The sequence below is a fragment of the Cupriavidus basilensis OR16 genome (assembly GCF_000243095.1).
In the GTDB taxonomy this organism is placed as follows: Bacteria; Pseudomonadota; Gammaproteobacteria; order Burkholderiales; family Burkholderiaceae; genus Cupriavidus; species Cupriavidus basilensis_D.
Window position 1 is genome coordinate 1 of record NZ_AHJE01000066.1, and the last position, 56738, is coordinate 56738.

Here is a 56738-nt window from a genome sequence, read left to right on the forward strand (position 1 = left end):
TCCTTGAGACGGACGATGCGATAAGCATTGCGGCTGCCATCGTCAAGCCGGCGCGGCACGCGCGAACAGCGCAAGGCCACGGGTGCCGCCAGGCGCGCCTCGGGCCGCGCCAGCAGCAGGACCACGTCCGCGTCGGCATGCGAGCAGAACCATTTCTCGCCATACAGGCGCCACTGGCCACCCTCCTCCCGCGCTATGGTCTCGATCGCGCCGACGTCCGAGCCGCCGGCCTTCTCGGTCATGAACTGGGTGCCTTTCCAGAGCGAGCCCAGGTCGGGTGACAGCATCCTGGGCAACAGCTTTTGCTGCAAGGCCGGGCTGCCGAATTTGCGGATCAGGTGGATCGAAGTGTCGGTCACGCTGATCGGGCACATCTGGCCGAACTCGGATTGGACGAACAGGTACTGGAAGGCGTACTTGGCCGCCGGCGGCAGGGGCGCGTCGCACCCCAGCACGCCCGCGCGGTGGCCCATGGCGTGGAACTGGAAGTCGGCAAAGGCGATGTGCTCCATCTCCTGGTACGCCGGGTGGTACTCGATCCAGTCGTGGTCTTCGCCCCAGCGGGTGCGCGCGTGCAGCACGGGGGCGTATTTATCGGCAACCGCCGCCAGCGCGTTCAGGCGGCCGCCGGACAGCTGGCCCATGCGCTGGAAATGCGGCAGCAGGTGCTGGTGCGCCTGTGCGGGCAGATAGACCCCCAGCAGGTCCCGCAGACCCCGGTCGAGCGCGAAGAAATCCAGGCCGGCGCAATCCGGCGCAAGGTGGCGGGAGCTTGTCGCGGTGTCGCCGGGGCGTGGGCTGGCGAATTCGGCGTAGCTGGCTTGGAAGGACATGGGCGGGTTCCGGGAAAAAATGGGAAAGGACAGAGAGGGCGGGCGCTTCAGATCACGCCGGCCGCGCGCAGGCGCGCCAGTTCCTCGGGCGCCATGCCGAGGCTTTCACCCAGCACGGCATCGGTGTGCTCGCCCAGCACCGGCGGCCCGCGGTGGTGGGTGAGCGGCGTGGCGGAGAACCGCATCGGGCTGGCAATGGCGGGACAGGTGCCGCCTGAGGAAAGCGGCAGCTCGACCTGGATGCCACGGTGCCGGACCTGCGGATCGGCGAAAGCCTGGGCAAAATCATTGATCGGCCCGCACGGCACGCCCGCCGCTTCCAGCCGTGCGAGCCAGGCCTCGGTCGTGTCCGTGCGCATGATGTCCGCAAGCTGGGGCAGCAGTGCGTCACGATTGACCAACCGGCCGCTGACCTTGGCAAAGCGCGCATCGGCGGCCAGCTCCGGCCGGCCGATGGCCTTGCAGTAGGCGGCAAACTGGCCGTCGTTGCCCACCGCCACGATCAGCTTGCCGTCGAGGCTGGCAAAGACCTGGTAAGGCACGGCATTGGGATGCGCGTTGCCGTAGCGGCGCGGGACCTTGCCCGACGCCAGGTAGCCCACGGCCTGGTTACTACCGAGCGCGAGCGCGCAGTCGAGCAGCGCCATGTCGATGTGCTGGCCAAGGCCGCTGCGCTCGCGCCACGCCAGCGCGGCCGTGATCGCCAAGCTGGCGTACAGGCCGGTGGCCATGTCGGCCACCGCCACGCCGAATTTCTGCGGGCCGCCTCCCGCGCCTTCATTGAGGGGATCGTCCGGCGCGCCGGTCAGGCTCATCAGGCCGCTCATGCCCTGGAAGACAAAATCGTAGCCGGGGCGATGGCGATACGGGCCGGTCTGCCCATAGCCGGTGACCGAGCAATAGACCAGGCCGGGATTGGCCTCGCGCAGGTCCTCGTAGCCCAGCCCATAGCGCGCCAGCGTGCCGACCTTGTAGTTCTCCACCAGCACGTCGCAGGTGGCGGCCATGCGGCGGATGATCTCCTGGCCCTCGCCGCCGTTGAAATCGACGGTGATCGATTGCTTGCCCCGGTTGGTCGAGGCGTAGTAGGTAGAGTCGCGGCGCGCCTGCCCTGCCTCGTCCGGCATCCAGGGCGGTCCCCAGCCGCGGGTCTCATCGCCGGCGTCGGGCCGCTCGACCTTGATGACCTCCGCGCCCAGGTCGGCCAGGTTCTGCGTGCACCAGGGGCCGGCCAGCACACGGGTCAGGATGTCGATGCCGGCGCGCGCCTTCAGCATCTCGCCGGCGAGATGCGCCGTCGATCCGTTGCCGTAGGAGGCATAGCTCAGGCTGCCAGGCCTGGCGCGCGACAGTTGCACCAGCTCGTCCATGGTCTTGGCCGGCAAGGCGGGATTCACCACGATCACGCTCGGCGCGGTGGCAATCAGCGCTATCGGCGCGAAGCTCCTGGCCGGGTCATAGTGCAGCTTCGGGTAGAGCCAGGGATTGATAGTGAGCGTGGTGTTGGTAGCCGCCAGCAGCGTGTAGCCGTCCGCGCTGGCACCGGCCACCTGCTCCGCGCCGACGATGGTGGCCGCGCCGGGGCGATTCTCCACGACCACCGGCTGGCCGAGCCTCTCGCCAAGGCGCAGGCCGATCACGCGGGCCACCACGTCGGTCATGCCACCGGCCGCATAAGGCACCACGATGCGGATGGGCTGGCGCGGATACGCCTGCGCGGCGGCCATGGTTGGCGTTATCGCAGCCAGCAATGGGGGGGTCAGCAAAACGACAAGGGTCTTCAGCTTCACGGCAGTCTCCCTGGTTCTTTTTATTGCGTGCCGCAGGCCGCTCGGTGTGATCAGGCGGTCAAGGGTGGGTACGCAAGCACCATTCTCGAGGCCGTGAATTTTCTCGTCCAATATCGTTTTTTGCGCTATTTATATGCATATTGAATCAATCCCCCGAGCCCCCCATGGACCTTCGACAGTTGCGCTACTTCGTGGCAGTCGCCGAGGAATTGCATTTCGGCCGGGCGGCCGAGCGCCTTGCGATCACCCAGCCACCGCTGAGCTTCAACATCCGCCAGCTGGAAACCTCGCTTGGCTTCGAGCTGCTGCGCCGCAGCACGCGGGAGGTTGCGCTGACGCCGGCCGGGCGCGTGATGTACCAGGAGGCAGTGAAGATCCTCGCCTTGGCACGCGACGCGCAGGGCCTGGCCGGCCGCGCCGCCAAAGGGGAAACGGGCACGGTGCACGTCGGCTTCGTGGGGTCAGCCATGTTGACGAACCTGGCTGTGGCGATCCGCGCGTTCGCCCAGGAACGCCCCGGGGTGGAAGTCGTGGTGCATGAGCTGAACAGCTTCGAGCAGATCGATGCGCTGCAGCGCGGGCTGATCGATATCGGCCTCGCACATCCGCGCGTGCTCCCGGCCGGACTGGTATCCCACGTGCTGCATGCCGAGCGGTTTATCTGCGTGCTACCGGCCAGCCATGCGCTGGCGGCGCAAGCGGAAGTGGATCTAAGGCAGTTGCAGCAGGAGGCTTTTGTCCTGTTCCCGCGCCATTTCGCGCCGGAATACCACGACAAGATCGTTGCCCTGTGCATGGGCGCAGGCTTCACCCCTAGCATCCGGCACGAGGTGCGCCACATGCTCACGATCGCCACCCTGGTTTCGCAGAACTTCGGGGTTTCGCTGGTGCCGGCATCGGTGCAGCTGGTGCAGTTGCCCAACCTGGCCTGCCGCCCGCTGGCAAGGCCGGGCCGTGCCTCCGAGCTGCATGGGGTCTGGCGCGCGGACGAACTGGCGCCTGCGGTGCTGGCCCTGCTTGCCGCGCTGGAGGCAGGCGGCGATGGCGAGGTCCTGCCGTAGGCGCCCTTGCCAGGGGCGCCTTGCCAGGGGCGCCTTGATGCTTCCTACTGCGCCGGCTTGGTCAGGTGCCGGCCAAGGATGATCAGGTCGCGCTCGAGGCGCATGCGCGATGGCCTGTTGCAGCAGGTAGCGCCCCAGACCCTGCCCGCGGCGAGTGGCGTCGAGGTAGATCGAGACTTCGGCGGTGGCGCCGTAAGCCGGGCGTCCGTAGAAGTCGGAAAAACTGAGCCAGCCGGCCATCCGCCCTTCACCGTCCTCGGCCACCCACAGCGGACGCCGCTCCGGCTGATGGTCGTCGAACCAGGCCTGGCGCGACTCCACCGCCACGGGCTCGGTGTCCGCCGTGACCATGCGCGAAGCCACGGTGCTGTTGTAGATGGCAACGATGTTGGCCAGGTCGCGCTGCAGTGCGGGCCGGAGGGTAAAGGCGGAATCACTCATTTTTGAATTTCTTCTGGGACAGAAACGCGAAAGCCTTAAAAAAATAAGCCAGATCAATGACTTAAATCATAAATCGAAGGTAAATTATAACGTTTGGCTGGGCCGGCCGGACTCAATGGTCTTGCCCAGGATCTCTTCCACCGCGCGGCGCAGGTTGCGGCCGTTGTCATCATCCGGCAGGTGGATCCCGATGCCGGGCGTCTTGTTGGGCGTGCCAACCGGCGTGATCCATGCCACCTGGCCAGCAATCTGGTACTTCTGCGGCCGGTCCAGCAGCGACAGCACCAGGAAGACCTGCTCGCCCAGCCGAAACGGCCGGTTACTCGGGACGAAGATCCCGCCGCGATGCAGGAACGGCATATAGGCCGCATAGAGGCCGGCCTGGTCCTTGATCGACAACGAAAGCACGTTGGGCCGGGAAGCCGCGCCCGGGACCGTCGGTGCCCCGATACCGCCCGCTGCGGCCAAGCCTGCGGCGCCGGGAACGCTAGCGCCCCGTGCCCCTGTTACTTCTGTGTTCATGACTGACCCCTTGTTACTGACTGTTGGCCTTCAGGCCATATTGGATTTGTTCGACCTACTGAAACAACTGCCGGTACTCAAGAAACACGGACTCCATCACCAGGCGAGCCGCCAGCGGATGGTTCTCGCTGCGGCGGTGGCCCACCAGCCGTGCGGAGAACGCCTGCAAGCGATGCGCATCGGTGGCCTGCGCGCAACGCGCCAGGGCAGCCTGCTCGCGCGGGAAATAGCGCGGCCCAGGGGCGGTGGCCAACCGGGCCGACAACAGATCGTACGTCCAGCGCTGCAGGATGCCAAGCACCGACGGCACCGGCAGCTTCTGCACCTGCTCGGCCGCCGCCAGCGCATCGAAGCCCGCGCCGGCGCCTAGCTGGCTCACCAGCCAGCGCTGCATCGGCTGCTCCTCGGCTTCGGCGGCATGCAGCGCGGTCAGCGGCGAGCCGCCGGCCAGCGCCAGCTGCGCCTCGGCGTCTCCCACACCCTGGCTGCCCAGCCAGCCCATGGCCGCGTCGGCCGTAGGCCGTTGCACGGAAAACTGGCGGCAGCGCGACAAGATGGTGGGCAGCACGCGGTCCAGCCGATCGGTCACCAGCAGGAACACCGTGGACGGCGGCGGCTCCTCCAGCGTCTTGAGCAAGGCGTTGGCGCCTTCATGTTGCAAGGCATCGAGCGGATAAACCACCACCAGGCGCAAGCCAGCGCGGTGCGTGCCGATGCCGACCGTTTCAATCAGGGCCCGCACCTGCTCCATGCGGATGACCTTGCTACACGGCTGGCCGTCGGGGCGCGGTGTCTCGCAGAGCAGCCCCTGGGCGAAATGCAGCGCCAGGTCCCGCTTGCCGATGCCTTGCTGGCCGTGAATGAGCAAGGCATGCGGGAGCCGCTCGCGCAGCGCGTTCAGCCGTTGCCAGTCTTCTTTCTGCCAGGGATAAAGCATGCGAATCAGTCAGTTAGGGTTGGAGCTTGATGTGACTACGCAGATGGCGCGAGCGATAGGCGACGGCGGGTTCGGTTCGCCCCATCACTATCACGATCTACGAATAATGATGCCAATTCAAAGCGTTGCGAGGATTTTTTCAAGCTCTACCTGAATCTCGGGAATGCTCCGGGTAGCATCGATGACCCGGAAACGCTGCGCGGACTCCGCCGCGCGGCGCAGGTATTCCTGCCGCGTGCGCTCGAAGAAGGTGCGCGATTCGGCCTCGAACTTGTCCGGCTCACGGGCACCGGCCAGGCGCGCGCTGGCGGTTTCCAGCGGCACGTCGAACAGCAGCGTGAGATCGGGCTGCAGGCCATCCTGCACCCAGGCTTCCAGTACTTCGAGCCGCGCGCGCGGCAAGCCTCGCCCCCCCCCCTGGTAGGCAAAGGTGGCATCGGTGAAACGGTCGGAAACCACCCAGTCGCCGCGCGTCAGCGCGGGCTCGATGACTTCGGCAATATGCTCGCGGCGAGCGGCGAACATCAGCAAGGCCTCGGTTTCGAGATGCATCTTGCGGTGCAGCAACAACTGCCGCAGATCCTCGCCAAGCGGGGTGCCGCCGGGCTCGCGGGTGGTGACCACGGATGCGGTGCCTGCCAGGCGGGCGCGCAGGCGGTCCGCCACCCACTCCACGTGGGTGCTCTTGCCGGCACCGTCGATGCCTTCGAATGTGATGAATTTTCCGCGCATGGGGAGACTTATTTGCCGCGCTGGTATCTATCTACCGCGCGATTGTGTTCGGGAAGCGAGTTGGAGAAATGGCTGCTGCCGTCGCCGCGCGCCACGAAATACAGTGCGTCGGACGGGGCCGGCGCGGTGACGGCGGCCAGCGAGGCCAGCCCGGGCAATGCGATCGGGGTGGGCGGCAGGCCGTTGCGCGTGTACGTATTGTAAGGGGTGTCGGCCTGCAGGTCGCGCTTGCGGATATTGCCCTCGAACGCTTCGCCCATGCCATAGATCACCGTGGGATCGGTCTGCAGCATCATGCCCTTCTTGAGCCGGTTGACGAACACGGCCGCAATCAGCGGGCGCTCGCCCTGCTGGCCGGTTTCCTTCTCCACGATCGAGGCCATGATCAGTGCCTCATAGGGTGACTTGTACGGCAGGTCCGGGGCCCTGGCGTTCCAGGCGTCCGTCAGGCGCCGCTGCATGGCGCGATAAGCATGGCGATAGAGTTCAAGATCGCTGCTGCCGCGGGCAAACAGGTAGGTGTCGGGGAAGAACAGGCCCTCTGGCGCCGGCTCCGGCGCGCCAATCGCCTTCATCAGCTCCGCGTCCGACATGCCGCGGCTGTCATGCTTGAGTGCCGGATGCGTATCCACGGCGGCGCGCATCTTGCGGAATTCCCAGCCTTCGATGACGGTCAGCACGTAATGGTTGACCTCGCCTCGCGCGATCTTGCCGATCACCGACAGCGGCGTGGCGCTGCTGTCGAACTCGTAACCACCGGCCTTGAGGTCGGCGCTGTGGCCGGTAAGCCGCACCAGCAGCGCGAACAGGCGGGGGTCCATTTGCACGCCACCGCGCTGGATCTGGCGGCCGACGCTGGCCACGCTGGAGTTCGGCTTGATCACCACCTCGATCGGCGAGGCAGACAGCGAGAGCGGACGATTGGCCCACCAGGCGAAGGCACCGGCGGCGGCAATCGCAAAAATCACGGCGACCAGCACCAGCCGCAGGAAAAGACGTTTCATGTCAAAGAAAAAGTAGCGGCGCACGATGCGCCGCGGCAAAGCCGGGCTCACACAGTGTCGACCATGGGCATCCCGGCTGAAATGGCGACAGCCTCATATAATACCGGGAGCCTTGCACCTTTAGCCCTCCGTAGCTACTTGCACCTTCCATCCGGCGCCCCCTGTGCGCCTCTTGCCTGCGATACCTGTCATGAACGCCCCTGCCCCAGACCGTGCCACCCAGTTCGAAGCCGTGCGCCAAAGCGGAGTCGTCTGCCGACCCGCGCACCTGGGCCTGATCCGGGTTGCCGGCGAAGATGCCGGCAGCTTCCTCCATACCCAGCTGACCAATGCCGTGGACGACCTGGCCGCCGGCACCGCCCGCCTGGCCGGCTACTGCTCGCCCAAGGGCCGCCTGCTGGCCAGCTTCCTGATCTGGCGTGACGAGGAAGGCATCGTCCTCCAGCTCTCCGCCGACCTGCAGCCCGCCATCCAGAAGCGCTTGTCGATGTTCGTGCTGCGCGCCAAGGCCAAGCTGTCCGATCTCACGCCGGCCCGCGCCGTGCTGGGCGTGGCGGGCGCCAACGGCGCCGCCGCCCTGCTGGCGGCTGGCCTGCCCGCCCCGGCCGAGCCCTGGGCCAGCGCCGCGGCCGCCAGTGCCACCGTGATCCGGCTGCCCGACGGCGCCGGCCTTGCGCGCTGGCAGGTCGTGCTGCCGGCCGCGCAGGCCGACCAAGTCCAGGCGGCGCTGTCGGCGCAGCTGGTGCCGGTGGATGCCGTGGTGTGGGACTGGCTGGAAGTGCAGGCCGGCGTGCCGCGCATCGCCGTTGCCACGCAGGAGCAGTTCGTGCCCCAGATGATCAACCTGGAGCTGGTCGGCGGCGTGAGCTTTCGCAAGGGCTGCTATCCGGGCCAGGAAATCGTCGCGCGCAGCCAGTACCGCGGCACGCTCAAGCGCCGCATGTGGCTGATCCACGGCGAAGGCGAAGTGCCCGCCGCGGCCTCCGAGATCTTCCGCCCCGAGGATCCTGGGCAGCCCTGCGGCATGGTGGTCAATGCCGCCGCCGCGCCACAAGGCGGCTGGGACGGCCTGGCCGAACTGAAGATCGATGCGGCGGGTGGCGCGCTGTACCTGGGCAGTGCCACCGGCAGCCCTGTGCGCGTGGGCGAACTGCCCTATGCGGTCCCCTTCGGCGACGCCGCCTGAACCCCTGGAAAACGCCATGAGCGACCACCTTTACGTCTATTTCCGGGTGCCGGAAGCCCGCGCCGACGAGGCCATTGCGCACTGGCACCGCTGGATGGAGACCGTTGCCGAGGCGAGCGGAATTGGTGGTACGCTCTTACGCAGGCCCGAGGCGCGCGACGGCATGCAGACCTGGATGGAAGCCTACGCCGATGTGCCGCCAGCCTTCGCCCAGCTGCTCGATGGGCTGTGGCGGCAGAGCGGCCTGCAGCCATGGATCAGCGGCGAGCGGCAGGTGGAGCGTTTCGTCGATATTGACCAGCTCTGATCGTGGCCGTGGCATGGCCCCGCCGCAGTGGCCCGCCAACGATGACATCGCGGCCGATGCAATGAACGTGGCAACCGCAGTGAATGCAGCAAAGGAAGCGCTATGTGCCTGATTCTGGTGGCCTGGCAATCGCACCCGGACTATGCCCTGGTGGTGGCCGGCAACCGCGACGAGTTCTACGCCCGCCCGGCGGCGCCCGTGCACTGGTGGGAAGACGCCCCCCAGGTGCTGGCTGGCCGCGACCTGGCGGAAGTGATCGGCGAGCCTGGCACCTGGATGGGCCTGGCCGGCGACGGCCGCTTTGCTGCCCTGACCAACTACCGCGCGCCTTCCGAGAAGCGCACCGATGCCCGCTCGCGCGGCGAGCTGGTGGCCGGGTTCCTGCGTGGCGACAGCGATCCGCAATCCTATCTGTCCGGGCTGGTGCCCCGCACCGGCGCCTACAACGGCTTTAACTTGCTGGCGTGCGACCTGCGCGAGCTCTGGTGGTACAGCAACCGCGGCACATCGCCCTACCCGCAGCGTCTCAAGCCTGGCATCTACGGGCTGTCCAACGCCTTGCTGGACACGCCGTGGCCCAAGGTGCGCAGCCGCGTCGGCGCGCTCGCCGAGACCCTCGCCGCCGACACCGGCCTGCCCGGCGCCAGCGTCGAGCCCTATCTCGACCTGTTGGCCAACGACCGCCAGGCACTGGACGCTGAGCTTCCGCGCACCGGCGTGACCCCGGAGTGGGAAAAGCTGCTGTCCTCCGCCTTCATCCGCTCGCCAAGCTATGGCACTCGCGCCATGGCTATGGCACTCGCGCCAGCACCGTGCTGCGCGTGCGCCACGACGGCCGCTTCGAGCTCAGCGAGCGCAGCTTCGACGCCACCGGCCGCACCGGCGAGGTGTCCTACCGCGGCCACCTGCGCGTTGCCCGCGACGCCGGCTCGGTGCAAGCGCCGCGCTAAGGCCAGCTGGCTCAGTACTGCCGGGCCACCAGTCCCGCCGGGCGCAATGCCACGTTCAGCGCCCGGATGGCGGCGGGGTCATTGCGCACGGCCAGCAGCCACGCATCCTCGAAATGCCCGATCTCCAGCAACTGCACGCCATGCGGCGCCAGTTCGCGATTGACGTGTGCCAGGTAGAGCGCGGCCGGCTCCATATCGAAATCGTTGTCGTCGCCGCCTAGGGGAATGCCGTCCTCGTCGTAGAGATCGTCGACATCGATAGCCAAGACACCGGCCGCGCGCAGCGTCCCGAGCCGCGCCACGGCTTGCACGCCCAGCGTGCTGAAATCCCGCCAGTCCACCTTCACCAGGCAGTGCTCCGCCAGCCAGGGATGCAGCCACGCCGACAGCAGGTCTTCGCCGGCGGGCGGCTCGCCAGACGGTGCGCGGGCAAGGTCCAGGGCGGGCGTGGCATCGGCCAGGGCCTGGAGCAGGCGGGAACGGATTTCAGACATAGACAAGATCAACGCGAAAGCGACGGCAAAAACAAAGATCGCGATGGTACAGCGTAGACGGCCGGCTGCAAGCCCCGCGTGCTATCGCACCAGTCAGGCAACTGCCGCCAGCCTGGCCGGCAGCGCGGTCCGGACCGCCTCGCTCACGATGCTTGCCAGGCGGGCGGCGGGCGCCTCCAGCTCGGCATCCTTGCGGTAAAGCGCCAGTGCCAGCGAGGGCAGTTCCGGCAGCCCGGCCTCGCCCGGCTCCCAAGCCCTGACCGATGGCGGCAAGCCCATGTCCGTGCGGATGGTCAGCCCCAGCCCGGCTGCCGCCCCGGCCCACAAACCGCCCAGGCTCGCGCTGCTGAAGGCCACGCGCCAGGCAATGCCGGCACGGTCCAGCGCGGCTGTGCCGGCCGAGCGGAAACGGCACGGCGGCTCGAACGCCACCAGCGGCAGCGGGCCGCTGCCTTGCCACGGCACGCGCGTGGCGGCGGGGCCGATCCAGCGCATCGGCAACATGGCTACCTGCTCCATGTGCGGCATCCGCACGCCGTCGTCCCAGGCCAGCGCCAGGTCCAGCCGGCCAGCGGCCACGCTGTCCAGCAACTCGACATTGCGCGCCACGCGGGCCTCGATCTTGACCTTGGGATGCGCGCGGGCGAACCGGCCCAGCACCTCGGGCAGCAGCACCTCGCCGAAGTCCTGCTGCAGGCCGAACCGCACCCACCCTTCCAGCGCGACGCCGTGCACGGCGGCGGCAGCCTCGTCGTTGAGTTCCAGCAGCCTGCGCGCATAGGCCAGCATGGTCTCGCCGGCCTCGGTCAGCGCCAGGCCCCGCCCGGCCTTGCGAAAGATTGCCGTGCCTGCCTGCTCTTCCAGTTTCTTGAGTTGCGCACTGACCGCCGAGGTCGAGCGGCCGAGCCGGTCGGCGGCTCGCGCATAGCTGCCAAGCTCCATGCCCGCCACGAAGCTGCGCAGCACATCCAGGTCGAAGTTCAGCAATGCCATCGCAAACAATCCTGTTATTTGGAATGTTGAGTCAATAATTATCTGATATTCAGGACTATTCTGGGGCGGCAGAATCGGAGCGTCAAGGCCACAAGTGCCACTTTCCGAAGGATGACCCCGTGTCCCGCACTCCCTCCCTGCTTCCGTTCGCCGCTGCGCCAGGCCATGCCGGCGCGGCCCCTGTCCCATGCCACGGCCCACGCCACGGCCCGGGCCATCGCTGGAAAGTGCTGGCCATCGGCGTTGGCATGATGGGGCTCGGCATTGCGCTGAGCGAAGTGCCATGGGGCCTGCTGACCGATCGCTGGGGCGACCGCCGCGTGCTGCTGACCGGCTTGCTGGCCACTGCGCTGTGGCTCGTGCTGATGGCGGCGTTCGTGGCGCCGCGGCCGGGCCATGTCCCCGGCAACGCCGCGCTGGCGCTGGGCTTGCTGGCGTTGGGCCTGCAGGGCGGCAGCGTCAACGGCTCCAGCGGGCGCGCCGTGATGGCGTGGTTCCGCGAAGGCGAACGCGGGCTCGCCATGAGCATCCGCCAGACCGCGGTGCCCGCCGGCGGCGGCATCGGCGCGCTAACCTTGCCGATGCTGGCGCAGGCCTTTGGCTTTGCCGCGGTCTATGGCGTGCTGGCCGCGCTCTGCGGCGTCACCGTTGTCTTCGCCTGGCGCTGGATGCATGAGCCGCCGGCCGACCCTGCGCGCGCCGTGGCGCCGGCAAGCGGCCCGGCCGGCAAGGCAGGGCCCGGACCGCTGGGGAACCTGCAAGTCTGGCGGCTGGTGAGCGGCATGGGCCTGATGTGCGTGCCGCAAGTGGCCGTACTGACCTTCGCCACCATCTTCCTGCACGATTTCAGCCGGATCGGCATTGCCGCGGCCGGCCTGACGGTGGCAGCGGTGCAGGTCGGGGCCGCCGCCATGCGGGTATGGAGCGGGCGCTGGACCGACCGCCACGGCAACCGCCGCGCCTACATGCGCGCTTGCAGCTTGCTGACCCTGCTGGTGTTCGCTACGCTGGCCGGGCTGACATGGCTGTGCGCCGCCGCACCGGGCCGGCACGCCGTGCTCACGCCGGCGCTGATGGCTTGCCTGGTGCTCGGCGGCATCTGCACGTCGGCCTGGCATGGCGTCGCCTTCACCGAGCTGGCGACGATCGCGGGCGCCAGCCGCGCGGGCACGGCACTCGGGCTGGGCAATACCTTCGCGTTCGCGGGCTTTTTCCTGGTACCGATGGCGATCCCGGTGGTGGCCGCCGGCTATGGCTGGCCGGCGGTCTGGCTGGCGGCCAGCGGCAGCGCGCTATTGGCGCGGCCCTTGTTCGCGCGGCAGGCCCGCGCCTGAAAACAAGCCTTTAGCGCAGCGATTTGCGCATTTCGAGGTGAGCAATGCCAGCCTCCTCGAATTCCTCGCCCACCTGCGCGAAACCCACGCGCGCGTAGAACGGTGCCGCGTAGCTTTGCGCATTGAGCACCAGCTCGGGGTAGCCAAGCTCCGCGGCCTTGGCCATCAGCGCATCCAGCACCATGGCGCCGACCCCGCTGCCGCGTGCGGGCTTGAGCACCGCCATGCGGCCGATGTGGCCATCCGGCAGCAGGCGGCCGGTGGCCAGCGCGCTGCCGTCTTCGGCCACCGCGAGAGCGTGCCAGCTCGGCTCATCCCACTCGTCCCATTCCAGCTCCACCGGCACGCCCTGCTCTTCGACGAAGACGGCGTAGCGGATGGCGCGCGCGGTGTCGCGCACTTCGGACCAGGGGGCGAGGCGGATGGTGATCGTCATGATGTTCAAGGCAAAAAGCGATGGAAAAACGCCCCGAGGGGCGGCCGCCATGATACTCCGGCCAAGGCGCAGCAAGCATCGCCCGCAATTGCTGCACCGCCGCATGACCAGGGTAAGGGTAATTCCCGATCGGCATTCGTCCCGTCAAATTTGTATGATGACCATATTACCTAATCACATGAGGCCTTCCGTGTTCCAGAAAGTCCCGGCCAGAGCCCTGACAGACACCGTGGCCGAACAGCTGCTGGAGAAGATCGATAGCGGCGCCTTCGGCCGCGGCGACAAGCTGCCCACCGAAGCCGTGCTGTCCGAGGAATTCGGCGTCAGCCGCACCGTGATACGCGAAGCCATCGCCCGGCTGCGCCACGAGGGCGTGGTGGAAGCGCGCCAGGGCAGCGGCGTGTTCGTCACCGAGCAGGCCGGCATCCGGCCGCTGCGCATCGACTACACCGATGTGGCCACGCTCGAATCGGTGTTGCATATCGTGGAGTTGCGCCGGGCCATCGAGGCCGAGGTGGCGGCACAGGCGGCACGGGACCGCACCGACGCCAGCATGATGGCCATCGATGCCGCACTCGCCCGCATTGATGCCGAGGAGGCTGCCGGCGGCGATGGCGTAGCCGCCGACGTGGCCTTTCACCGCACCATCGCCGAAGCCACCGGCAACCCGTTCTTTCTCAAGACGCTGGCGTTCCTGAGCCAGTATCTCGAGACCGCCACCCGCGTGACCCGTACCAACGAGGCACGCCGCGCGGACTTCTCGCGCCAGGTGCGCGAGGAGCACCAGGCCATCGTGGCCGCCATCCGCGCCGGCGACGCACTGGCCGCGCGCAACGCGGCCGAAACCCATATGTACAACGCGGCGCGGCGGCTGTCCCATGGCGGGCAACCCGACAGCGCCTCCGGCCTTGCCGACGCCCCCGCGCGCGGCCTCCCCCACTGAACCACGCATCACCGCCCTCCCGGCAGGAGTCTTCATGAGCAAATCAATTGGCGTCATCGGCCTCGGCGCGATGGGCAACGGCGTCGCCCACAGCCTGCTGCGCGCCGGCTTCAAGGTGCATGCCTGCGACCTGCGGCCCGAGGTGCTGCAGCGCTTTGCCGATGCGGGGGGCATCCCCTGCGCCAGCCCGGCGGAGCTCGGCGGCAAATGCGATGTGGTGGTGACGCTGGTGGTCAACGCCGCGCAGACCGAGGCCGTGCTGTTCGGCGAACAAGGCGCGGCCAGCGGCCTGCGCCCTGGCACGCTGGTCATTGCCAGCGCGACCGTGCCGCCAAGTTTCGCCGAGGCGCTGGGCAAGCGGCTGGGCGAGCGTGGCATCCTGCTGCTCGACGCGCCGGTCTCCGGCGGCGCCGCCCGCGCCGCCAGCGGCGAAATGACCATGATGACCTCGGGCCCGGCCGAAGCCTATGCGCTGGCCGACGACGTGCTGGCCGCCATGGCCGGCAAGGTCTACCGCCTGGGCGACGCGCATGGCGCCGGCTCCAAGGTGAAGATCATCAACCAGTTGCTGGCTGGCGTGCATATCGCGGCGGCCGCCGAAGCGATGGCGCTGGGCCTGCGTGAAGGCGTGGATGCCGATGCCCTGTATGAGGTCATCACCCACAGCGCGGGCAATTCGTGGATGTTCGAGAACCGCGTGCCGCATATCCTGTCGGGCGACTACACACCGCTGTCCGCGGTCGACATCTTCGTCAAGGATCTTGGCCTGGTGCTCGATACCGCGCGCACCAGCAAATTCCCGCTGCCGCTGTCGGCCGCGGCGCACCAGATGTTCATGATGGCATCCAGCGCGGGACACGGCGGCGAAGATGATGCCGCCGTGATCAAGATTTTCCCCGGCATCGAACTGCCGGCGAAGAAGGCTGAGTGAGGCGAGCCAGGATGACTGCACAGAACCCTCGCTCGCTCGCCCTGCTCGGCTGCATCGCCGACGACTTCACCGGCGCCACCGACCTGGCCAACACGCTGGTGCGCAACGGCATGCGCACCGTGCAGACCATCGGCGTGCCGGCGGGCGGCGAGGCGCTGCCCGGCGTGGAGCAGGCCGATGCGCTGGTGGTCGCGCTCAAGTCGCGCACCATCCCGGCGGCCGACGCCATCGCGCAATCGCTGGCCGCGCTGCGCTGGTTGCAAGCCCAGGGCTGCCGCCAGTTCTTCTTCAAGTACTGCTCCACCTTCGACTCCACCGATGCCGGCAATATCGGCCCGGTGGCCGAGGCCCTGCTGGCAGCACTTGGCAGCGACTTCACCATCGCCTGCCCGGCATTCCCCGAGAACGGCCGGACCATCTTCCGCGGCCACTTGTTCGTTGGCGATGTGCCGCTCAACGAATCGGGCATGGAGAACCACCCGCTCACGCCGATGCATGACGCCAACCTGGTGCGCGTGTTGCAACGCCAAAGCCAGGCCAAGGTAGGCCTGCTGCGCTACGACGCGCTGGCACGCGGCAGCGAAGCGGCTCGTCAAGGCATTGCCGCCTTGCGCGGCGAAGGCGTGCGGCTGGCCATCGCCGATGCCGTGAGCGACGCCGACCTGCACACGCTTGGCGAGGCTTGCGCGGACCTGCCGCTGCTCACCGGCGGCTCCGGCCTGGCACTCGGCCTGCCCGCCAACTTCCGCCGCGCCGGCCTGCTGGCGCAACGCGCGGATGCCGACAGCGTGGCGGCCGTGACCGGGCCGGCCGTGGTGCTGGCCGGCAGCGCGTCCAAGGCGACCAACGCGCAGGTGGCGCAGTGGCTTGTGCGCAAGCGCCCCGCCCTGCGCATCGACCCGCTCGCGCTGGCGCAAGGCGCGCCGGTGGTTGAGCAGGCGCTCGCCCTGGCCGGCTCCCATGCCGAGCCGGTGCTGTTCTACGCCACCACCACGCCGGACGAGGTCAAATCCGTGCAGGCCGCGCTGGGCGTGGAACGCGCCGGCCATCTGGTCGAGCAGGCGCTGGCCGACATCGCCGCCGCCCTGAAGGCACGCGGCACGCGCCGCTTCGTGGTGGCCGGCGGCGAAACCTCGGGCGCCGTGGTGCAGGCGCTGGGTGTGCAAGCCCTGCGCATCGGCACGCAGATCGCGCCGGGCGTGCCCGCCACCGTCACGCTGGAAGCGCAGCCGCTCGCGCTGGCGCTCAAGTCCGGCAACTTTGGCGGTGTGGACTTCTTTGACGAAGCCGTGCGCCAGCTTGGAGGTGAAGCATGAGCACCGAAGCCCGCCTGCGCGAAGAGATCTGCCGCATCGGCGCCAGCCTCTACCAGCGCGGCTACACCGTCGGCAGCGCCGGCAACATCAGTGCGCGCATGGAGGACGGCTGGCTGATCACGCCGACCGATGCCTGCCTGGGCATGCTGGACCCGGCCGCCATCGCCAAGGTGGACAGCGGCGGCAACTGGGTGGCCGGCGACAAGCCGTCCAAGACGCTGACCTTGCACCGCGCCATCTACGACAACAACCCCCAGGCCCATGGCGTGGTGCATACGCACTCCACCCACCTGGTGGCGCTGAGCCTGGCGGGCCCATCGCAAGCGGACGATGTGCTACCGCCGATCACGCCTTACTACGTGATGAAGGTCGGGCATATCCCGTTGCTTCCCTACCATCGCCCGGGCGACCCGGCGGTGGCGGCGCGTGTTGCCCAGCTTGCCGCCGAGGTGCGCGGCGTGCTGCTCGCGCGCCTTGGCCCGGTGGTATGGGAAACCACCGTCTCGCGCGCAGCCTTCGCGCTCGAGGAACTTGAGGAAACCGCCAAGCTCTGGCTGATGCTCAAGGACAAGCCCGCCCCGCTCGACGAGCAAGCCCTGGCCGAACTGCGCGACACGTTCAAGGCGCGCTGGTAGGTGCCAGGCATGTAGGTAAGACAGCGCCCCAAAAACAAGAACACAAGCAACGCAGAACCGCCCGCCGCACGCCCGCGCTAACGCCTGGGCCGCGGCAAGGGCAGCGTTCGCCCTCGGCTTGCCGCCAACGACGGGAATCAAGCCGGAACCAAGCCGAAATACGGAGACAACCATGGATGCATCCACCCAGGCCGCGCTAGCCGGCGCCGGCCAAGACATCGATCGCGACATCGATCGCGCCATTGAGAAACGCGCCTACAGCAAGGTGTTCTGGCGCATCATGCCGTTCCTGATGCTGTGCTATGTCATCGCTTACCTGGACCGCGTCAACGTCGGCTTCGCCAAGCTGCAGATGGCGCAAGACCTGGCGTTTTCCGAAACCGTGTTCGGCCTTGGCGCCGGCCTGTTTTTCATCGGCTACTTCCTGTTCGAAGTGCCCAGCAACCTGCTGATGCACAAACTCGGCGCGCGCGTCTGGATCGCGCGGATCATGATCACTTGGGGCATCATCTCGGCGCTGTTCGTGTTCGTGAAAACGCCCACCGCCTTCTACGTCATGCGCTTCCTGCTCGGCCTGGCCGAGGCGGGGTTCTATCCCGGCGTGATCCTCTACCTGACCTACTGGTATCCCGCCAACCGGCGCGCCAGGATGATCGCGCTGTTCATGTCGGGCATCCCGGTGGCCGGCATGTTCGGCAACCCGCTGTCGGGCTGGATCATGGACGCGTTCCATGACTACGGCGGCATGCGTGGCTGGCAATGGATGTTCCTGATCGAAGCCATGCCCGCGCTGCTGATCGGCATCATCACCGTGTTCGTGCTCAAGAACGGCATCGACCAGGCGCCCTGGCTGGACGCCGACGAAAAGCGCGTGCTCAAGCGCAATATCGCGGAAGACTCGCGCCAGGCCGACGCCTCGGGTACCGGCCACTCGCTTCGCGCGGTATTCTCCGACCGCCGCGTGTGGTGGATGTGCCTGATCTACTTCTGCTTCGTCACCGGGCAATATGCGCTGACGTTCTGGATGCCCACGCTGGTGAAGACCAGCGGGGTGACCGGCAACCTCAATATCGGCCTGCTCAGCGCCATTCCGTTCCTCTGCGCCATCGTGGTGATGAACGTCCTCGGCCACAGCGCCGATGCCCGCCGCGAGCGCCGCTGGCACCTGATCGTGCCGGCGCTGATGGGCGCGGCGGGCTTTGCCATTGCCGCCTCGTTTACCCACAATACCGTGGTGGCCATCGCCGCGCTGTCCCTGGCCGCCGCCGGCGTGCTGACCTGCGCCCCGCTATTCTGGTCACTGCCCACCGCCTTCCTGTCCGGGCTGGCTGCCGCGTCCGGCATCGCGGTGGTGAATTCAGTGGGCAACCTGGCTGGCTTTGTGGCACCGTACATGGTGGGCTACCTGACCGACCTCACCCACAGCACGCAGTCGAGCATGTATGTGCTGTCGGCCATGCTGGTGCTCGGCGCCGGGCTGGTCTGGCTCACCCCGGCCAAGCTGGTCAACCGCTAGGCCAAGAACACAAGAACACAAGAACACAAGAACACGACGACAACCCTCTTCTCCTGGAGCACCGCATGCCGCGTTTTGCCGCCAACCTGTCGATGATGTACACCGAGCACGCCTTCCTGGATCGCTTTGCCGCCGCAGCGGCAGATGGTTTCAAGGCCGTGGAGTACCTCTTCCCGTACGAGCACGCTGCCGCGGAAATCCGCGCTCGGCTCGACGCCAACGGCCTGACGCAGGCGCTGTTCAACGCGCCGCCGGGCGACTGGAATGCCGGCGAGCGCGGCATGGCCGCCCTGCCCGGGCGCGAAGCCGAATTCCGCGACGCCTTCGGCCGCGCGCTGGAATACGCTGCCGCGCTCGGCAATGACAAGATCCACGTGATGGCCGGCCTGGTGCCGGCCGGCGCGGACCACGGGCGTCATCGCGCCTGCTACCTGGAAAACCTGGCGCATGCCGCGCAGGCCGCCGCGGCACAGGGCGTCACGGTCCTGATCGAGCCGATCAACGGCCGCGACATGCCGGGCTACTTCCTCAACCGCCAGGACGACGGCCAGGCCATCTGCAAGGAAGTGGGCGCGGCCAACCTGAAGGTGCAGTTCGACTGCTACCACTGCCAGATCGTGGAGGGCGACCTTGCCGTCAAGCTCAAGCGCGACTTTGCCGGCATCGGCCACATCCAGGTTGCCGGCGTGCCAGAGCGCCACGAGCCGGACCTGGGCGAGCTGAACTACCCGTACCTGTTCGACGTGATCGATGGCCTTGGCTATGACGGCTGGATCGGCTGCGAGTATCGTCCGCGCGCCGGTACCTCGGCGGGTTTGGGCTGGCTCAAGCCTTACTTGACGGCCTGAGCGGCCGCTGCATCCATGCCGCCCGCGGCGGCACAACAGGAAAACGAACATGCACATACTGATCACCGGCGGGGCCGGATTTCTCGGCCTGCAACTGGCCCGCGAGCTGCTAAAACGCGGCACCCTGGACATTGACGGCAAGCCCGTTGCCATCGAGGGCCTGACACTGCTCGACGTGGTAGCGCCGCCCGCCATGGACGACGCGCGCGTGCGCGTGGTCACCGGCGACTTGTCCGATCCCGCCGTGCTGGCGCAGGCCATCGATGCGCGCACCGGCGCGGTGTTCCATCTGGCGGCGGTGGTCAGCGGACAAGCCGAGGCGGATTTCGATCTGGGCATGCGCGTGAACCTGGACGCCGCACGCGCGTTGCTGGAAACCTGCAGGGCGCTTCACGTGAAACATGGCATCCGGCCACGCGTGGTGTTCACCAGTTCGGTGGCCGTGTACGGCGGCACCCTGCCCGCCGTGGTGCACGATGATACCGCGCTCAATCCACAATCCTCCTACGGCGCGCAGAAGGCCATCGGCGAGTTGCTGCTGTCGGACTACAGCCGCCGCGGCTTTGTCGACGGCCGCGTGCTGCGGCTGCCGACCATCAGCGTGCGGCCGGGCAAGCCCAATGCCGCGGCATCGTCGTTTGCCAGCGGCATCATCCGCGAGCCGCTGGCAGGCGTTGCCGCCAATTGCCCGGTCTCGCCGGAAACACCGCTGTGGCTACTGTCGCCGCGCGGGGCCATCGCCGCACTGGTGCGTGGCATGGAGATCGATGGCGCCAGATTTGGCGAGCGCCGGACGGTGAACCTGCCCGGCCTTTCGGTCACGCCCAGGCAGATGGTTGCCGCGCTGCGGCGCGTGGCCGGCGACAGCGTGGCGGATCGCGTGAGCTGGGAGCGCGAGGCGCGCATCGAGAATATCGTCGGCACCTGGCCTGCCGCGTGGAATACGGAGCGCGCGCTGGCGCTGGGGTTCCAGGGCGACGCGGATTTCGATGCGGTGATCCGGGCTTATATGGAGGATGCGGGCATAGCGGCGCGTTGAACCCGCAGACGCGCTTTAGCGGCGCTGGCTTGCACGCAGGCCAACGCCGCCGCACCTAAAACTGCAGAAGCTGGACAGATCAAGCGTCCGGCTTCACCACTTCATAAGCCGTGATTGTTTCCCGCACCGGCCCCGGAATCGGCGCCGATTTCTGCGTAGCGGGATCCGCGCAGACATAGACGATCTCGCCCGTGACCAGGTGCTCGCCGCCACGGTACATCTCCACGCGGAACAGCATGCTGGAGCGGCCCAGGCGCGCAATCCGGCCCCGAATCTCCAGCATGTCGTCGAAGCGCGCCGACGCGTGATACTCCAGCGTCGATTTCACCACGAAGATATCCACGCCGTGCGCGTGCAGCACATCTTCCGGATACCGGATCCCCACCGCCCGCCAGTACTCGGTCACGCAGATATCGCAGTAGGTCAGGTAGTGCGCATTGAAGACGATCGACTGCGGATCCACCTCGGCCCAGCGCACGCGCAACGGCATGCTGTGACGGAAATCTTCCTTTGCCATGTCGGCGTTCCCCCCTTCATTGGCGGCCAGACATCGGCCCGATATGAAAACGGCGCCGGCCCCTAGACAGGGCGGCGCCGGCATAAAGCCGCTAAACCGGGCTTATTGCGGCTTGTTCAGCCCCAGCTTGTCGATAATGGCCTTTTCCTTCTTGACCGTATCGGCGGCGAAGCGCGCGTATTGCTCGCTGCTCATGTAGAACGGCTCCATGTCGAACTTGGCCAGCGCATCGCGGTAGTTCTGCATTTCCATGGCTTTCTTGAAGCCATCATGCAGCTTCTTGACGATCTTCGGATCGGTGCCCTTGGGTGCCACCACGCCGAACGGCGAGGTCTGCACGATGCCCAGGCCCAGTTCCTTCAACGTCGGCACATTGGGGAAGCGCGCCGAGCGCTTCTCGCCCCAGGTCGACAGCAGGCGCAGCTTGCCGGACTCCACGTACGGCGCCCAGGCCGGGGTGTCCGCCACCGACATCACGTGCCCGCCCAGCAGGGCCTGCATCGATTCCGAGTTGCCCTTGTAGGGAATATGCGAGAACTGCACGTTCTGCTTCATGGCCAGCTCTTCCATGGTCAGGTGCAGCGTGGTCATCGAACCCGGCGAGCCGTAGGTCAGGCGGCCCGGGTTGGCCTTGGCGTAGGCGATGTAGTCCTGCATGTTCTTGATCGGCGAATCCGCCGGGACCACCAGGCCGAACGAATAGCCGGCCAGGTTGATCACGTAGGAGAGGTCCTTGACCGGATCCCAGTTGATCTTGGTGGTGTACGGCAGACGGTAGACGGGCATGGCTACCTGCGCCAGCGTGTAGCCGTCCGGCTGGGTCGATTGCATCAGCTGGGCGGGCAGTACCCCGCCCGCGCCCGGCTTGTTCTCGATGATCACCGGCTGGCCGAAGATCCTGGACGCGTTTTCCGCCAGCACACGGAACGGCAGGTCGGTGGAGCCGCCCGCGGTATAGCCGATGATCAGGCGAATCGGCCGTTGCGGGAAATTGTCCGCCTGCGCCAGGGCCGGCGCGCTGGCCAGCCCAAGGGTAGCCGCGGTGGCGGCGAGCGCGCCCGCATGGGCGAGGAAATGGCGGCGTTGCATGAGTCTGTGTCTCCTATTGCTAATGCTAATGCTACTGCTACAAGTAATGCACTACACGTAAAGGCTGTGAAATCGGTGGGTCTGCGACCGCTTCGATCTGCTTGCCGGCCCCTCCCGGCAAGCCGCGCTCAGCCCTCGAAGGCCGCGCGCAAGGCGGCGACAGCGTCGCCATGGGCGGCGGCCACCGCCGGAACGAAACGTCCCAGCTTGAAAAAATCGTGGATCATGCCCGGGTAGTCGGCCAAGCGCGCCGGCACGCCCGCGGCGCGCAGCTTGGCCGCGTAGGCCACGCCTTCATCGTGCAGCGGGTCGTAGCCCGCCACGGCGATCCAGGCCGGGCAGCAGCCGCGCACGTCGGCACCCGTGCCGCCACCGTCCAGCGGGGCAAAACGCCAGTCGTCGCGGCTGGCTTCGCTGTCCAGGTATTGCGAGAAAAACCACTGGATCATCGGCGCGGTCAGCAGATAGCCCTCGGCCAGCGCGCGGTGCGAAGGCGTGTCCTGGCGGGCGCAGGTGCCGGGATAGATCAGCATCTGCAGGACAGGCTCCAGGCCCAGATCGCGCGCGTGCACGGCGCAGGCGCTGGCCAGCGTGCCGCCTGCGCTGTCGCCGCCCAGGGCGATCCGGCTAGCATCGGCGCCCAGGCGCGCGGCCTCGGCGAACACCCACTGCATGACATCGAACGCGTCGTTCGCCGCGTGGGGAAACCTCCACTGCGGGCCAAGCCGGTAGTCCACCGACAGCACCATGCAATCCGCCCCCATGCACAGCAGCCGGCTCAGGGGATCATGCGAGTCGACGCTGCCCACCGTGAAGCCGCCGCCATGGAAGTACACCAGCAAGGGCAACGGCTCGGCCCAGCTGGCCTCGCGCGGCGCATACAGGCGCACCGGGATGGCATGGCCATCGCGCGCGGCTACCGTCAGGTTCTCCACGCCGTGCACGGGCAGCGGCGCGATATCCATGATGGGCGCGCTCTTCTCGTACGCGGTCTTGGCGTCGGCCGGATCCAGTTCGTGGATGGACGGACGCTTGACGCGCCCGATCAGCTCCAGCAGCGCGGCCACCTGCGGGTCGAGCGGCACCGGCGGCATGCCGGGCAAGGCAGGCGCGGGCTTGGCGGGCGCGGCGGTGGAAGCAGGCGGGACAGCGGACATGGACAGTCAGAATCAATAGCAACGAACCTTCGGCGGCAGCCGAAACCCAGCGGCATCAACCCGCTGACGTTCGAATTGTGAACGATCGTTCGATTTTAGTATGATTCCAGATGTTTCTGCAGCAAAGCCTATGAAATTTCCCTGGGGCTGGTCAGAGCGGCAGGTTTTGCGCGATCATCGACCATCGTCACGGAAGCCAGAGCAGCCAGAAACACAGAAGAAAGAGAAAAATCCTCATCGACGGAGACAGCATAGATGGCCTTCATTTATTACCTGACCCATATCCACCTGGATTTCGGCACCATCAGCCAGCTCAAGGCTGAATGCGAGCGCATCGGCATCCGGCGCCCGCTGGTCGTCACCGACAAAGGCGTGGTTGCCGCCGGCGTGGCGCAACAAGCGGTCGAGGCCCTGAGCGGCCTGCCACACGAGATCTTCGACGAAACCCCTTCCAACCCGACCGAGGCCATGGTCAAGAAGGCCGCGGCGCAATACCGGGACAGCGGCTGCGACGGGCTGATCGCGGTGGGCGGCGGCTCCTCCATTGACCTGGCCAAAGGCATTGCCATCCTGGCCACCCATCCCGGCGAACTGACCACCTACGCCACCATCGAAGGCGGCAGCGCCAGGATCACCGAGCGCGCCGCGCCGCTGATCGCCGTGCCGACCACCTCGGGCACCGGCAGCGAGGTGGCACGCGGCGCCATCATCATCCTGGAAGACGGCCGCAAGCTCGGCTTCCACTCCTGGCACCTGCTGCCCAAATCCGCCATCTGTGACCCGGGCCTCACGCTCGGCCTGCCAGCCGGCCTGACCGCCGCCACGGGCATGGACGCCATCGCGCATTGCGTGGAAACCTTCCTGGCGCCCGCCTTCAACCCGCCTGCCGACGGTATCGCCCTGGACGGCCTGGAGCGCGGCTGGAAGCACATCGAGCGCGCCACCCGCGACGGCCAGGACCGTGAGGCGCGCCTGAACATGATGAGCGCCTCCATGCAAGGCGCCATGGCCTTCCAGAAGGGCCTGGGCTGCGTGCACTCGCTGTCGCACCCGCTCGGCGGCCTCAAGGTGGACGGCAGGACCGGCCTGCACCACGGCACCCTGAACGCGGTGGTGATGCCGGCGGTGCTGCGCTTCAACGCCGACGCGCCCAGCGTGGTGCGCGACAACCGCTACGCCCGCCTGCGCCATGCCATGGGCTTGGCGGCGGGCGCCGACCTGGCCCAGGCCGTGCACGACATGACCGCGCGCCTCGGGCTGCCCACCGGGCTGCGCCAGATGGGTGTCACCGAAGACATGTTCGACAAGGTGATTGCCGGTGCACTGGTCGACCATTGCCACAAGACCAACCCGAAAGAGGCCAGCGCGGCGGATTATCGGCGTATGCTGGCGGAATCCATGTAAGTGCCGCGGCGGGCCGGCAGCACAGGTGCGCGGAACAGCCGGGGCAATCCAGCTTTATCCACCCAGCACGGAGAAGAGGTCATGACAGGGGAACACCTGCAGGTCTTGCACGGAGACATCACCCGCATGGAAGTCGACGCCATCGTCAATGCCGCCAATAGCGGCTTGCTCGGTGGCGGCGGTGTCGACGGCGCCATCCACGGCGCCGGCGGTCCCGCCATCATGGCCGCCTGCCGCGGCATCCGCGAAACCAAGGGCGGCTGCCCCACCGGCCAGGCGGTGATCACCACCGGCGGCCTGCTACCCTCGCCTTACGTCATCCACGCGGTCGGCCCGGTCTGGCAAGGGGGCGACCACGGCGAAGACGCCCTCCTCGCCAGCGCCTACCAGGCCAGCATCGCGTTGGCCGCGCAGCACAAGCTGCGCACCATCGCCTTTCCCAATATCAGCACCGGCATCTACGGTTTCCCGCGTGAGCGCGCCGTGGATATTGCCATCGAGGCGGTACGCAAGGCGCTGGTGGCCGCACCCACCATCGAGCAGGTCAGTTTTGTCTGCTTTGATGACGAGAATTACCGGCTATACCGGCATAGGTTGAGTTGAATGGTTGGCGGCCTTCGCTAGGGTATTGCGAAGGCCGTGCGTCCGATCAAGATTGATGGGAATCGGCGTTCTCTCGCAGTTTGCCGTTTTGCCGTTTTGCCGTTTTGCCGCCTTGCTGTTTTCTTCGCTGTCCCCGCCCGCTTGCCGGATGTCCTCCCCTGGCCGGGTGGCCCCTAGCCATTTCGTTCCCGGCCTAATTCGCCACCACCACGCCCTCCAGCGCCAGCCCCACCGCAGCCTGCGCATGCAACGCCGTGGTATCGAACACCGGCAGCGCCACATCATCCTGCCCGATCAGCAGCATGATCTCGGTGCAGCCCAGAATCACCCCGCCCACGCCCAGCGCCTGCAAGTCGCCGATGATGCGCCGGTACACATCGCGCGAGGCGTCGCGCACGATGCCGTGGCATAGCTCGTCGTAAATGATCCCGTGGACCAGCGCGCGGTCGGCTGCGTCCGGCACCACGACGTCGATGCCGTGCTTGTCCCGCATGCGGCCGCGATAAAAGTCCTGCTCCATGGTGAAGGCCGTGCCGAGCAGGCCCACGCGCCGGATGCCGGCGGCGTGCAATGCCTGCGCGGTAGGATCGACAATGTGGAGAAAGGGAATGTCGAGCGCGGCTTCCAGGGCAGGCGCCACGCGGTGCATGGTGTTGGTGCAGAGCAGCACGAAATCCGCGCCGGCGGCCTGCACCTGCAGGGCGGCCTGCTGCATGGATTCGCCGAGTTCGTCCCAGCGTTGCGCGTGCTGCAGTGCCTTGATCTGCTCGAAGCTGACCGTGACCATGACGCTGCGCGCGTTATGGTGGCCGCCGAGACGTTGTTTCATGTCCAGGTTGATCAGGCGGTAGTATTCGGCCGAGGATTCCCAGCTCATGCCGCCGATCAGTCCGATCGTCTTCATCTTGACCTTCCTTGCGCACCGGCGCTGTCGAATCAGGCCAATGTAGCAGCCGGCACCGCGCCTCCCCATGCACAGTGCGGCGGATTGCGACCGGGCCAGCGCAGGCGTGCGTGCCTGACGCGGCCCGGCGCGCGCGGCGGATCAGGGCAATGCACTCCGGATCAACAGGTTGATGCGCTCCGGCTGCTCATGGATGACCCAGTGCGTGCCGTCCGGAATGCGCTCCAGCCGCATGTCCGGGATGAACTTGTCCAGGCCATCCAGCAGGCTCTTGGGCAGCGCGGTGTCGCGCTCACCCCAGATCACCAAGGTTGGCACGCGCACCGTGAAGGCGGCGGGATCGAGCCTGGAGATATCGGGAGGCGTCTCGCCGGCGCCCGGCGGGTGCAAGGGCGACGCGCGGTAATAGTTCACACCGCCGGTCAGCGAGTGGGAGCCGCTGGCGCCGGGCTGCGACCAGGCCGTGTGGTATTTCTCACGGGTCTCGCCAGCAAACCAGGGCGCGGGCTGCTTGCCCTGCCCGTTCAGGAAGCCTTCGAGCTTGGCGAAGCCGTCCGCCGCCAGCGCGTCTTCCGATCCCGGCTCGCGCAGCCAGTTCATATAGGCCGAGGCGGCCTGCTGCTGGGGATCGCCGGTCAGCGCCTTGGCGAACAGGTAGGGATGCGGCGAGTTGATGATCACCAGCCGCTCCACCATCTGCGGAAACTGGATGGCCAGGTTCCAGCAGATTGCCCCGCCCCAGTCGTGCGCCACCACCACGCAGTGCGAGTAGCCCAGCGCGTTGATGAGCTGGACCAGGTCCTCGACGATGTGGCGGGGGCGGTAGGCCTCGACTTCCGCGGGCTTGCTGGAGAGGTTGAAGCCGCGCAGGTCCGGCGCCACGGCGAAGTGGGTCTTGCCGAACTCCGCCAGTTGGGCTTCCCACTCGTACCAGAACTCGGGGAAGCCATGCACGAACAGCACCAGCGGCTTGCCGCGCTCACCGGCGCTGGCGTAGTGCAGGCGCGTGCCATTGGGCAAGGTGGCGTACTGCAGATGGCGAATGACTGCAGGTTTGGTCATGAACTCCTCACTTGCCGCAATGGCTGTCTCAGGTGGACTTGCTGCAGGCCGCACCCGGCGGCCCCCCTGGGTTATCCGCGCAAGGCTGCGATGAGCCCGGCACGCACTTCCGGCTTGTCGGCGAACGGGTCGCTCGGGTTGCGCTGGCTAATGATATCTTCGAAGCGCTGCCGCACGGGATCCAGCTGCTGCGGATGCGAGTAAATGTAGAAGCCGTTGTCGCGGATGGCATCGAAGGTGAGCTGCGCCACTTCGGCGGCCGTGACCTTGCCCGAGCTGACCGCTTTGTCCGACATGGCTTGCGACACCAGTTGCGAGCGCGTGGGCGGCGCGTCGTTGGCCAGCCCGGCCGGCCGGTTGCGGCCGGATTGCGTGATGCCGGTCGGCACGAAATACGGGCACAGCACCGAGCAGCGCACCTGCTCGCTGACCAGGCTCAGATCCTGGTACAGCGATTCGGACAGGGAAACCACGGCGTGCTTGGAGACGTTGTAGACGCCCATCGCGGGTGGGCTGAGCAAGCCGGCCATGGAGGCCGTATTGACGATATGGCCTTCGAACGACGGATCCTTGGCGGCGGCCGCGAGCATCAGCGGGGTGAAGATGCGCACGCCGTGGATCACACCGAAGAGGTTGACGCCCAGCACCCACTCCCAGTCGCGCTCGGTGTTTTCCCACATCAGGCCCCCCGCGCCCACGCCGGCGTTGTTGAACAGCAGGTTGACCTGGCCGAAGGTAGCGATGGCGGCATCGGCCAGCGCCTGCACCTGCTCGGCCTTGGACACATCCACGCGCACGCCGATCACCGGCACACCTTGCGCCTTGAACTCCGCCACGGCGGCATCCAGTGCGTCCTCCTGCACGTCAGCCAGCACCAGCTTCATGCCGAGTCCCGCACCCAGCTTGGCGAATTCCTTGCCGAAGCCCGATGCACCGCCGGTGATCACAGCCACCTTGCCCTGGAATTGCTTCATGTTGTCTGCCTCTCGTTGCTGTCGTTGTTATGGAATTGCCTTGCCGCGCGCGGGGCTTAGCCCGCGCGCTGCACTTGATAACCCTGACGCGGGAAATGCACGTTGACCGCGCCCGCACGCGGGTCCTGGCGGCGCAAGGTGGCGCGGTGGGCGTCCAGCGCCACCAGCACGCCGGCCACGGGGTCGCGCGCGTAGTCCGTCGGCGTCACGGTGACCGCCTCGCCCGCTTCGAAGCCGCTGTCGGCAGCCACCCCGCCCGGCAGCGCGGCCGGATCGGTGTGTCGCGCCATCGCCAGAGCCGACTCCGAACTGACCACGCGCACCGTGCCGTGGCCAAAGGCCTTCATGCGCGCATACCAGGCTTGCACAGCCGGATACGCATCCAGCAACTTGGCCAACTCGCTGGCGCGCTGGATAAACCAGACGTTGTGGTACAGCGAAAAATCCGCCACCGACAGTTCGGCCCCGGCCACATGCGCCACGCCCGCCTTGAATTGCTGCTCGAGCCGCGCGAAGGTTTCATGCAGCATTGCGATAGCCTCGGGCAACGGCATGCGCAGCGCTGAAAGCCTGCATCTGCGCCGGCGTCAGGTGGCCCAGCATGCTTTGCGCGCCGCCGGCTGGAACAGGTAGGTGACGGCGGCGGTAAACAACGCGGTGTCGATCCAGCCAGCGATCAGGCGCGCGGTGGCGGCTTGCGCGGCGGGATACAACGGGCGCGCGGGCGCCGCGCTCTCGATCACCTCGCAGATCAACGCGGTGTCGCAATAGATGTCGGCCCCCACCTGCAGGATCGGGGTGCGGCGGTAGCCGCCGGTCAGCGCCACCACGTCGGGCTTGGGCATGATGGGCGGGATTTCCACCGCTTGCCACGCCAGGCCCTTCGCGCCCATCAACAGGCGGATCTTCTCGGAGAACGGTGAGGTTGCGTACTGGTGAAGGATAAGGTCTGCCATGGTGTCGGAATCGATTGTGTTGCCAGTCTGATGCCAGCCTGAAACCAGCCTCAAGCCAGCTTTCTGTCAGCCTGAAATCTCTCTTATGCCTGCTGCCGGTGCGCCGGGCGAATGCCGCCAGGGGTATCAGCAAGGCGCGTGCCTGCTATTGCTCGATCTCTGCTGTCACGCCATCAACTTCAGCTGGACTACCGCCCCGTTTGCTTCAGCGCCTTGAGCGCCATGTTCTCGACCAGGCGCGGCGCCAGCAGCTTGAGCCACAGCCCCAGCCGGCCCTTGCCGGTCATCACCAGTTCGCGCTTGCGCCCGGCCATGGCCGCCAGCATCTGGCGCGCGCATTCCTGCACGCTCATGGCGCCCTCCTCGCGCAGCCGGCTTTCGCCCAGCGGGCGGCCATCGGGCCCGAAGCCGTTGATGCGCGTATCGGTCGCCACCACACCGGGGAACACCACGCACACATCCACGCCGGAGCCGCGCAGCTCAGCCCTCAGCGCCTCGCAGAATCCCGCCAGCGCGAACTTGCTGGCCGAGTAGGCGGTGCGGCCCGGCACGCCGATCTTGCCGGCCAGGCTGGACACCGCCACCATCAGGCCACCGCGCTCGCGCAGGTGCGGCAGGGCCTCGCGCGTGCACCACATGGCGCCAAAGTAGTTCACGCGCATGACCTGCTCGTAGTAGCTGTAGTCCGATACCTGTTCAAAGTACCCGTGGGCGGACACGCCGGCATTGTTGACCAGCACGTCGAGCCCGCCGTACTGCGCCACCACCGTGGCCACCAGCCGCCGGCAATCGGCCTCATCAGACACGTCGACGCGCCAGACGCCTACGTCGACGTCCGGGTGCTGGCGGCGGATGCGCTGCGCCAGCGCCTGCAGCATGTCGACACGGCGCGCGGCCAGCGCGAGCCGCGCACCCTGGCGCGCCAGCAACAGCGCCAGCTCGGCGCCAATGCCGTCGGAAGCGCCGGTGATCAACACAACCTTGCCGGTGAATGGAGCAGAGGCGGCCATGACTTCAATCCAGCAGGTCGGGCTGTTCCTTGACGATGCGGGCATACAGCGGCTGGAACTGGAACCAGCCCGCCTGCGCCGTGCCGACGATCGAGTACGCCTGGCGCGCGGCCGCGTCGGAGATGATCTTCAGCGGCGCATTGGTGCGCGCGGCGGCGGCCTCGGCCAGCAACTGCACCTGGCATGAGCGCTCCATGGTGATGAACCACCAGGCGGCTTCGTCCACCGTCTTGCCCACCGTCAGCAAGCCATGGTTCTGCAGGATCGCGGCCTTGTTGCTGCCCAGCGCGTTGGCGATGCGCTGGCCTTCGTCCAACTCCACCACCACGCCGCCGAAATCGTCGTAGAGCGCGTGGTCGTTGTAGAAGGCGCACACGTCCTGCGTCAGCGGGTCGAGCGTGCGGCCCAGCGTGGACCAGGCGCGGCCATGGGTGCTGTGCGAGTGCGCGGCCGCGACCGCGTCTTCACGGGTCTGGTGCACGCGCGAATGGATGGCGAAGGCTGCCGCGTTGACCGGGTAATCGCCCTCCACCACGTCGCCATGGTGGTCGCAGCGGATCAGGTTGGACACCTTGACCTGGCTGAAATGCACGCCGAACGGGTTGACCCAGAACGTATCCGGGAATTCGGGATCGCGTGCGGTGATGTGACCAGCCACGCCTTCGTCAAAGCCGAACTTGGAGAACAGGCGGAAGGCCGCGGCCAGCCGCTGCTTGCGGTGCAGGCGCTCTTCGGCCGGTGTATCGAACTTCGGCGGGCGCGGCAACACGCGGTACCTGGCCTTGACCTCTTCGGACATGCCGGCGGCCATTTCGTCCTGGTCGGCCTGGGGCTTGGTGCTTTCTGCAGGGGCGTTCATGGGGAGTCTCCTTGTTTTACCACTGCCGCGCGCAAGCATCGAAGCCGCGCGCGCGGCAACCTCCGACTTAAACCAGCTTGACCAGCTGCTTGCCGAAATTCTTGCCCTTGAGCAGGCCCATGAAGGCTTCCGGCGCGCTCGCCAGGCCTTGGGCGATGCTTTCGCGGAACTTGAGCTTGCCTTGCGCGACGGCGGTGCCGAGTTCCTGCAGGGCTTGCGGCCACACGTCCATGTGCTCGGAGACGATAAAGCCTTCCACGGTCAGGCGCGAGACCAGGATCAGTTGCGGGTTCTTCAGCGGCATCGGCTGGCCGTCGTAGCCGGCGATCATGCCGCAGATGGCGATGCGGCCAAAGGCGTTCATGCGGGCCAGCACGGTGTCGAGGATCTCGCCGCCGACGTTCTCGAAGTAGCCATCCACGCCGTCCGGAGTGGCTTCCTTGAACATCGTGTACAGCTCCTTGCTGTCCTTGGCGGCCTTGTAGTCGACGCAGGCGTCAAAGCCGAGCTCATTGACCACGTAGTCGCACTTGTCCTTGCCGCCGGCAAAGCCCACCACGCGGCAGCCCTGCAGCTTGGCCAGCTGGCCCACCACGCTGCCAACGGCGCCGGAGGCCGCGCTCACTACGATGGTCTTGCCCGCCTTCGGCTGGATGATCTTGTTCAGGCCGTACCAGGCCGTCACGCCGGGCATGCCGACCGAGCCGAGATAGGCGGACAGCGGGATATGGGTGGTATCGACCTTCTGGATGCCGATGCCATTGGTGACGCCCATTTCCTGCCAGCCGAACATGCCGACCACCTTGTCGCCGACGGCATACTTGGGGTTCTTGGTCGCCACGATTTCGCCCACCGTACCGCCGATCATGACCTCACCCAGCGGTTGCGGCGTGGCGTACGACTTGCCATCGTTCATGCGGCCACGCATATAGGGGTCGAGCGACAGGAAGTGGTTGCGGACCAGCACCTCGCCGTCGCCGATCGCGGGCACAGGCACCTCTTCCAGGCGGAAGTTGTCAGGGGTCACGGCGCCGGTAGGACGCGATGCCAGGACGATGCGCTTGTAGGTGTTCGACATGATGGTTTCCTTACAGTGAAATGGGCAAGGACACTCGTCCGTTGCCGTTCGTTGTGGGTGGTGGCTAGCGGGTCGGCCTGCTAGCCTGTTATTTCATCAATGACAGCGCCAGTGCCCGATATGCGCGATGCGTGACGGGGTCGTTGGCGCCGTTGGCGGCGATGGGATGCGAGGCGTAGCGCACGATGGTGAGTTCCGCCTTGGGATCGACATAGATACGCTGGCCGTGGATGCCCCGTGCCTCGAACACGCCGTGGTCGTCGTTCGATACCCACCACATCGAGCGGTAGCTCCAGCCCGGCAAGGTGGCATAGCCCGCCTTGGCGAACTTGGCTCGGTCGCCGCCGCGGCGGATGTCCGCCACCACTTCGGCCGGGATGATCTGCTGGCCGTTGAAGCGTCCGCCATTGCGCATGGTCTCGCCAAAGCGGGCCAAGTCGCGCAGCGTGGTGTTGAGACCGCCGCCGCCGGATTCGCTGCCGATGCTGTCCACCATGAAGTAGGCATCGTTCTCCGCGCCCATCTTTTGCCAGACGCGCTCGGAAAGCAGCTTGGCCAGCGACTGCCCGGACACGCGCTTGACGATCCAGGCCAGGACTTCGGCGTTGACGGTCTTGTAGGCGAAGGCCTGGTCATGCTCGCCTTCCTTCTTCAAGGTGGCAAGGAACGCATAGAAGGTCTTGGGCCCGGCATAGCCAGGCTCGAGCGGCATCATGCCGCCGGCACGGCTGTAGTCCCAGATCTCGGCCTTGGGATCAGCGTAGTTCTCCGAGTACTTGACGCCCACCGTCATGTCCATGACTTCGCGCACGGTGGCGTCGCCGTAGGCGGTGCCCGCCATCTCTGGCAGGTAGCGCGTAACGGGCGCGGCAGGGTCGAGCTTGCCGTCCGCCACCAGCATGGCGGCCAGGGTGCCGACGAAGGACTTGGTCACCGACATGGCGATGTGCGGCGTGTGATCGTCGAGCGCGCCGAAGTACTTCTCGTACACCACGCGGCCCTTGTGCATTACCAGGATGCCATCCGTGTAGGTCAGGCCCAGCATGTCGTTGAAGGTGCGGCGGGTGCCGTCGGCATCGGTAAACGGCACGCCGCCGATATCGTGCTCGGCACGCGGCAATGCGCTGACCGGCCCGCGCCCGTGCCACACCGCCGCGGTCGGGACCAGTTCGCGGATATGCGAGAAGCTCCAGCGCGTGCGCGGGAAGCCGTTGCTGGCAGGGGTGAAGCTGATCACCTTGGCGGCTGCCGGGGGAAAGCCCTGCATCCAGCCCGCCGTAACGGGATCGGTCGCGGCCGCGTCCGGGAACATGGGTGCGGCGGGTGCGGCGGGTGCGGCAGGCGCGGCGGGCGTCGCTACCGGCGCGCCGGCCGAAGGAACGGGTGCATTCTGGGCTTGGCCCGGCTGGTACATGGCAAGGGCTCCTGCGCCGAAGGCGGCGAGCACGGTCAGTCTCAATCGCCGCGTGGCGGCAATCCCTTCAAACAGCATCTTGTCTCCTTTTTTGTTTTAAATGTGCTGCGCGCCGCCGGCTTCAGTGACCCTGTGCCGGTCTTGTGACTGGAACTCCTGCCCTGCCCCGCGGCCTCAGCCGTCCGCGCCGGTATCGGAAGCGCCGCTCGCGGCCCGCTGCGGCGGCACACGCTTGACGAACTTGAACGTGCCCGACCCGCGCGACACGGTCTTGCCATCGGCATCGACGATCTCCGCCTCGCAAAAGGCCATGGTGCTGGTGCGGTGCACGCACTGGCCGCGCGCGATGAGCGTGCCGCGGCCGGGCGCCATGAAACTGGTCTTCATCTCGATGGTCACCACCCCGCGGCCGTCGGGATCGGCAGCGCGGCCGGCGATGGCCATGGCCACGTCGAGCAGCGTCATCAGCACGCCGCCGTGGGCCATGTCCCAGCTGTTCTGGTGGCGCGTTTCCAGCGCCAGCTCGATCTCGCTGCCCTCCTTGTCCATGCGGGTGCATTGCACGCCGAGATCGGCGAGGAAGGGAATCTTGAGGGGAAATCCGTTGGTTTTAGTCATAGTTGCTAGTGAGGCGAAGACGGTACGGCTGGCCGCGCGGCGAGGCGAAAAAGCCCCGCCCTGCACGGGCCAACCGCATTAGAGCATGGACCTTATACCGCGCTCACGCCGCCATCCACCGCCAGCACCTGGCCGGTGATGTGCTTGCCGGCGGCGCTGGCGAACAGCAGCGCCGCGCCCTTCAGGTCTTCGTCGTCACCCAGCCGGTGCAGCGGCACCGACGCGCACATGGCATCCACCCCAAGGCGGTCCAGCGAGCCCTGCGTCATCTTGGAGGGGAAGAAGCCCGGCGCCAGCGCGTTCACCGTGATGTTGTGCTCGCCCCACTCGGCCGCCAGCGTGCGGGTGAAGTTGACCACCGCGCCCTTGGAGGTGTTGTAGGCAATGGTTTCCATCGAACCCGGCGGGTTGCCCGCCAGGCCGGCGATGGAGGCAACGTTGATGATGCGGCCATAGCGGCGCGGAATCATCGACAGCTTGCCGATGCGCTGCGACAGCAGGAACACACCGCGGATATTCAGGTTCATCACCTTGTCCCAAGCCTCCACCGGATGGTCCTCGGCGGGCGCGCCCCAGGTGGCGCCGGCGTTGTTGACGAGAATGTCGACATGGCCCAGCTTGGCCAGTGCCTCGTCGGCCAGGCGCACGATATCCGCGTCGCGCGCGCCGTCGGCGGCGATCCACTCGGCATCGATGCCGAGCGCCTTCAGGTGGGCTTGCGCCGCTTGCAGCTCGTCGGCCTTGCGCGCCGACAGCACGATGCGCGCGCCTTGCTCGCCGAGCGCTTCGGCGATCTGCAGGCCAAGCCCGCGCGAGCCGCCGGTGATCAGCGCCGTCTTGCCCTTGAGGTCGAACAATTGCTGGATGGTGTTCATGGTGTTTCCCGATTTGGTATGGCGCGCGCAGATCGGTGCGCGCGCTCGTTCATCTTGCGTGGATGCCGCTCAGAACCAGGCGTCCTGCATGTCCAGCGTAGTGCGGTCGAGCGAGGCCAGCAGGTCAAGCTGCGGCCCCACCTTGGGCAGTTCCCAGCGGAAGAAGTACGCCGCCGCCGCCAGCTTGCCGCGATAAAAGTCCTGGTCTTCCTGGCTCCTGGCGCCAGCCAGCGCGGCCTGCGCCACCAGTTCCTGCTCCAGCCAGGTCCACGACAGCACGACATGGCCGAAGGCCTCCAGATAGACCGAGGCATTGGCCAGCGTCACCTTGGCGTCGCCCGCCGCCCACAACGCCTGCGTGACTTGCGCCAAGCGCTTGACGGCGGCACCCAGCGCCTTTGCGTGGCTGCCCAGCGCGGCGTCTGCGCTGGCCAGCGCACGGCCAATGGTGGCCTGGATCTCTTCGCCGAGCACCTTGAAGGCCGCGCCGTCCTTCATCACCACCTTGCGGCCCAGCAAGTCCAGGCCCTGGATGCCGTGCGTGCCTTCGTGGATCGGGTTAAGGCGGTTGTCGCGGTAGAACTGCTCGACGTTGTACTCGCGGGTGTAGCCGTAGCCGCCATGTACCTGGATGGCCAGGTTGTTGGCTTCCAGGCACCATTGCGACGGCCAGCTCTTGGCGATGGGCGTGAGGATATCGAGCAGCAGCGCCAGGCGTTCATGCTCGGCACCCTCGGCGGCGCGCTCCTGGTCCACCAGTTGCGCGCAATACAGGTTGAGCGCCAGCCCGCCTTCCACATAGCTTTTCTGCGCCAGCAGCATGCGGCGGATATCCGCATGCTCCACCAGCCGCACCTGCGGGCTGGCCGGATCCTTGCCGCCGGGGCCGATCGGGCGGCCTTGCGGGCGGTTGCGCGCGTAATCGACCGAGTGCAGGTAGCCGGTGTAGCCCAGCATGACCGCGCCCAGGCCCACGCCGATGCGAGCCTCGTTCATCATATGGAACATGCAGGCCAGGCCCTTGTGCGCCTCGCCCACCAGGTAACCGATGGCACCCGCTTTTCCGCCCGGCCTGTACTTCATGCCTTCGCCGAAGTTCAGCAGGCAGTTGGTGGTGCCGCGATAGCCCATCTTGTGGTTCAGGCCGGCCAGCACCACGTCGTTGTGCTCGCCCAGGCTGCCATCGGCATTGACCAGGTACTTCGGCACGATGAACAGCGAGATGCCCTTCACGCCCGGGATCAGCTTGCCGTCCGGGCCGGGGATCTTGGCCAGCACCAGATGCACGATATTGTCGGACAGCTCATGCTCGCCGGCCGAGATCCACATCTTGTTGCCACGCAGGCGGTACTGCTGGCCGAGCGGCGATTCGCCTTCATAGTCGGCGCGCGTGGTGATGTCGGACAACGACGATCCGGCCTGCGGCTCGGACAGGCACATGGTGCCGAAGAAGCGGCCTTCCATCTCCGGCTTGACGAAGGTCTCCACCTGCGCCGGCGTGCCGTGCGCGAGCAGCAGGTTGGCGTTGCCGATGGTCAGGAAGGGATAGGAGCTGGTGCCGACGTTGGCACCCTTGAAGTAGGCAAAACCGGCTTTCTCCACCACCACCGGTAGCTGCATGCCGCCGATCTCGTAGTCCTGCCCGGCGGCCATCAGGCCAGCCTCGCAGAAGGCCTTCAGCGCGGTCTTGACTTCCGGAATGATGCTGACGGTCTCGCCGTCGAAATGCGGCTCGTGCTGGTCGTTCTTCTTGTTGTGCGGCGCGAACAGGTCGGCGGCGATTTTCTCGCAGGTATCGAGCGCGGCGTCAAAGGTCTCGCGGGAATGGTCGGCGTAACGCGGAATGCGGGTCAGCCCTTCGACCTTGAGCCATTCGTACAGCACGAAGTTCAGGTCACGGCGGGAAAGGATCAGCGACATGGCAGGAAACGGCTCCCAGACTGAAAGGGAAAATCAAAGATGCGCGACCCGGCGGCGGCTCCATCAACTGCAAGCCTCGCGACGGGGATCGTCGCTGTCTCCACAACGGCGCGCTCTCATGGCGCACCGCAAATTCTGTAGTTCTCTACATGGCGCGGGGAAAGAAAAAGGCGCTCGCGCGCCCTTCTCTTTCCTGCCGTGCTCAGCTGCCTTCGCCCAGGCGGGCGACGGTGCCCTGCGCCACCGCGCAGAGCTTTTCCTCGCCATCCTTGACCACGAACACATCGCACCGCACCACCGCTTGCTGGCGGCCGCGGTTGAGGCATTCGGCGCGGGCGATCAGCGTGTCGCCGATCGCCGGACGCAGGTAGTTGATCTTGTACTCGGAGGTCACCACCGGCACGGCCATGGCCGCGCCGCCCGCATAGGTCAGCGCGTTGTCAGCCAGGTAGCTGACCACGCCGCCGTGCAGGAAGCCGTGCTGTACACGGCTTCCAGCGTGGTGTCGCCGCGGATGCCTTCGTCGGCCGAGACCGTGACTTCCTTGGTCATCAGCTGGCCGGTGGCCTTGTCGGCCACGCCTGCGAGCACCGTGATCGGCACGATTTCGTCGTTGAACTTGCCGGCTTCCAGGCCGGCGAAGGCGCGCTGCTGGCTGCGCACGCCGTACTCGTCCTGACGCTCGCGCGAGATGTTGTAGCGCTTGGCCACGTTCTCGGCGGTCTGCAGCATGTTCCAGTAGATTTCCGGCTTGTTCTTGGTCAGCCAGTTCTCCTGGATCATATGGCGGTTCATTTCCTGCTGCACGCAGGAGATGCTTTCCACGCCACCGGCCACGAAGATGTCGCCTTCATCGGCGATCACGCGCTGCGCGGCCATGGCGATGGTTTGCAGGCCGGAGGAACAGAAACGGTTCACCGTGGCGCCGGGCACGGTGACCGGGCAGCCCGCGCGCAGCGCGATCTGGCGCGCAATATTGGCGCCGGTGGCACCTTCCGGGTTGGCACAGCCCATCAGCACGTCTTCCACTTCGCCGGCGTCGATCTTGGCACGCGCAATGGCGTGCTGGACCGCATGGCCGCCCAGGGTCGCGCCGTGGGTCATGTTGAAAGCACCCTTCCAGCTCTTGGCCAGGCCGGTACGTGCGGTGGATACGATGACTGCCTCTTTCATGTCTTGCTCCTCGGTATCTCTGGTATCTGGTGACCTGCGGCGTGCGTTCACGTCCGGCAGTGTCATGCACTATGTCTTTGGCTGGGTTCAGCCGTGTTAGCCAGGCTTGGCCAGGCTTGATCAGCGGTTCGTCAGGTTCAGTACAACAGGCCGGCCGACTGCAGGCGCTGCACGCCCGCGGCTTCCAGGTTCCGCCACGCGTTCGCCAGCGAGCCGTCGAGATCGATGGCGCGACAGGCGTCCTCGACCACGAGGGCTTCGAATCCCGCCGCCCGGGCATCGAGCGCGCTCCAGGCAACGCAGTAATCCGTTGCCAGTCCCACGCAAAACACCCGGCGCACCGCGCGCTCCCGCAAATAGCCAGCCAGTCCGGTGCGGGAGGTGCGATCGGCCTCCATGAAGGCCGAGTAGCTATCCACCTCGCGGTGATGGCCCTTGCGGATCACCATCTGCGCATGCGCGACCTCCAGCCCGGCATGCAGCGCCGCGCCGTGGCTGCCCTGCACGCAATGCGTCGGCCACAAGACTTGCTGGCCATAGGGCAACGCCACGGTCTGGAACGGCTGCGTGCCGGCATGGTTGGCGGCAAACGAAACGTGGCTGGCGGGATGCCAGTCCTGGGTCAGCACCACATGCGCAAACGCCGCCGCAAGTCGGTTGATCACGGGCACGACTTCATCGCCCTGCGCCACGGCGAGCGCGCCGCCGGGCATGAAGTCGTTCTGCACGTCGATGACCAGCAGGCAATCTTCCGGGCCGTATTGCTTGACCATGCCGCTACTCCTCGCTTGGTGACCGGTTTGCGATCCGTGGTGAGAACCCCGCGCGGCCCGACTGCGCCGCGCGAACGCCGCCTTGGCTGTACTTAGCCGTTGAAGCCCTTGCCCTCGGCAGCCAGCTTGACCAGCAGCGGAGCTGCTTGCCAGGCCTCGCCGTGGTAGCCCTTGGCATAACGCGCCATCGACTGCGCCACGTTGAACAGGCCAACCTGGTCCGCGTACAGCATCGGGCCACCGCGGAACAGCGGGAAGCCGTAGCCGGTCAGGTAGACCATGTCGATATCCGAGGCCTTGGAGGCAATGCCTTCTTCCAGGATCTTGGCGCCTTCGTTGACCAGCGCGAACACCAGCCGCTCGACGATTTCCTCATCGGAGATCTTGCGGCGGGTAATGCCCAGGTCCTTCGAGTGCTGCACGATCATGTCGTTGACCTGCTGGTTCGGGTACGCCTTGCGGTCGCCCGCCTTGTAGTCGTACCAGCCCGCGCCGGTCTTCTGGCCGTAGCGGCCCAGTTCGCACAGCAGGTCGGCGGTCTTGGAATACTGGATCTCGGGCTTGTCGATCGCGCGCCGCTTGCGGATGGCCCAGCCGATATCGTTGCCGGCCAGGTCGCCCATGCGGAACGGGCCCATGGCAAAGCCGAACTTCTCGACGGCCTTGTCCACTTGCTCCGGCAGCGCGCCTTCGTCCAGCAGGTAGCCAGCCTGGCGGCTGTACTGCTCGATCATGCGGTTGCCGATAAAGCCGTCGCACACGCCCGACACCACGGCGGTCTTCTTGATCTTCTTGGCGACCTGCATCACGGTGGCCAGCACGTCCTTGCCGGTCTTCTCGCCGCGCACCACTTCCAGCAGCTTCATCACATTGGCCGGGCTGAAGAAGTGCATGCCGACCACATCTTGCGGGCGCTTGGTGAAGGAGGCGATCTTGTTGACGTCCAGCGTGGAGGTGTTCGAAGCCAGGATCGCGCCCTGCTTCATCACTTCATCCAGCTTCTTGAAGACGATTTCCTTGACGCCCATTTCCTCGAACACGGCTTCGATCACCATGTCCGCGTCCTTGATCTCGTCATAGGACAGCGTGGTGGTCAGCAGGCCCATGCGCTGCTCGACCTTCTCCTGCGTGAGCTTGCCCTTCTTGGCGCTGTTCTCGTAGTTCTTGCGGATCGTGGCCACGCCGCGGTCCAGCGCTTCCTGCTTGGTTTCCAGCATGATCACCGGGATGCCGGCGTTCAGGAAGTTCATGGTGATGCCGCCGCCCATGGTGCCGGCGCCGATCACGGCGATCTTCTCGAGCTTGCGGGTCGGGGTGCCTTCCGGTACATCAGGAATCTTGCTGGCGGCACGTTCGCCAAAGAAAGCGTGGCGCAGCGCGCGCGATTCCGGCGTGGTGATCAGGTACATGAAGCCTTCGCGCTCGGCCTTCAGGCCGGCTTCGAACGGCTTGAGCGAGGCGGCCACGGCATCCACGCACTTCAGCGGCGCCGGGAAGTTCTTGGCAACGGCTGCCACGGTATTGCGCGAGAAAGCGATAAAGCCCTCCGCGTTCTCGTGCTTGACCTTCAGGTCGCGCACCTTGGGGTACGGGCCAGGGTTGGCTGCGGCGGTCTTGGCGAAAGCCACGGCCGCGGGCAGCACGTCGCCGTCGACGATTTCATCGAACAGCTTGGTGCCGGCGAACTTCTCGCTGGGAATGGCGTTGCCCGACACGATCATGTTCAGGGCGGCTTCCAGCCCGATCACGCGTGGCAGGCGCTGCGTGCCGCCGGCGCCGGGCAGCAGGCCCAGCTTCACTTCCGGCAGGGCGATCTGCGCGCCCTTCGAAGCCACGCGGTAGTTACAACCCAGCGCCAGCTCCAGGCCACCGCCCATGGCGACGGAATGGATCGCCGCCACGACGGGCTTGCCCGAACCTTCCACGACCTTGATCACCGAGTGCAGCGTCGGCTCCTGGGTGGCCTTGGGCGTATTGAATTCACGGATGTCGGCGCCGCCCGAGAAGGCTTTGCCGGCGCCGGTAATGACGATGGCCTTGACGGCCGCATCGTCCAGCGCACGGGTCATGCCTTCGACGATGCCAAGCCGGGTGCTGAGACCCAGGCCGTTGACGGGGGGATTGTCGAGCGTGATGACGGCGACGCCGTCCTGAACCTGATACTGCGCTGTCATGCTGGTTCCTTTGGTAACTAGAACTAGAAGTTGTCTCGGGATTCGAATTCTCGAATTATGTTCTGCCGCGGGGCCCCAAACCACCGCGCGGCCACCGGGAAAGCGCTGTGCTTGCATCCCTCGGCCGGCGCCCACCCTATCGTGAGCGGATCAAGCATACACAAAATAGCACGGTCGTTCAATTTCATTTTTGGGCTCCGCTGGCACCGCCATGCGCCTCGTTCATGGCGGATCGCGCCGGCGTGCATTCAGGCTGCCAAAGGCCACCAAAAAGCTAGGGTAAGCCCGGAGTCTCATGGCCCATGCAGCACATTTTCCGGCTCCTGAGGATTGCCTCTAGTCACAGTAGGCGACTTTCCTGACATAAACCGACGCAACCCTCGGATTTACCCGGATAACCCGCTAAACTCGCGCCCTTTGCCCGCTCGGGTGCCCCACAAGGTGTCGCCCGTTCCGAAGTCGCGGCCCCGCCCGCCGAAGTTCCAGTGACCCTGATGTCTTCCCATCCTCATCCTCACCAGCACCCCGTCGTCGAGCACGACGACCTGCAGCGCAAACTCAAGGCCCGCCACCTGACCATGATCGCCATCGGCGGCGCGGTCGGCACCGGGCTGTTCGTGGCCCCTGATGACCAGCCTGGGCGAGCTCGCCGTGCATATGCCGGTGGCCGGCTCCTTCGTCACCTACAGCGCGCTGTACGTGGAAGAGGGCTTTGGCTTCGCGCTTGGCTGGAGTTACTGGTTCAGCCTCGCGGTCACGATCGCCGTGGAGCTGGCGGCGGCGCAGCTAGTGATGCAGTACTGGTTCCCGCACGTCTCCGGCATGGTGTGGAGCACGGGCTTCCTGCTGTTGATGTTTGGCCTCAATGCCTTCTCGGTACGCGGCTTCGGCGAGGCCGAGTACTGGTTCGCGCTGATCAAGGTGGCCACGATCCTGATCTTCCTGGCGGCCGGCCTGATGATGATCTTCGGCCTCATGCGAGGCGGCCCGCAGTCCGGCTGGCACAACTTCACGCTGGGCGATGCGCCTTTCGTTGGCGGCATCCCCGCCATGTTCGGCGTTGCCATGATCGCCGGGTTCTCCTTCCAGGGCACGGAAACGGTCGGTGTGGCCGCCGGCGAAGCCGCCGACCCGGCACGCACCATCCCGCGCGCCATCCGCCAGACCTTCTGGCGCATCCTGCTGTTCTACGTGCTGGCGATCCTGATCATCGGTGTGCTGATTCCCTACACCGACCCCAGCCTGCTACGCAACGACGTCACCGACATCGGCGTCAGCCCCTTCGCGCTGGTGTTCCGCCACGCCGGGCTGGCCTTCGCTGCCGGCCTGATGAATGCCGTGGTGCTGACCGCCCTGCTCTCCGCCGGCACCTCCAGCATGTACGCCTCCACCCGGATCCTCTACGGCCTGGCGGCCAGCGGGCGGGCGCCACGCGCGCTGGCGCGGCTCTCCGCCAACGGCGTGCCCTACGTCGCGCTGTTCGCCACCACCGCCGTCGGCGCCCTGTGCTTCCTCAGTTCGCTGTTTGGCGACAAGGCGGTCTACCTGTGGCTGCTGAACACGTCCGGCATGACTGGCTTTATCGCCTGGCTCGGCATCGCCATCAGCCACTACCGCTTTCGCCGCGGGCTGGTGCACCAGGGCTACAAGCCGTCCGACCTGGCCTACCGTTCACCGCTCTACCCGTTTGGCCCCATCTTTGCCATCGTGCTGTGCGTGGTAATCGTGCTGGGCCAGAACTACCAGGCCTTCTCCGACGTGCGCGGGCGCTGGCTGGAAATTCTCGGCACCTATATCGGCGTGCCGCTGTTCCTGGTTCTCTGGCTTGGCTATCGGCTGGTCAAGAAGACGCGGCTGATCGACTACGAGGATATGCCGTTCAACTGCAAGCGGGCAGCCGAGGCGGGGCCGGCTGTAGCTTCACCGCAAAGGCACTCGTCCACCGACAGCAATGCCGCATAACGCGCCAGATCCACATTGCCGCCGCTGATGATGATGCCAACCCGCTTGCCCGGCAGCGGTAGCCCCGCATAGCGCGCGGCCGCAAGGCCAAGGCAGCCGGTCGGCTCGACCACCAGCTTCATGGCCTGCGCGAACATGCGCAGGCATTCGCGCAGCGTGTGATCCGGCACGGCGACAATGTCGGTCACGCCGCGGTGGATCAGCCCGAACGTCAGCGCGCCAAGATGCTGGGCGCGCGCGCCGTCGGCGATCGTGTCGGGTGGCTCGATATGCACGATGGCGCCACGGCGAAGCGACTGCTGCCCATGATTGCCGGCCTGCGGCTCGACGCCGTACAGCAGGCAGCCGGGCGAGAGCTGATCTTTCACCAGGACGGCGCCTCCGAGCAGCCCCCCGCCCCCCTGGCAAACGAACAGGGCGTCGAGCGGGCCGGTTTCCTCCAGCAATTCGCGCGTGACCGTGCCTTGCCCGGCAATGACATCGGCATGGTCGTAGGGCGGGATCAGGGTCATCCCACGTTCTTCCGCCAGGCGCCGCGTGATCGCTTCTCGGTCGTCCACCTGGCGGTCGTACAAGACTACCTGCGCGCCGCAGGCACGAGTCGCCTCCACCTTGGACGCCGCCGCGTCACGAGGCATCACCACTACCACCGGAATGCCAAGCACCTGCCCGGCAAGCGCAATGCCTTGCGCGTGGTTGCCGCCGGAGAACGCGACCGCGCCGCGGCGGCGCTGCCCGGCATCGAAGCGCGCCAGCGCATTGAAGGCGCCGCGAAACTTGAAGGCGCCGGTACGTTGCAGGTTCTCGCACTTGAAGAACAGCTCGGCGCCCACCCAGGCGTCCATCGCGGGCGAACGCAGCACCGGTGTGCGCCACGCGTGCCCGGCCAGCCGGCTGGCGGCTGCCACCACATCGTCATAGGTCGGCAGGGCTGCGCACATCGACCGGCTCACTCCGCCGCCTCGTCGGTGGGACGCTTCCACGCGGCCAGCACCTCGGGCGAAGGCGTCAGCGCGAGGTTGATGCCGCGCGTACCGATCGGCTGCTGGAACCAGCGCTTCTGCAATGCCACCACCTCCGGGCCGGCGAAGACCGAGGTCAAGGTCTGGTCAACCAGTTGCTTCCATTCCGGATCGGATTTCGGCAGCATCAGCGCGTTGCGTTCGGTGGAAAGTGCCGGCCCGACGACCGTGTATTGCGACGGGACCTTTGAATTGGCGCGCAGGCCATACAGCACCACATCATCCAGCACGAAGGCCTGGGCGCGGCCAGTCTCCAGCAACAGGAAGGACTCGTTATGGTCCTTCGCGTACACGTCGTTGTAGGCGTACTGCGTCTTGAGCCGGCGCACGTGGCGATCGCCGGTGGAGCCCGCGCTGGTGACCACGACCTTGCCGCGCAGGTCGTTGAGGGATTGAATGCCGGAATCCTCGCGAACCAGCATGCGGACCACCGACACATAGTGCGATACGCTGAATGCGACCTGCTTCTGACGCTCGACCGTATTGGTGTTGGGCGCGCAGTCCACGGTCACCAGGCCGTTCATCACCGCCGGCACGCGGCTCTGCGCCGTCAGCGGCAGCCAGCGCACCTTCAGGTCCTTCAGGCCGAGTTTCTGGCGCGCGGCCTCGGCCACGCGCAGGCACAAGTCCACGGCGTAGCCCGAAGGCTGGCCCTTGATGTCGGAGAAAGAAAACGGCAACGCGCCCTCGCGATAGCCCATCGTGATCGTGCCGGACTCCCGGATCTGCTCCAGGATCGGGCTCTGGGCGCGCGCTGACTGGAGGCTGGCCAATGCAGCGAGGGCGGTCAGCGCGGCGAATGCGCGCGCTGTGAATGAGACAGGAAAGGACATGGCAGGTACTCGGGCAAAGTGCGTAGCGTATTGCGCACTCCGCCCCAGCGAAACAATATCTTTCTTATATGAGCATGCCCGGCATTCTCATAAGCAAATTGCTTTTCCGTGCGATCAAGCCATGCGCGCCGGGGAAGGTATCGCTGGTGCGACCGCTTCGCCGTGACCGGCGGCCACATCGACGCAGAGCGGGTCGAACTCCTCCTCGGTCCCCAGCTCCCCCTCCCATTTGGCAACGACGGCAGTGGCAATGCTATTGCCCAGGACATTGGTTGCGGTGCGCCCCATGTCAAGGAACTGATCGATTCCCATCACCAGCAGCAGGCCAGCCTCCGGCAAGCCGAACATCGGCAAGATGGCGGCTACCACCACCAGCGAGCCGCGCGGGACCGCGGCCATGCCCTTGCTGCTGACCATCAGGATCAGCAGCATGGTGATCTGGTGCCCGAGCGACATATGGATATCGAAGGCCTGCGCGATAAAGACCGCCGCAAACGCCTGATACACCATGGAACCGTCGAGGTTGAAGGAGTATCCCAGCGGCAGGACAAAACCGACCAGGCGCTTCTTCACCCCGAAGCGCTGCAGCCGCTCGATCATCTTCGGGTAAGCCGCCTCGCTGCTGGCGGTGGAAAAGGCAATCATCATGGGTTCGCGGATACCCTTTGCCAGATCGAACATGCGCCCCTTGAGAACCACATATCCCGCGATAAAGAGCACTGCCCACAGGGTCAGCAAAGCGAGATAGAACGCGCCAATGAACTTGCCATAGGTCACCAGTACGTCAAGACCCTGCACGGTGATGGCCGCGGCAAGCGCCGCAAAGATGCCGACCGGCGCGAACAACATTACCGTATTCGTGATGCGCAGCATCACGTGCATCAGTTCGTCGACGGACCGCTTCAGGAATTGGCCCGAGCCACCGGTCGTCTTGCCCAGCGCAATGCCGAAGAAAAGCGAAAAGATCAGGATCTGCATGATCTCATTGGTCGCCATGGCCTCGAAGATGCTCTTCGGGAAAATATGCGTGACGAACTCTTTCAAGTTGAGTGCGCTGGTCTTGAGATTCGTGCTTGCGCCAGCGTCCGGCAGAACCATGTTCAGGCTGACACCGGGTTGCGCCAGGTTCACGAACAGCAGGCCGATGCTCAGCGACACGAGTGACGCGAGGATGAACCATGTCAAGGCCTTGGCGCCGATGCGGCCGATCGCCTTGGTGTCGTCCATGCTCGCGATGCCCGAGACCAGGGTCGCAAATACAAGCGGGGCGATGATCATCTTGATCATGCGCAGGAAGATCTCGGTGATGATCGAGAAATTCCCGGCAATCGTCTTGGCAGCTGCCGCGTCTGCCGCCGTGCGGTGACAGGCATAGCCGACGATGACACCCAGGACCATGCTGAGCATGATCCAGCGGGTAAGTTTGTTAGTGGTTTTCAAAGCTTCGCCTCCTGGCCAGTTTCCAATATCGACGCGCAGTGCATCCCGTCGATGTCGATAAGACAGATTATCCAACACTAGACAAAACGTCAACACGATGAAAACCCGAAGTGTTCCGGCAAGCTGAGTGCACAGCGCCGGTGGCAGGCGCGCAGGGGCGCTCGCCAACCATGCGCGCGAACGAGCCGCGCTGGCCGATCGCAAGCGCATGCCTTCCGGCAACGGCAGCAAAGCGGAAACAATGGAGGGGATGGCCAGAACGAGGCCAGGCATGCGATAGCGATACCGGGGGGATCCCCGGTGAAGGCAAACGCCATCGCGCGCGCGGCCTGATGGACAGGCTCACACGAATGACGATCGGTAGGAATGGTCGAATCTGTTCCTGGCTGTGATGCCGCCGGCGCCAACATCACCTGCGCCACGCGGCATGGCCGGCCCGCGCGCGGATCGGGCCAATCAGCCAGTAAGCAACGCTGCGAACCGGTCGATATCGATGTTCCCGCCGCTGATGAGGACACCCACGCGCTTGCCTTGAAGCTCGGCCTTCATGGCACGCGCGGCGGCAAAGCCGAGGCAGCCGGTAGGTTCCACCACCAGCTTCATGCGCGACGCGAAGAAGCGCATGCAGTCGACCAGTTCGTCGTCGGTCGCGGTAACGATGTCATCGACATCGCGGCGAATGATCTCGAACGTGTAGTTGCCAAGGTGCTGCGTCTGCGCGCCGTCGGCGATGGTCTTGGGTGTCTCGATATGCACGATCGAGCCAGTGCGGAACGACTGCTGGCCGTCGTTGCCGGCGGCAGGCTCCACGCCGTAGATCTTGCATTGGGGAGACAGCGCGCGCGCGGACAACGCGGACCCGGAAAGCAGCCCGCCGCCGCCAAGGCAGACGAACAGGGCATCCAGCTCGCCGGTTTCCTCGAACAACTCCTTGGCCGCGGTACCCTGCCCGGCGATGACATCCGGGTGGTCATATGTATGGCGGGATCAGGGTCAGGCCATGTTCCTCGGCCAGCTTGCGGCCGATGGCCTCGCGATCTTCCGTATAGCGGTCATAGATGACTACCTTGGCACCGTAGCCCCGCGTCGCGGCCACCTTGGCGGCCGGCGCATCATGGGGCATCACGATGGTCGCGGGAATGCCGAGGATCGAGGCCGACAGCGCGATGCCTTGCGCGTGATTACCCGAAGAGTAAGCCACTACCCCTGCCCGCCTCTGGCGCTCGTCGAACCTGGAGACCGCATTGAAGGCGCCACGAAACTTGAAGGCACCCATGCGCTGCAGGTTCTCGCACTTGAAGAAGAGTTCCGCGCCCACTTCCTTGTCCGCGGTGCGCGAGCGCATGACGGGGGTGCGGTGAGCATGGCCCTCAAGCCGCCTGGCGGCAGCTGACACATCGTCAAAAGTGGGGAGATTCAGCATGGTCGTAAGTCTCGTTTGAGTAAAAAGGCTACCAGGGCCAGTGGATGCTGGTGCCGGCTTGCGCGGTGGTGGCACGCTGATGGAGCAGGCGAGCCACCGTCAGGTCCTGCAACGCCAGGCCCGTCATATCGAAGACGGTGATATCGGTGTCGTTGCGCTGGACTTGCACCTTGCCGCCCAGCACGTCGCCGATTTCGGTGCAGGGCGTATCCGGCGCCCACTGCGTCTCTCCGATCTGGCGGGCCTGGGCCCGGTCGTCGACGAACAGCCGCGCGCGCGCCAGCAGGCCGTCGGGCAACTCCCGCTTGCCACGCGTGTCCGCGCCCACGCAATTCAGGTGCGTGCCTGGCTGCACGGCTTGCAGGTCGAACAGCGCACCGCCGCCAGGCGTAGCCGTGATCACTACATCGCTGCCCGCCACCGCCGCATTGCGCTCAGGGGCATGGGATATCTCACACCGCTCGGCAAAGGCGCGCTCGAACGCCGCGTCGGGCTGGCCCGTCACCGTAACGTATTGAACCTGCTTGAGCGAGGGCAGCAGCGCAAGGGCGAACGTCAACTGAATCCGCGCCTGCACGCCGGTGCCGAACAAGCACAGGCGCTCGCTGTCCTGGCGTGCCAGCCACCGAAGGCCCAGGGCGCCGGCGGCGCCGGTGCGCATCGTGGTGACGGCATTGCCATCGATCATGCACACTGGCCGCCCCGTTGCCGGATCGATTAGCATGATCGTGGCCTGATGCGGCTCGCCGCCCAGCTCGCGGTTGGCCGGCCAGAATCCGGCCGCCTTGAACCCCAGCAGCCCTTGCGACTGGACATCGCCGGACTTGATGCCGAACACGCCACCGGTCGCCAGCGGCTCGCGCACCAGCGGAAAGACACGACCCTCCCCCTGGCTATGCAGGGCAAAGGCCTCGCTCACGGCCTCCATCGCATCTGCCGGCCGCAACAGTGACTCGACCTGGTTCTTGTCGAGCAGGAGCAAGCGCGCTTCACTTCGCATAGCTATACACCGTAGCCCGCGACACGCCGAGATGCAGCGCCACGATTTCCATGGCGCGGCGCACATCCATGAACCCCGCCTCCTTGAGCTCGCGCAGCAACACACGCCTGTCTTCGGCCTTGAGGGACCGCGGCGTGGTAGCCAGTCGCGCGGCGAACTGGTCGATGCGGGCCCGAATGGCGTCCGCGCCAGCCGGGTCGAGCGACTCCTTCATGGCTGCACCCGCGTCCACGCTGCCGAACTGGCCCAGCACGTTCTGCAAGCTGCGGAACAGGGTCAGGTCGACGTTCATGCACAGGGCAGCCACATAGCCCCCGGTCGAATCCTTGATACCGATCGACGTGCTCTTGGCCTGCCGCCCGTCGGCGAACTGATTCGCATAATTGGCGATCACCTGCGGATACTCGGGGTCGGCGATCCGGGCAAGGCCCAGTTCGGTTGCGGGGTCTCCCACCTGACGCCCCGACAAGTTGTTATGGATGGCGAGAATGGCGTGCTTGGGGTCCAGCAGATCGTGGACAACCACTTCGCAAAAGGGCGCGAAGGTCTCGCTCAAACCTTGGGCCACCTGCTTGAGTTGCTCGAGCAGCGCTTGCTGCTCGAGCGTGCGTTCTGGCGTGCGTTTTTTCATGTAGACAGGTTATCCAAATGTAGACAATTCGTCAATATCAGGATTGATCACAGCACTGACTGGCAAAAATCCGATTCCCTTTGCCCTAGCGCAGCCAGCGCGAATACAACCGGTCACGAAGGTGATGCCAGGCAACGGACTGCTGGCCATTCCGGCACAGGTCGCACCACAATCAGCGGAGCCACTGGATCACGTTCTGTTCGCCTTGAAGCACGAAGGGGTCAATCTCCAAATCCTGGCTCAAGCGCTCCCAACAATCCCCGCGGCGCAAATGCTTGCAGCGCTGCAACAAACACCTAATGGCCAATACATTCGGATCGCGGCGTTTCTCTGGGAACACTTCAGTGGCCAGCGGCTTGAAGGTCGGCCGGAGATCACGGTCGGCTATGTGAGCGTATTCGATCCAGCTCGCTATATCACGGGCCCCTCGCGGCGCGATGCTCGGTGGCGGGTGGATTTCAACGGACTAGGCTCCCTGGCTTACTGCGCCACGGTCGAACGCACACCGGCGATCGAGGCGGGGATCGCCTCCGACATCCTGGGGCGTGCCAACGCGTTCCTGAAGAGCCTCGGACCTGCCATGCTTGACCGTGCGCTAGCCTGGGCCTATCTGCATGAAACAGAGGATTCCTATGCGATTGAGCACGAGGCCCCGAGCGAAGACAAGGCTCGTGCCTTTGTCCAACTCCTTCGCCAAGCCCATGAAGGCCAACGCCTTACCGAGGACTACCTGGCTGAATTGCAGTCGTCGACTGTGCTCAACCCGCTCGATCAAGCCGTGCAGTTCCGGGGCGAGCAGAACTGGCTCCGAGGGCCAGGGCGCGGCGCTAGTGGCGTAACATACGTGCCGCCATGGCCGGAATTGGTCGAGCCACTCATGGACGCGTGGATGGCGTTCGCCAACGACGCACCGAGCCAGACCGACCCCATCGTTGCCGCGAGCATCGCGTCGTTCGGCTTTGTCTTCATTCACCCGTTCATGGATGGTAATGGACGGCTGTCGCGATTCCTCTTTCACAAAGCCCTGTGCACGTCCGGGAAACTGGCGAAGGGACTGCTCCTGCCCGTGTCAGTCGCCATGAAGCGAAATGAGGCGGACTATCTTGTTGCGCTCCAGTCGTACTCACGCCAGGCCCGTGAGCGGGTGAGGGTTACCTGGATCGGCGAAGGCGAATACCAGTTCGAGTTCAAGACGGACGATTCGATCTTTCGCTACTGGGATGCCACGCATTGCGTCGAATTCGGTTTCCGGATGGCGGCGCAGGCACTGGACGTGGAGTTGCGCCAGGAAACGGTCTTCCTTGGGCGCTATGATCAGGTGATGCGGCGGGTGAACGAGCGAATCGACGTCCGCGGCAATGATCTGGCAACGCTGGTGGTCATCTGCCTCGACAACGATGGCGTCATCTCCAAGAAGCGGCGCAATCGTTTTCCGATCGCGTTCCGCAAGCCTCGTTCGACGTGATTGAAGCGGCTGTCCGAGAGGTACTGGATGACGCTGGCGACGAGGACACCAACAGCGAATGAAGGCACTGCATCGAGACAGGCACCAGCGCGCCGGCACCGGCGCGGCGTCCGCAATGCAGGCGCCGCGTCATGTGCTTGCCTCAGGCCGGCTCGAAGCACTCCCCCTTGAATACCCGCACCGGCGTGCCACGCTCCACCTGATGGTGCAGCATCCGCCGCTGGGCGCGTTGGGCGAGCATGCTCTGGTCCGCCTGCTGCGCCAGCTTATGCGCGATCAGCAACGTGGCAATGCGCTTGTTGGCATGCTGGCTGCGCTCGGACTGCAGCCTGACGCTAGTGCCGGTATCCACATGGATGGCACGCACGGCCGACTCGGTACGGTTCACGTGCTGCCCGCCTGGCCCGGAGGCCCGGCAGGTCTCAAAGCGGATCTCGCCCGCCAGGGCTGGTGACGGCGCAGCGCAACGCGCCACGCCGATAAACCAGTTCTTGCGCGCGTGCCTGGGCCGGTAAGGGCTCTGGCAAGTCCATTGCACCGTGCCCTCCCACCGGCGCGCCAAGTCCGGCGCCCGCTCGCCATCCAGGCTCACCAGCACCGAGCGCAGGGTGCCCGCGCGTTCGCCACCCTCCTCGTCGATGAACTCGATCTGCACGCCGCAAAGCGCCGCCTCGTGCAGCAGGCGCCGGAGCGCCCGGCTGACTGCCAGGCAGCATTCGGATGGCCCTTGCGCCGCGGAAAGTTGTAGCAGGATCATCGGCAGCACTCCCCGCTGGTCTTGTACGTGAGCACGGGGCGCAGGCGCGCCAGCGGCCTTGCCAGGCCCGCGTCGCAAAGCGCCGCCACCACGCTGCCGATCGGCTTGTAGGCTTGCGGCGCCTCCTCGTAGATCAACTGCCGGTCGCGGCAGATCACGCGGCTGTCAAAGCGCGTCCGGCTCAGTTGCTCGACGGTAAAGCGCCCCGACAAGCGGCTCTTGCACTCGCCGCGCATCCATTTGCGGCCCGCGCCGTGCGCCAGCGACAACAAGCTGCGCGCATCGGCTACCGGCTCGACCAGGTAGCTGTAATCTCCCCGCAAGCCCGGGATCACCACCGGGTCGGCATCGGCCGGCGTGGCGCCCTTGCGGTGCAGCCAGCCGGCGATGCCGTCTATCGTGGCCGCCGCCAGGAAGTTGTGGTCAACGTCGAGCGCCCGCTCGCCGCCGCCATGCAGCCGGTCCAGCATGCGGCGCGCGACCAGCTCGCGGTTGCCCTGAGCGAAACGCAGCGCCTGCGCGTGCCGGGCCAGATAGTCGGCGCCATCCTGGCTGCCGCCGCTCAAGCCATTGTCGCCGAAGCGCTCGATATGGTCTTGCAGGATTGCCTGGCCGAGCCCGCGCGAGCCGCTATGCACCAGCAGCACCAGCCGGCGGCGCTCCAGCCCGAGCGCCGCCACCGCGGCTTGGTCGAGAATCTCGTCGATCTGCTGCACTTCGGCAAAGTGATTGCCCCCGCCAATCGTGCCCAGCGCGTGCTCGTGGCCCGAAGGGAAACGATCGTAATGCGCAATGGCGTGATCTGGCAATGTTGGCGATCAGATCAGCGCGTGCGGCTGTTGTCAGACCGGGACACTTAGCTGTCATGCGAGCGTCACGCCTTCATCACGCCACCGTCACGTGGACCATGCATCGTAGCGGTCTTTCGACACCATTCTTCCCCTAAATGCGCATCGTCCCGTCCGCGACCATCATTGCCGTCATCGCCGTCACCGCTGCGGCCTGGGCTTTGCCCGCCGCGGCCCAGGCCACAGCCCCTGCCGCCTACCCCGCCACCCTCGCTGGCCACGCCATCCTGCCCGCGCAGAGCTATATCGCCGCGCCCAAGGACGCGCCGCAGGACCTGCAGGCAAGCGGCAAGTTCACCACCGGCGCACGCGTGGAAAAGATCGGCGCGGTGCAAGGCCAGTCGAACGGCCGGCCGACGGGCGTGTCCCTGCCGTTCAGGGGCCAGCCGCTGCAAGGGCACTCCGGCATCAAGCACATGGCGGACGGCAGCTTCTGGGTGCTGACCGACAACGGTGCCGGCAGCAAGGCCAACTCGCCGGACTTCATGCTCTACCTGAATCACTACAAGGTCGACTTCAAGAGCGGCAAGCTCCACCGCCTGGGCACAGTGTTCCTGCACGATCCGGACAAGAAGGTACCCTTCCGCGTCGTCCACGAAGGCACCAAGCAACGCTACCTGACCGGTTCGGACTTCGATACGGAGAGCTTCCAGTTCGCCGGCGGCGCGCTGTGGATCGGCGATGAGTTCGGGCCCTTCCTGATCAAGGCCGACCTGCAAGGCAAGGTGCTGGCCGTGTATGACACGATGGTCGACGGCAAGGTCGTCCGCTCGCCGGACCATCCCGCCGTGACCACGCCGGGCGTGCCGGGCGGCACGGTGGACTTCCAGGTCAAGCGCTCCAAGGGCTTCGAAGGCATGGCCTCGTCGCCGGACGGCGGCAAGCTCTACGCGCTGCTAGAGGGCCCCGTGTGGAACGCCGAAGCCAAGGATTTTGAACGTGTCGGCGGCAAGGAAGCCCTGCGGGTGCTGGAGTTCGACACCCAGGCCGGCAAGTGGACGGGCCGCTCCTGGACGTACCCACTGGAAGCCAATGGCAACGCCATCGGCGACTTCAACATGATCGACGCCAGCACCGGCCTCATCATCGAGCGCGACAATGGCGAAGGCACGGCCGACAAAGCCTGCCCCGAAGGCCAGAAACGCAATGACTGCTTCTCGGACATCGCCAGGTTCAAGCGCATCTACAAGATCGAGCTGAGCGAGGCCAACGCGGGCGGCCCGGTGCGCAAGATCGGCTACATCGACCTGCTCAACATCGCCGACCCTGACAAGCTGGCGCGCAAGCCGCTCAACGACGGCGTGCTCAAATTCCCGTTCTTCACCATCGAGAACGTGGACGTGGTGGACTCCACCCACATCGTGGTCGGCAACGACAATAACCTGCCCTTCTCCAGCAGCCGCGAGCCTAACAAGGCGGACGACAATGAGCTGGTGCTGCTCGAGGTCGGTGAGTTCCTGAAGGCGAAGTAATTCGCTTCAGGGCAGCGCCGGCGCACGAGCCGGCATGGATGGGTGTCCCGGGCTCACGAGGACACCCATCCTGCTTACACTTCCAGCCATTCCTTGCGAATCGCCGCATTCGCCTTCAGATCCCCAGGCGTGCCCTCGAACACGATGTGGCCATGCCCCATCACGTAGACCCGTTGGGAAATATCCAGCGCGATGGCCAGCTTCTGCTCGATCAGCAGCACCGACACGCCACGCTCCTTCAGGACCTTCAGGTAATCGCCCACCAGCGTGACGATCATCGGAGCCAGCCCTTCGGTCGGCTCGTCGATCAGCACCAGGTCGGGGTCGCCCATCAGCGTGCGGCACAGCGTGAGCATCTGCTGCTCGCCGCCGGAGAGCACACCGGCCGAGGTGTTCTCGCGCTCCTTCAGGCGCGGGAACATGTTGTACATGTCCTGCACCGTCCAGCGGGGCTTTGACTGGCGCGGATTGCGCTTCTCCCCGAGCTGCAGGTTCTGGCGCACCGTCAGGGTCGGGAAGATATCGCGATTCTCAGGTACATAGCCCACGCCCAGGTGGGCGATCTCGAAGGTGCGCCGGCCGAGGATCTCCTCGTCGCGAAAGCGCACCGAGCCCTCCGCCTTGACCATGCCCAGGATGGCCTTGGCCATGGTCGAGCGCCCCCCACCCCGTTGCGGCCCAGCAGCGCGACGATCTCGCCTTCGTCGATATGCGCGTCGACGCCGTGGAGGATATGGCTTTTGCCGTAGTAGGCGTGCAGGCCCTGCACGTCCAGCATGCGCTTGCCCATCAGTGCGCTCCCTCAGTAGCAGGTTCGTCCAGGGTCGTGCCCAGGTAGGCCTCCTTGACCTTGCGGTTGGCGCGGATGGCCTCAGGCGTGTCGGTGGCGATGACCTCGCCGTAGACCAGCACCGAGATACGGTCGGCCAGCCCGAACACCACGCTCATGTCGTGCTCCACCATCACCAGGGTCTTGCCCACGGTGACGCGGCGGATCAGTTCCACCGCATGGTCCGACTCCGAGCGGCTCATGCCGGCCGTGGGCTCGTCCAGCAGGATCACCTCGGCGCCGCCAGCGATGGTGATGCCGATTTCCAGCGCGCGCTGTTCCGCATAGGTCAGCAGGCTGGCCTGGGTGCCGCGCCGGTGTTGCAGGCCGATCAGCTCCAGCACTTCGTCCGCCCGCTCGCGCGCGTCGCGCAGCTCCGAGAGCCGATGCCAGAACGAATACTTGTAGCCCAATGACCAGAGCACCGCGCAGCGCAGGTTTTCGAACACCGACAAGCGGTGAAAGATATTGGTGATCTGGAAGCTGCGCGACAGCCCCATGCGGTTGATCACGAAAGGCTGCAGCCCGCCGATCTCCTGGCCATTGAGCTTGACCGTGCCCGAGCTGGGCGCGAAGCGCCCCGAAATCAGGTTGAAGGTGGTCGATTTACCGGCGCCGTTGGGGCCGATCAGCGCATGCCGCTCGCCCTTGGGGATGCTCAGGTTGACGCCCCGGATGATCTCGGTCTGGCCGAATTTCTTGCGTACGTCGTTCAGTTCCAGTGCGGTGCTCATGCCGCGCCTCCCGCCATTTCGGCCTGTACCTTGTCCCAGTCGTTCCGGCGTCAAAGCCGATGCGCAACAGCGACATCTCGGTCCCGTTGGCGCTATCCACCTGCACCTTGTAGACCAGTTCCACGGTGAGGATCACCGCGGCCAGCAGCACCAGCCCGGCAGCCGCGGCGCGGCCGTAGTCAGGCAGCATGCGGCGCAGCTTGCCGCGCGCGAGCAGCGGCACCTGCATCACCAGCAGGCTGGCGATGCCGCCCGGCACGAACATGACCATCAGTACGAAGAACAGGCCGAGGTAAAGCAGCCAGGCCTTGGTCAGGTCCGACAGCGCCACCGCGAACAGGATGAACACCACCGCGCCGATCACCGGGCCGAAGAACACGCCCGCGCCGCCGATGAAGGCTGCCAGCAGCACCCCGCCGGAGCGCACCGCACTGACGTTCTCGGCCGACACGATTTCGAAGTTGATGGCCGACAGCGCCCCCGAGATGCCGGCGAAGAACGCCGACAGGATCAGCACCAGGTAGCGCACGCGCTGCGTGTTGTAGCCGATGAATTCCACCCGCTCCGGGTTGTCGCGCACCGCGTTGGCAATGCGGCCAAGCGGCGTCTGGGTCCAGGCGTACATGGCCACCATCGACAGCAGGCACCACACCGCGATCAGGTAATACACCTGGCGGCCAGGGCCGTAGGTGATGCCGAACACGGGGTCGCCCACCATGCGGTTGGTGGAGATGCCGCCCTCGCCGCCGAAGAAATCCGGGAACATCAGCGAGCTGGCGAACACCATCTCCCCGATGCCCATGGTGATCATCGCAAAGGTAGTGCCGGACTTCTTGGTCGTGACGTAGCCGAACAGCACGCCGAAGAAGGCGCCGGCCAGGCCGCCAACCACCGGCAGCAGCGAGACCGGCAGCCAGACCTTGCCCGCCCCCACCATATTGAGCACATGGATGGCGATGAAGGCGCCCAGGCCGGCGTACACCGCATGGCCGAACGACAGCATGCCGGTCTGCCCGAGCAGCATGTTGTAGGACAGCGCGAAAATAATCATGATGCCCATCTGCGACATCAGCGTGATGGCGAAACCGAGGGCAACGGTCAGGCCCCAGATCGCCCAGCGCGCCAGGTTCATCGGGCGGTAGCGCATGGTGCGGCCGGTCACGACCGTCTCGCGGCGTTGTTGCATTGTCGTCTCCATGCTCATGCGATCAACCCTCCCTGGTACCCATCAAACCACGCGGGCGGAAAATCAGCATCACCACCAGCAACAAATACGGCAGTACCGGGGCAACCTGCGCCACCGTGAGCTTCCATAACGAAGACAGCGGCGTGCTGTCGGTAACCTGCAGGCCGATCGTGCCCAGCAAGCCAGCCAGCGAGGCGTCAAGCGTGACGGCAAAGGTCTGCAGCACGCCGATCAGCAGCGAGGCAATGAAGGCCCCCACTAAAGACCCCATGCCGCCCACCACCGCTACCACGAAGATGATCGACCCCACCGCCGCCGCCATCGACGG

52 protein-coding genes and 6 pseudogenes (1 of these 58 running past the window's edge) are annotated in these 56738 nt (G+C 66.1%); 17 read left to right on the forward strand and 41 right to left on the reverse strand.

Features of this window, described 5'->3' with window-relative positions:
- Together OR16_RS23845 and OR16_RS23850 are read right to left on the reverse strand one after the other, a co-directional pair.
- A partial coding sequence (locus tag OR16_RS23845; protein WP_006160626.1) for an acyl-CoA dehydrogenase family protein occupies positions 1-833 on the reverse strand: 833 nt, incomplete at its 3' end.
- Positions 834-880: 47 nt separating this feature from the next.
- Positions 881-2560 (reverse strand): tripartite tricarboxylate transporter substrate-binding protein, encoded by a 1680-nt coding sequence (locus OR16_RS23850; RefSeq protein ID WP_006160628.1) that lies wholly within the window; start codon positions 2558-2560, stop codon positions 881-883.
- A 227-nt stretch (positions 2561-2787) separates the two neighbouring features.
- Here OR16_RS23850 and OR16_RS23855 point away from each other — a divergent pair, with 227 nt between their 5' ends.
- Positions 2788-3684, forward strand: a complete 897-nt coding sequence (locus OR16_RS23855; protein ID WP_006160629.1) for a LysR family transcriptional regulator — start codon at positions 2788-2790, stop codon at positions 3682-3684.
- A gap of 96 nt (positions 3685-3780) precedes the next feature.
- Here the strand turns inward: OR16_RS23855 and OR16_RS41750 are convergent.
- From OR16_RS41750 to mltG, 5 genes and pseudogenes are all read right to left on the reverse strand, one after another.
- Positions 3781-4125, reverse strand: a pseudogene (locus OR16_RS41750) (N-acetyltransferase family protein); the annotation flags it as partial.
- An 84-nt stretch (positions 4126-4209) separates the two neighbouring features.
- Complete coding sequence (locus OR16_RS23860) at positions 4210-4647, reverse strand: PilZ domain-containing protein (protein WP_237717190.1); 438 nt, start codon at positions 4645-4647, stop codon at positions 4210-4212.
- A 55-nt stretch (positions 4648-4702) separates the two neighbouring features.
- Complete coding sequence (locus tag OR16_RS23865; protein WP_006160631.1) at positions 4703-5584, reverse strand: DNA polymerase III subunit delta'; 882 nt, start codon at positions 5582-5584, stop codon at positions 4703-4705.
- A gap of 117 nt (positions 5585-5701) precedes the next feature.
- On the reverse strand, positions 5702-6316 hold the full coding sequence (gene tmk, locus OR16_RS23870; protein ID WP_006160632.1) for a dTMP kinase: 615 nt from the start codon (positions 6314-6316) through the stop codon (positions 5702-5704).
- An 8-nt stretch (positions 6317-6324) separates the two neighbouring features.
- Complete coding sequence (gene mltG / locus OR16_RS23875) at positions 6325-7320, reverse strand: endolytic transglycosylase MltG (RefSeq protein WP_043420856.1); 996 nt, start codon at positions 7318-7320, stop codon at positions 6325-6327.
- A gap of 190 nt (positions 7321-7510) precedes the next feature.
- Between mltG and OR16_RS23880 the strand changes: the two genes are divergently transcribed.
- The 3 genes and pseudogenes from OR16_RS23880 to OR16_RS23890 all read left to right on the forward strand — a co-directional run bounded on the left by OR16_RS23880 (position 7511) and on the right by OR16_RS23890 (position 9763).
- Entirely contained in the window at positions 7511-8506 is a 996-nt protein-coding gene (locus tag OR16_RS23880; protein WP_006160634.1) for a YgfZ/GcvT domain-containing protein, read from the forward strand.
- A 16-nt stretch (positions 8507-8522) separates the two neighbouring features.
- Positions 8523-8813, forward strand: a complete 291-nt coding sequence (locus OR16_RS23885; RefSeq protein WP_006160635.1) for a DUF4936 family protein — start codon at positions 8523-8525, stop codon at positions 8811-8813.
- A gap of 102 nt (positions 8814-8915) precedes the next feature.
- A pseudogene (locus OR16_RS23890) lies at positions 8916-9763 on the forward strand (NRDE family protein).
- Positions 9764-9774: 11 nt separating this feature from the next.
- On the opposite strand, the gene OR16_RS23895 reads toward OR16_RS23890, so the two are convergent.
- Together OR16_RS23895 and OR16_RS23900 are read right to left on the reverse strand one after the other, a co-directional pair.
- Positions 9775-10257: a hypothetical protein gene (locus OR16_RS23895; RefSeq protein WP_043420850.1), complete on the reverse strand. Its 483-nt coding sequence runs from the start codon at positions 10255-10257 to the stop codon at positions 9775-9777.
- Positions 10258-10350: 93 nt separating this feature from the next.
- Positions 10351-11250 (reverse strand): LysR substrate-binding domain-containing protein, encoded by a 900-nt coding sequence (locus OR16_RS23900; protein ID WP_006160637.1) that lies wholly within the window; start codon positions 11248-11250, stop codon positions 10351-10353.
- Positions 11251-11498: 248 nt separating this feature from the next.
- Here OR16_RS23900 and OR16_RS23905 point away from each other — a divergent pair, with 248 nt between their 5' ends.
- The gene (locus tag OR16_RS23905) at positions 11499-12584 is read left to right on the forward strand and encodes an MFS transporter (protein WP_081488877.1); all 1086 of its coding nucleotides are present in this window, start codon (positions 11499-11501) and stop codon (positions 12582-12584) included.
- A 10-nt stretch (positions 12585-12594) separates the two neighbouring features.
- Here the strand turns inward: OR16_RS23905 and OR16_RS23910 are convergent, their stop codons facing one another.
- Positions 12595-13020 carry a GNAT family N-acetyltransferase gene (locus OR16_RS23910; protein WP_043420857.1) on the reverse strand — a complete coding sequence of 142 codons (426 nt, stop codon included), beginning with the start codon at positions 13018-13020 and terminating at the stop codon, positions 12595-12597.
- 190 nt (positions 13021-13210) lie between these two features.
- On the opposite strand from OR16_RS23910, the gene OR16_RS23915 reads away from it, so the two are divergent.
- The 7 genes from OR16_RS23915 to denD all read left to right on the forward strand — a co-directional run bounded on the left by OR16_RS23915 (position 13211) and on the right by denD (position 20248).
- On the forward strand, positions 13211-13963 hold the full coding sequence (locus OR16_RS23915) for a FadR/GntR family transcriptional regulator (protein ID WP_006160643.1): 753 nt from the start codon (positions 13211-13213) through the stop codon (positions 13961-13963).
- A 34-nt stretch (positions 13964-13997) separates the two neighbouring features.
- Positions 13998-14894 (forward strand): L-threonate dehydrogenase, encoded by an 897-nt coding sequence (gene ltnD, locus OR16_RS23920; protein ID WP_006160645.1) that lies wholly within the window; start codon positions 13998-14000, stop codon positions 14892-14894.
- Positions 14895-14905: 11 nt separating this feature from the next.
- Positions 14906-16210, forward strand: a complete 1305-nt coding sequence (gene otnK / locus OR16_RS23925) for a 3-oxo-tetronate kinase (RefSeq protein ID WP_006160647.1) — start codon at positions 14906-14908, stop codon at positions 16208-16210.
- A complete protein-coding gene (locus OR16_RS23930; protein ID WP_006160649.1) occupies positions 16207-16845 on the forward strand; it encodes an aldolase in 639 nt (212 codons plus the stop codon). Before otnK ends, OR16_RS23930 begins: the two co-directional genes overlap by 4 nt.
- A gap of 172 nt (positions 16846-17017) precedes the next feature.
- A complete protein-coding gene (locus OR16_RS23935) occupies positions 17018-18361 on the forward strand; it encodes an MFS transporter (protein WP_006160651.1) in 1344 nt (447 codons plus the stop codon).
- A 65-nt stretch (positions 18362-18426) separates the two neighbouring features.
- On the forward strand, positions 18427-19209 hold the full coding sequence (otnI, locus tag OR16_RS23940) for a 2-oxo-tetronate isomerase (RefSeq protein WP_006160652.1): 783 nt from the start codon (positions 18427-18429) through the stop codon (positions 19207-19209).
- Positions 19210-19258: 49 nt separating this feature from the next.
- Positions 19259-20248: a D-erythronate dehydrogenase gene (gene denD, locus OR16_RS23945; RefSeq protein ID WP_006160654.1), complete on the forward strand. Its 990-nt coding sequence runs from the start codon at positions 19259-19261 to the stop codon at positions 20246-20248.
- A 79-nt stretch (positions 20249-20327) separates the two neighbouring features.
- On the opposite strand, the gene OR16_RS23950 is transcribed toward denD, so the two are convergent.
- From OR16_RS23950 to OR16_RS44150, 4 genes are all read right to left on the reverse strand, one after another.
- Entirely contained in the window at positions 20328-20765 is a 438-nt protein-coding gene (locus OR16_RS23950; protein ID WP_006160655.1) for a YbgC/FadM family acyl-CoA thioesterase, read from the reverse strand.
- A gap of 102 nt (positions 20766-20867) precedes the next feature.
- The gene (locus OR16_RS23955; protein ID WP_006160657.1) at positions 20868-21854 is read right to left on the reverse strand and encodes a tripartite tricarboxylate transporter substrate binding protein; all 987 of its coding nucleotides are present in this window, start codon (positions 21852-21854) and stop codon (positions 20868-20870) included.
- A 128-nt stretch (positions 21855-21982) separates the two neighbouring features.
- Positions 21983-23011 (reverse strand): alpha/beta hydrolase, encoded by a 1029-nt coding sequence (locus tag OR16_RS23960; RefSeq protein WP_006160658.1) that lies wholly within the window; start codon positions 23009-23011, stop codon positions 21983-21985.
- Between the two features lie 128 nt (positions 23012-23139).
- Entirely contained in the window at positions 23140-23277 is a 138-nt protein-coding gene (locus tag OR16_RS44150) for a hypothetical protein (protein WP_158001385.1), read from the reverse strand.
- Here OR16_RS44150 and OR16_RS23965 point away from each other — a divergent pair.
- Both OR16_RS23965 and OR16_RS23970 read left to right on the forward strand, forming a co-directional pair.
- The gene (locus tag OR16_RS23965; protein WP_006160659.1) at positions 23267-24415 is read left to right on the forward strand and encodes an iron-containing alcohol dehydrogenase; all 1149 of its coding nucleotides are present in this window, start codon (positions 23267-23269) and stop codon (positions 24413-24415) included. The two genes, OR16_RS44150 and OR16_RS23965, sit on opposite strands and share 11 nt — an antisense overlap.
- 81 nt (positions 24416-24496) lie before the next feature.
- A complete protein-coding gene (locus OR16_RS23970; protein WP_006160660.1) occupies positions 24497-25018 on the forward strand; it encodes an O-acetyl-ADP-ribose deacetylase in 522 nt (173 codons plus the stop codon).
- A gap of 193 nt (positions 25019-25211) precedes the next feature.
- Here OR16_RS23970 and OR16_RS23975 read toward each other — a convergent pair whose 3' ends face one another.
- From OR16_RS23975 to OR16_RS24045, 15 genes and pseudogenes are all read right to left on the reverse strand, one after another.
- Complete coding sequence (locus tag OR16_RS23975) at positions 25212-25922, reverse strand: aspartate/glutamate racemase family protein (RefSeq protein WP_006160661.1); 711 nt, start codon at positions 25920-25922, stop codon at positions 25212-25214.
- Between the two features lie 141 nt (positions 25923-26063).
- Entirely contained in the window at positions 26064-26984 is a 921-nt protein-coding gene (locus OR16_RS23980) for an alpha/beta fold hydrolase (protein WP_006160662.1), read from the reverse strand.
- A 71-nt stretch (positions 26985-27055) separates the two neighbouring features.
- Positions 27056-27958: an SDR family oxidoreductase gene (locus tag OR16_RS23985; protein WP_006160664.1), complete on the reverse strand. Its 903-nt coding sequence runs from the start codon at positions 27956-27958 to the stop codon at positions 27056-27058.
- Between the two features lie 56 nt (positions 27959-28014).
- Positions 28015-28512, reverse strand: a complete 498-nt coding sequence (locus tag OR16_RS47800) for a glutathione S-transferase C-terminal domain-containing protein (RefSeq protein ID WP_423739679.1) — start codon at positions 28510-28512, stop codon at positions 28015-28017.
- 33 nt (positions 28513-28545) lie between these two features.
- A complete protein-coding gene (locus OR16_RS47805; RefSeq protein WP_337459864.1) occupies positions 28546-28914 on the reverse strand; it encodes a glutathione S-transferase N-terminal domain-containing protein in 369 nt (122 codons plus the stop codon).
- A gap of 188 nt (positions 28915-29102) precedes the next feature.
- Positions 29103-29924 carry an SDR family oxidoreductase gene (locus tag OR16_RS23995; RefSeq protein WP_006160665.1) on the reverse strand — a complete coding sequence of 274 codons (822 nt, stop codon included), beginning with the start codon at positions 29922-29924 and terminating at the stop codon, positions 29103-29105.
- A gap of 4 nt (positions 29925-29928) precedes the next feature.
- Entirely contained in the window at positions 29929-30783 is an 855-nt protein-coding gene (locus OR16_RS24000; RefSeq protein WP_006160667.1) for a class II aldolase/adducin family protein, read from the reverse strand.
- Between the two features lie 67 nt (positions 30784-30850).
- Positions 30851-31861, reverse strand: a complete 1011-nt coding sequence (locus OR16_RS24005; protein ID WP_006160668.1) for an NADP-dependent oxidoreductase — start codon at positions 31859-31861, stop codon at positions 30851-30853.
- Positions 31862-31949: 88 nt separating this feature from the next.
- Positions 31950-33275, reverse strand: a complete 1326-nt coding sequence (locus OR16_RS24010; protein WP_043420860.1) for a serine hydrolase domain-containing protein — start codon at positions 33273-33275, stop codon at positions 31950-31952.
- 174 nt (positions 33276-33449) lie between these two features.
- Entirely contained in the window at positions 33450-33893 is a 444-nt protein-coding gene (locus tag OR16_RS24015) for a PaaI family thioesterase (RefSeq protein ID WP_006160670.1), read from the reverse strand.
- A gap of 92 nt (positions 33894-33985) precedes the next feature.
- The gene (locus tag OR16_RS24020) at positions 33986-34768 is read right to left on the reverse strand and encodes an SDR family oxidoreductase (RefSeq protein WP_006160671.1); all 783 of its coding nucleotides are present in this window, start codon (positions 34766-34768) and stop codon (positions 33986-33988) included.
- A gap of 69 nt (positions 34769-34837) precedes the next feature.
- Positions 34838-36688 (reverse strand): acyl-CoA dehydrogenase, encoded by a 1851-nt coding sequence (locus OR16_RS24025; protein WP_006160672.1) that lies wholly within the window; start codon positions 36686-36688, stop codon positions 34838-34840.
- 202 nt (positions 36689-36890) lie between these two features.
- Positions 36891-37861, reverse strand: a pseudogene (locus OR16_RS24035) (hotdog fold thioesterase).
- A 137-nt stretch (positions 37862-37998) separates the two neighbouring features.
- Positions 37999-38634: a bifunctional nicotinamidase/pyrazinamidase gene (gene pncA / locus OR16_RS24040; RefSeq protein ID WP_006160675.1), complete on the reverse strand. Its 636-nt coding sequence runs from the start codon at positions 38632-38634 to the stop codon at positions 37999-38001.
- Positions 38635-38726: 92 nt separating this feature from the next.
- On the reverse strand, positions 38727-40808 hold the full coding sequence (locus tag OR16_RS24045) for a 3-hydroxyacyl-CoA dehydrogenase NAD-binding domain-containing protein (RefSeq protein WP_006160676.1): 2082 nt from the start codon (positions 40806-40808) through the stop codon (positions 38727-38729).
- A gap of 494 nt (positions 40809-41302) precedes the next feature.
- Here OR16_RS24045 and OR16_RS24050 point away from each other — a divergent pair.
- Positions 41303-42770, forward strand: a pseudogene (locus tag OR16_RS24050) (amino acid permease).
- On the opposite strand, the gene OR16_RS41755 reads toward OR16_RS24050, so the two are convergent.
- From OR16_RS41755 to OR16_RS24080, 6 genes and pseudogenes are all read right to left on the reverse strand, one after another.
- Positions 42671-43711, reverse strand: coding sequence for a threo-3-hydroxy-L-aspartate ammonia-lyase (locus OR16_RS41755; RefSeq protein ID WP_006160679.1), 1041 nt, complete (start codon positions 43709-43711; stop codon positions 42671-42673). The pseudogene OR16_RS24050 and the gene OR16_RS41755 sit on opposite strands and share 100 nt — an antisense overlap.
- 8 nt (positions 43712-43719) lie before the next feature.
- Complete coding sequence (locus tag OR16_RS24060; RefSeq protein WP_006160680.1) at positions 43720-44625, reverse strand: amino acid ABC transporter substrate-binding protein; 906 nt, start codon at positions 44623-44625, stop codon at positions 43720-43722.
- Positions 44626-44739: 114 nt separating this feature from the next.
- A complete protein-coding gene (locus OR16_RS24065; RefSeq protein ID WP_337459865.1) occupies positions 44740-46338 on the reverse strand; it encodes a dicarboxylate/amino acid:cation symporter in 1599 nt (532 codons plus the stop codon).
- Positions 46339-46521: 183 nt separating this feature from the next.
- Positions 46522-47488, reverse strand: a pseudogene (locus OR16_RS24070) (threo-3-hydroxy-L-aspartate ammonia-lyase).
- 28 nt (positions 47489-47516) lie between these two features.
- Positions 47517-48488: an ornithine cyclodeaminase family protein gene (locus tag OR16_RS24075; RefSeq protein WP_006160683.1), complete on the reverse strand. Its 972-nt coding sequence runs from the start codon at positions 48486-48488 to the stop codon at positions 47517-47519.
- The gene (locus tag OR16_RS24080) at positions 48478-49119 is read right to left on the reverse strand and encodes a helix-turn-helix transcriptional regulator (RefSeq protein ID WP_006160684.1); all 642 of its coding nucleotides are present in this window, start codon (positions 49117-49119) and stop codon (positions 48478-48480) included. Before OR16_RS24080 ends, OR16_RS24075 begins: the two co-directional genes overlap by 11 nt.
- Positions 49120-49162: 43 nt before the next feature.
- Here OR16_RS24080 and OR16_RS24085 point away from each other — a divergent pair, with 43 nt between their 5' ends.
- Positions 49163-50584, forward strand: a complete 1422-nt coding sequence (locus OR16_RS24085) for a Fic family protein (protein ID WP_202801100.1) — start codon at positions 49163-49165, stop codon at positions 50582-50584.
- A 142-nt stretch (positions 50585-50726) separates the two neighbouring features.
- Here OR16_RS24085 and prfH read toward each other — a convergent pair whose 3' ends face one another.
- Complete coding sequence (gene prfH / locus OR16_RS24090; RefSeq protein ID WP_006160686.1) at positions 50727-51341, reverse strand: peptide chain release factor H; 615 nt, start codon at positions 51339-51341, stop codon at positions 50727-50729.
- Positions 51338-52150: an RNA ligase RtcB family protein gene (locus tag OR16_RS24095; RefSeq protein ID WP_006160687.1), complete on the reverse strand. Its 813-nt coding sequence runs from the start codon at positions 52148-52150 to the stop codon at positions 51338-51340. The genes prfH and OR16_RS24095 overlap by 4 nt, the downstream gene beginning before the upstream one ends.
- A gap of 137 nt (positions 52151-52287) precedes the next feature.
- Between OR16_RS24095 and OR16_RS24100 the strand changes: the two genes are divergently transcribed.
- The gene (locus OR16_RS24100; protein ID WP_006160688.1) at positions 52288-53661 is read left to right on the forward strand and encodes an esterase-like activity of phytase family protein; all 1374 of its coding nucleotides are present in this window, start codon (positions 52288-52290) and stop codon (positions 53659-53661) included.
- 74 nt (positions 53662-53735) lie between these two features.
- Here the strand turns inward: OR16_RS24100 and OR16_RS24105 are convergent.
- The 4 genes and pseudogenes from OR16_RS24105 to OR16_RS24120 form a co-directional block, all read right to left on the reverse strand.
- Positions 53736-54451, reverse strand: a pseudogene (locus OR16_RS24105) (ABC transporter ATP-binding protein).
- Positions 54451-55212 (reverse strand): ABC transporter ATP-binding protein, encoded by a 762-nt coding sequence (locus OR16_RS24110; RefSeq protein ID WP_237717194.1) that lies wholly within the window; start codon positions 55210-55212, stop codon positions 54451-54453. Before OR16_RS24110 ends, OR16_RS24105 begins: the two are co-directional and overlap by 1 nt.
- On the reverse strand, positions 55097-56422 hold the full coding sequence (locus OR16_RS24115; RefSeq protein WP_237717192.1) for a branched-chain amino acid ABC transporter permease: 1326 nt from the start codon (positions 56420-56422) through the stop codon (positions 55097-55099). The genes OR16_RS24110 and OR16_RS24115 overlap by 116 nt, the downstream gene beginning before the upstream one ends.
- Positions 56423-56432: 10 nt before the next feature.
- Positions 56433-56738, reverse strand: partial view of a branched-chain amino acid ABC transporter permease gene (locus tag OR16_RS24120; protein ID WP_006160692.1) — the 3' end only. The gene runs 642 nt beyond the window's last position; 306 of the gene's 948 nt are visible here — the last part of the coding sequence; its start codon lies off the right edge, out of view — the gene reads right to left on this strand; its stop codon occupies positions 56433-56435.

Coding starts and splice junctions, on each gene's coding strand:
- OR16_RS23955 (WP_006160657.1), bottom strand. CDS start 21,854: ATGCAACGCCGCCATTTCCTCGCCCATGCGGGCGCGCTCGCCGCCACC.
- OR16_RS24015 (WP_006160670.1), bottom strand. CDS start 33,893: ATGACTAAAACCAACGGATTTCCCCTCAAGATTCCCTTCCTCGCCGAT.
- OR16_RS23975 (WP_006160661.1), bottom strand. CDS start 25,922: ATGAAGACGATCGGACTGATCGGCGGCATGAGCTGGGAATCCTCGGCC.
- OR16_RS24005 (WP_006160668.1), bottom strand. CDS start 31,861: ATGTCGAACACCTACAAGCGCATCGTCCTGGCATCGCGTCCTACCGGC.
- otnK (WP_006160647.1), top strand. CDS start 14,906: ATGACTGCACAGAACCCTCGCTCGCTCGCCCTGCTCGGCTGCATCGCC.
- OR16_RS24065 (WP_337459865.1), bottom strand. CDS start 46,338: ATGCCTGGCCTCGTTCTGGCCATCCCCTCCATTGTTTCCGCTTTGCTG.
- OR16_RS23910 (WP_043420857.1), bottom strand. CDS start 13,020: ATGACGATCACCATCCGCCTCGCCCCCTGGTCCGAAGTGCGCGACACC.
- OR16_RS23855 (WP_006160629.1), top strand. CDS start 2,788: ATGGACCTTCGACAGTTGCGCTACTTCGTGGCAGTCGCCGAGGAATTG.
- OR16_RS23905 (WP_081488877.1), top strand. CDS start 11,499: ATGATGGGGCTCGGCATTGCGCTGAGCGAAGTGCCATGGGGCCTGCTG.
- OR16_RS23885 (WP_006160635.1), top strand. CDS start 8,523: ATGAGCGACCACCTTTACGTCTATTTCCGGGTGCCGGAAGCCCGCGCC.
- OR16_RS23880 (WP_006160634.1), top strand. CDS start 7,511: ATGAACGCCCCTGCCCCAGACCGTGCCACCCAGTTCGAAGCCGTGCGC.
- OR16_RS24075 (WP_006160683.1), bottom strand. CDS start 48,488: ATGCGAAGTGAAGCGCGCTTGCTCCTGCTCGACAAGAACCAGGTCGAG.
- ltnD (WP_006160645.1), top strand. CDS start 13,998: ATGAGCAAATCAATTGGCGTCATCGGCCTCGGCGCGATGGGCAACGGC.
- OR16_RS23965 (WP_006160659.1), top strand. CDS start 23,267: ATGGCCTTCATTTATTACCTGACCCATATCCACCTGGATTTCGGCACC.
- OR16_RS24080 (WP_006160684.1), bottom strand. CDS start 49,119: ATGAAAAAACGCACGCCAGAACGCACGCTCGAGCAGCAAGCGCTGCTC.
- OR16_RS24000 (WP_006160667.1), bottom strand. CDS start 30,783: ATGAACGCCCCTGCAGAAAGCACCAAGCCCCAGGCCGACCAGGACGAA.
- OR16_RS44150 (WP_158001385.1), bottom strand. CDS start 23,277: ATGAAGGCCATCTATGCTGTCTCCGTCGATGAGGATTTTTCTCTTTCT.
- OR16_RS24115 (WP_237717192.1), bottom strand. CDS start 56,422: ATGGAGACGACAATGCAACAACGCCGCGAGACGGTCGTGACCGGCCGC.
- OR16_RS24045 (WP_006160676.1), bottom strand. CDS start 40,808: ATGACAGCGCAGTATCAGGTTCAGGACGGCGTCGCCGTCATCACGCTC.
- mltG (WP_043420856.1), bottom strand. CDS start 7,320: ATGAAACGTCTTTTCCTGCGGCTGGTGCTGGTCGCCGTGATTTTTGCG.
- OR16_RS24020 (WP_006160671.1), bottom strand. CDS start 34,768: ATGAACACCATCCAGCAATTGTTCGACCTCAAGGGCAAGACGGCGCTG.
- denD (WP_006160654.1), top strand. CDS start 19,259: ATGCACATACTGATCACCGGCGGGGCCGGATTTCTCGGCCTGCAACTG.
- OR16_RS24010 (WP_043420860.1), bottom strand. CDS start 33,275: ATGTACCAGCCGGGCCAAGCCCAGAATGCACCCGTTCCTTCGGCCGGC.
- OR16_RS23860 (WP_237717190.1), bottom strand. CDS start 4,647: ATGAACACAGAAGTAACAGGGGCACGGGGCGCTAGCGTTCCCGGCGCC.
- OR16_RS41755 (WP_006160679.1), bottom strand. CDS start 43,711: ATGTGCGCAGCCCTGCCGACCTATGACGATGTGGTGGCAGCCGCCAGC.
- OR16_RS23935 (WP_006160651.1), top strand. CDS start 17,018: ATGGATGCATCCACCCAGGCCGCGCTAGCCGGCGCCGGCCAAGACATC.
- OR16_RS23895 (WP_043420850.1), bottom strand. CDS start 10,257: ATGTCTGAAATCCGTTCCCGCCTGCTCCAGGCCCTGGCCGATGCCACG.
- OR16_RS23980 (WP_006160662.1), bottom strand. CDS start 26,984: ATGACCAAACCTGCAGTCATTCGCCATCTGCAGTACGCCACCTTGCCC.
- tmk (WP_006160632.1), bottom strand. CDS start 6,316: ATGCGCGGAAAATTCATCACATTCGAAGGCATCGACGGTGCCGGCAAG.
- OR16_RS23850 (WP_006160628.1), bottom strand. CDS start 2,560: ATGGCCGCCGCGCAGGCGTATCCGCGCCAGCCCATCCGCATCGTGGTG.
- prfH (WP_006160686.1), bottom strand. CDS start 51,341: ATGATCCTGCTACAACTTTCCGCGGCGCAAGGGCCATCCGAATGCTGC.
- OR16_RS24060 (WP_006160680.1), bottom strand. CDS start 44,625: ATGTCCTTTCCTGTCTCATTCACAGCGCGCGCATTCGCCGCGCTGACC.
- OR16_RS23995 (WP_006160665.1), bottom strand. CDS start 29,924: ATGGCCGCCTCTGCTCCATTCACCGGCAAGGTTGTGTTGATCACCGGC.
- OR16_RS24100 (WP_006160688.1), top strand. CDS start 52,288: ATGCGCATCGTCCCGTCCGCGACCATCATTGCCGTCATCGCCGTCACC.
- OR16_RS23950 (WP_006160655.1), bottom strand. CDS start 20,765: ATGGCAAAGGAAGATTTCCGTCACAGCATGCCGTTGCGCGTGCGCTGG.
- OR16_RS24025 (WP_006160672.1), bottom strand. CDS start 36,688: ATGTCGCTGATCCTTTCCCGCCGTGACCTGAACTTCGTGCTGTACGAA.
- OR16_RS23930 (WP_006160649.1), top strand. CDS start 16,207: ATGAGCACCGAAGCCCGCCTGCGCGAAGAGATCTGCCGCATCGGCGCC.
- OR16_RS23960 (WP_006160658.1), bottom strand. CDS start 23,011: ATGTCCGCTGTCCCGCCTGCTTCCACCGCCGCGCCCGCCAAGCCCGCG.
- OR16_RS23985 (WP_006160664.1), bottom strand. CDS start 27,958: ATGAAGCAATTCCAGGGCAAGGTGGCTGTGATCACCGGCGGTGCATCG.
- pncA (WP_006160675.1), bottom strand. CDS start 38,634: ATGGTCAAGCAATACGGCCCGGAAGATTGCCTGCTGGTCATCGACGTG.
- OR16_RS23970 (WP_006160660.1), top strand. CDS start 24,497: ATGACAGGGGAACACCTGCAGGTCTTGCACGGAGACATCACCCGCATG.
- OR16_RS23865 (WP_006160631.1), bottom strand. CDS start 5,584: ATGCTTTATCCCTGGCAGAAAGAAGACTGGCAACGGCTGAACGCGCTG.
- OR16_RS47805 (WP_337459864.1), bottom strand. CDS start 28,914: ATGGCAGACCTTATCCTTCACCAGTACGCAACCTCACCGTTCTCCGAG.
- OR16_RS47800 (WP_423739679.1), bottom strand. CDS start 28,512: ATGCCGTTGCCCGAGGCTATCGCAATGCTGCATGAAACCTTCGCGCGG.
- otnI (WP_006160652.1), top strand. CDS start 18,427: ATGCCGCGTTTTGCCGCCAACCTGTCGATGATGTACACCGAGCACGCC.
- OR16_RS23900 (WP_006160637.1), bottom strand. CDS start 11,250: ATGGCATTGCTGAACTTCGACCTGGATGTGCTGCGCAGCTTCGTGGCG.